The sequence below is a fragment of the Streptomyces sp. NPDC001781 genome (assembly GCF_053596035.1).
Window position 1 is genome coordinate 169591 of the sequence record NZ_JBSFFI010000008.1, and the last position, 56236, is coordinate 225826.

Annotated in this window: 51 protein-coding genes and 3 pseudogenes (2 of these 54 running past the window's edge); 28 read left to right on the top strand and 26 right to left on the bottom strand. The window is 71.5% G+C overall.

All coding sequences use genetic code 11. The features are described 5' to 3' along the window. The 9 genes from ACWCV3_RS10440 to ACWCV3_RS10480 all read left to right on the top strand — a co-directional run. A protein-coding gene (locus tag ACWCV3_RS10440) for an ATP-binding protein (protein WP_451221327.1) crosses the window boundary here: on the top strand, window positions 1–2492 show its 3' portion. The gene continues 4 nt to the left of window position 1, outside the view; only the last 2492 of its 2496 coding nucleotides appear in the window; its start codon lies off the left edge, out of view; the stop codon is at window positions 2490–2492. Further along, window positions 2492–3295, top strand: coding sequence for a DUF4118 domain-containing protein (locus ACWCV3_RS10445; protein WP_451221330.1), 804 nt, complete (start codon window positions 2492–2494; stop codon window positions 3293–3295). Before ACWCV3_RS10440 ends, ACWCV3_RS10445 begins: the two co-directional genes overlap by 1 nt. A 156-nt stretch (window positions 3296–3451) precedes the next feature. After that, window positions 3452–5293 (top strand): APC family permease, encoded by a 1842-nt coding sequence (locus ACWCV3_RS10450; RefSeq protein ID WP_451221333.1) that lies wholly within the window; start codon window positions 3452–3454, stop codon window positions 5291–5293. A gap of 260 nt (window positions 5294–5553) precedes the next feature. After that, window positions 5554–5643, top strand: a complete 90-nt coding sequence (kdpF, locus tag ACWCV3_RS10455) for a K(+)-transporting ATPase subunit F (protein WP_016434100.1) — start codon at window positions 5554–5556, stop codon at window positions 5641–5643. Between the two features lie 8 nt (window positions 5644–5651). Continuing rightward, window positions 5652–7316, top strand: a complete 1665-nt coding sequence (kdpA, locus tag ACWCV3_RS10460; protein WP_451221336.1) for a potassium-transporting ATPase subunit KdpA — start codon at window positions 5652–5654, stop codon at window positions 7314–7316. A gap of 29 nt (window positions 7317–7345) precedes the next feature. Further along, the gene (gene kdpB / locus ACWCV3_RS10465; protein ID WP_451221339.1) at window positions 7346–9445 is read left to right on the top strand and encodes a potassium-transporting ATPase subunit KdpB; all 2100 of its coding nucleotides are present in this window, start codon (window positions 7346–7348) and stop codon (window positions 9443–9445) included. Window positions 9446–9450: 5 nt separating this feature from the next. Further along, window positions 9451–10119, top strand: coding sequence for a potassium-transporting ATPase subunit C (locus ACWCV3_RS10470; RefSeq protein ID WP_451221342.1), 669 nt, complete (start codon window positions 9451–9453; stop codon window positions 10117–10119). Between the two features lie 88 nt (window positions 10120–10207). After that, on the top strand, window positions 10208–10891 hold the full coding sequence (locus ACWCV3_RS10475; protein WP_451221345.1) for a response regulator: 684 nt from the start codon (window positions 10208–10210) through the stop codon (window positions 10889–10891). A gap of 1 nt (window position 10892) precedes the next feature. Further along, on the top strand, window positions 10893–13439 hold the full coding sequence (locus ACWCV3_RS10480; protein WP_451221348.1) for a DUF4118 domain-containing protein: 2547 nt from the start codon (window positions 10893–10895) through the stop codon (window positions 13437–13439). 5 nt (window positions 13440–13444) lie between these two features. Here ACWCV3_RS10480 and ACWCV3_RS10485 read toward each other — a convergent pair whose 3' ends face one another. Beyond that, the gene (locus ACWCV3_RS10485; protein WP_451221351.1) at window positions 13445–14011 is read right to left on the bottom strand and encodes a universal stress protein; all 567 of its coding nucleotides are present in this window, start codon (window positions 14009–14011) and stop codon (window positions 13445–13447) included. Window positions 14012–14287: 276 nt separating this feature from the next. Here ACWCV3_RS10485 and ACWCV3_RS10490 point away from each other — a divergent pair, with 276 nt between their 5' ends. Next, on the top strand, window positions 14288–14623 hold the full coding sequence (locus tag ACWCV3_RS10490) for an SAV_915 family protein (RefSeq protein WP_451221354.1): 336 nt from the start codon (window positions 14288–14290) through the stop codon (window positions 14621–14623). Window positions 14624–14636: 13 nt separating this feature from the next. After that, window positions 14637–15104: pseudogene (locus tag ACWCV3_RS10495) on the top strand (diaminopimelate decarboxylase family protein); the annotation flags it as partial. A gap of 479 nt (window positions 15105–15583) precedes the next feature. Here ACWCV3_RS10495 and ACWCV3_RS10500 read toward each other — a convergent pair. The 5 genes from ACWCV3_RS10500 to ACWCV3_RS10520 form a co-directional block, all read right to left on the bottom strand. Then, window positions 15584–17158, bottom strand: a complete 1575-nt coding sequence (locus tag ACWCV3_RS10500; protein ID WP_451221357.1) for a Na+/H+ antiporter — start codon at window positions 17156–17158, stop codon at window positions 15584–15586. A gap of 163 nt (window positions 17159–17321) precedes the next feature. Beyond that, complete coding sequence (locus tag ACWCV3_RS10505) at window positions 17322–18149, bottom strand: slipin family protein (RefSeq protein ID WP_451221360.1); 828 nt, start codon at window positions 18147–18149, stop codon at window positions 17322–17324. A gap of 89 nt (window positions 18150–18238) precedes the next feature. Next, window positions 18239–19021, bottom strand: a complete 783-nt coding sequence (locus ACWCV3_RS10510) for a GNAT family N-acetyltransferase (protein ID WP_451221363.1) — start codon at window positions 19019–19021, stop codon at window positions 18239–18241. Between the two features lie 160 nt (window positions 19022–19181). Further along, window positions 19182–19991, bottom strand: a complete 810-nt coding sequence (locus ACWCV3_RS10515; protein ID WP_451221366.1) for an SDR family NAD(P)-dependent oxidoreductase — start codon at window positions 19989–19991, stop codon at window positions 19182–19184. 288 nt (window positions 19992–20279) lie between these two features. Next, window positions 20280–20792 (bottom strand): hypothetical protein, encoded by a 513-nt coding sequence (locus ACWCV3_RS10520; RefSeq protein ID WP_451221369.1) that lies wholly within the window; start codon window positions 20790–20792, stop codon window positions 20280–20282. A gap of 83 nt (window positions 20793–20875) precedes the next feature. On the opposite strand from ACWCV3_RS10520, the gene ACWCV3_RS10525 reads away from it, so the two are divergent. After that, window positions 20876–21145 carry a transposase family protein gene (locus ACWCV3_RS10525; protein ID WP_451221372.1) on the top strand — a complete coding sequence of 90 codons (270 nt, stop codon included), beginning with the start codon at window positions 20876–20878 and terminating at the stop codon, window positions 21143–21145. Here ACWCV3_RS10525 and ACWCV3_RS10530 read toward each other — a convergent pair. From ACWCV3_RS10530 to ACWCV3_RS10540, 3 genes are all read right to left on the bottom strand, one after another. Continuing rightward, on the bottom strand, window positions 21116–21457 hold the full coding sequence (locus tag ACWCV3_RS10530; protein ID WP_451221375.1) for a hypothetical protein: 342 nt from the start codon (window positions 21455–21457) through the stop codon (window positions 21116–21118). The genes ACWCV3_RS10525 and ACWCV3_RS10530 overlap by 30 nt on opposite strands. Before the next feature lie 30 nt (window positions 21458–21487). After that, window positions 21488–21856, bottom strand: coding sequence for a transposase family protein (locus ACWCV3_RS10535; protein ID WP_451221378.1), 369 nt, complete (start codon window positions 21854–21856; stop codon window positions 21488–21490). 409 nt (window positions 21857–22265) lie between these two features. Beyond that, entirely contained in the window at window positions 22266–23231 is a 966-nt protein-coding gene (locus ACWCV3_RS10540; protein WP_451221382.1) for a pirin family protein, read from the bottom strand. 256 nt (window positions 23232–23487) lie between these two features. On the opposite strand from ACWCV3_RS10540, the gene ACWCV3_RS10545 reads away from it, so the two are divergent. Genes ACWCV3_RS10545 through ACWCV3_RS10555 form a run of 3 tightly spaced genes read left to right on the top strand, consistent with a single transcriptional unit; the run spans window position 23488 to window position 25771 of the window. Further along, window positions 23488–24168 (top strand): ABC transporter permease, encoded by a 681-nt coding sequence (locus ACWCV3_RS10545; RefSeq protein WP_451221385.1) that lies wholly within the window; start codon window positions 23488–23490, stop codon window positions 24166–24168. After that, entirely contained in the window at window positions 24165–24836 is a 672-nt protein-coding gene (locus tag ACWCV3_RS10550) for an ABC transporter permease (RefSeq protein ID WP_451221388.1), read from the top strand. The genes ACWCV3_RS10545 and ACWCV3_RS10550 overlap by 4 nt, the downstream gene beginning before the upstream one ends. Beyond that, window positions 24833–25771 (top strand): ABC transporter substrate-binding protein, encoded by a 939-nt coding sequence (locus ACWCV3_RS10555; protein WP_451221391.1) that lies wholly within the window; start codon window positions 24833–24835, stop codon window positions 25769–25771. The genes ACWCV3_RS10550 and ACWCV3_RS10555 overlap by 4 nt, the downstream gene beginning before the upstream one ends. A 79-nt stretch (window positions 25772–25850) precedes the next feature. Here ACWCV3_RS10555 and ACWCV3_RS10560 read toward each other — a convergent pair whose 3' ends face one another. The 4 genes from ACWCV3_RS10560 to ACWCV3_RS10575 form a co-directional block, all read right to left on the bottom strand. Beyond that, a complete protein-coding gene (locus ACWCV3_RS10560; protein WP_451221394.1) occupies window positions 25851–27005 on the bottom strand; it encodes a betaine/proline/choline family ABC transporter ATP-binding protein in 1155 nt (384 codons plus the stop codon). A 68-nt stretch (window positions 27006–27073) separates the two neighbouring features. Then, window positions 27074–27718, bottom strand: a complete 645-nt coding sequence (locus tag ACWCV3_RS10565) for a LutC/YkgG family protein (RefSeq protein ID WP_451221397.1) — start codon at window positions 27716–27718, stop codon at window positions 27074–27076. Continuing rightward, window positions 27715–29193 (bottom strand): LutB/LldF family L-lactate oxidation iron-sulfur protein, encoded by a 1479-nt coding sequence (locus ACWCV3_RS10570; RefSeq protein ID WP_451221400.1) that lies wholly within the window; start codon window positions 29191–29193, stop codon window positions 27715–27717. Before ACWCV3_RS10570 ends, ACWCV3_RS10565 begins: the two co-directional genes overlap by 4 nt. Continuing rightward, window positions 29190–29945, bottom strand: a complete 756-nt coding sequence (locus ACWCV3_RS10575) for a (Fe-S)-binding protein (protein WP_451221403.1) — start codon at window positions 29943–29945, stop codon at window positions 29190–29192. Before ACWCV3_RS10575 ends, ACWCV3_RS10570 begins: the two co-directional genes overlap by 4 nt. A 65-nt stretch (window positions 29946–30010) precedes the next feature. Between ACWCV3_RS10575 and ACWCV3_RS10580 the strand changes: the two genes are divergently transcribed. Further along, complete coding sequence (locus ACWCV3_RS10580; RefSeq protein WP_451221406.1) at window positions 30011–30829, top strand: pentapeptide repeat-containing protein; 819 nt, start codon at window positions 30011–30013, stop codon at window positions 30827–30829. On the opposite strand, the gene ACWCV3_RS10585 is transcribed toward ACWCV3_RS10580, so the two are convergent. Then, on the bottom strand, window positions 30791–32308 hold the full coding sequence (locus tag ACWCV3_RS10585) for a cytochrome P450 (RefSeq protein ID WP_451221409.1): 1518 nt from the start codon (window positions 32306–32308) through the stop codon (window positions 30791–30793). The two genes, ACWCV3_RS10580 and ACWCV3_RS10585, sit on opposite strands and share 39 nt — an antisense overlap. A gap of 132 nt (window positions 32309–32440) precedes the next feature. Here ACWCV3_RS10585 and ACWCV3_RS10590 point away from each other — a divergent pair, with 132 nt between their 5' ends. Then, the gene (locus ACWCV3_RS10590) at window positions 32441–33046 is read left to right on the top strand and encodes a TetR/AcrR family transcriptional regulator (protein ID WP_451221412.1); all 606 of its coding nucleotides are present in this window, start codon (window positions 32441–32443) and stop codon (window positions 33044–33046) included. Between the two features lie 65 nt (window positions 33047–33111). Continuing rightward, window positions 33112–33839 (top strand): annotated as a pseudogene (locus ACWCV3_RS10595) (hypothetical protein); the annotation flags it as partial. Here the strand turns inward: ACWCV3_RS10595 and ACWCV3_RS10600 are convergent. From ACWCV3_RS10600 to ACWCV3_RS10615, 4 genes are all read right to left on the bottom strand, one after another. Next, on the bottom strand, window positions 33816–35000 hold the full coding sequence (locus tag ACWCV3_RS10600) for a lactonase family protein (protein ID WP_451221415.1): 1185 nt from the start codon (window positions 34998–35000) through the stop codon (window positions 33816–33818). The pseudogene ACWCV3_RS10595 and the gene ACWCV3_RS10600 sit on opposite strands and share 24 nt — an antisense overlap. Window positions 35001–35132: 132 nt before the next feature. Further along, window positions 35133–36413 (bottom strand): FUSC family protein, encoded by a 1281-nt coding sequence (locus ACWCV3_RS10605; protein ID WP_451221418.1) that lies wholly within the window; start codon window positions 36411–36413, stop codon window positions 35133–35135. 75 nt (window positions 36414–36488) lie between these two features. Beyond that, window positions 36489–36983, bottom strand: coding sequence for an FBP domain-containing protein (locus ACWCV3_RS10610; protein WP_451221421.1), 495 nt, complete (start codon window positions 36981–36983; stop codon window positions 36489–36491). A 102-nt stretch (window positions 36984–37085) separates the two neighbouring features. Continuing rightward, window positions 37086–37682: a PAS domain S-box protein gene (locus tag ACWCV3_RS10615; protein WP_451221508.1), complete on the bottom strand. Its 597-nt coding sequence runs from the start codon at window positions 37680–37682 to the stop codon at window positions 37086–37088. Window positions 37683–37953: 271 nt separating this feature from the next. On the opposite strand from ACWCV3_RS10615, the gene ACWCV3_RS10620 reads away from it, so the two are divergent. Both ACWCV3_RS10620 and ACWCV3_RS10625 read left to right on the top strand, forming a co-directional pair. Further along, window positions 37954–41127, top strand: coding sequence for a bifunctional cytochrome P450/NADPH--P450 reductase (locus ACWCV3_RS10620; RefSeq protein ID WP_451221424.1), 3174 nt, complete (start codon window positions 37954–37956; stop codon window positions 41125–41127). Between the two features lie 125 nt (window positions 41128–41252). Then, window positions 41253–42542 carry an ROK family protein gene (locus ACWCV3_RS10625; protein WP_451221427.1) on the top strand — a complete coding sequence of 430 codons (1290 nt, stop codon included), beginning with the start codon at window positions 41253–41255 and terminating at the stop codon, window positions 42540–42542. Window positions 42543–42712: 170 nt separating this feature from the next. Here ACWCV3_RS10625 and ACWCV3_RS10630 read toward each other — a convergent pair whose 3' ends face one another. Further along, window positions 42713–43741, bottom strand: coding sequence for a PHP domain-containing protein (locus ACWCV3_RS10630; protein ID WP_451221511.1), 1029 nt, complete (start codon window positions 43739–43741; stop codon window positions 42713–42715). Between the two features lie 123 nt (window positions 43742–43864). Between ACWCV3_RS10630 and ACWCV3_RS10635 the strand changes: the two genes are divergently transcribed. Further along, a complete protein-coding gene (locus ACWCV3_RS10635) occupies window positions 43865–44134 on the top strand; it encodes a hypothetical protein (protein ID WP_451221430.1) in 270 nt (89 codons plus the stop codon). Window positions 44135–44197: 63 nt separating this feature from the next. Here the strand turns inward: ACWCV3_RS10635 and ACWCV3_RS10640 are convergent, their stop codons facing one another. From ACWCV3_RS10640 to ACWCV3_RS10650, 3 genes are all read right to left on the bottom strand, one after another. Next, on the bottom strand, window positions 44198–45433 hold the full coding sequence (locus ACWCV3_RS10640) for an RICIN domain-containing protein (RefSeq protein WP_451221433.1): 1236 nt from the start codon (window positions 45431–45433) through the stop codon (window positions 44198–44200). Between the two features lie 115 nt (window positions 45434–45548). Continuing rightward, window positions 45549–46163, bottom strand: a complete 615-nt coding sequence (locus tag ACWCV3_RS10645) for a VanZ family protein (protein ID WP_451221436.1) — start codon at window positions 46161–46163, stop codon at window positions 45549–45551. Window positions 46164–46247: 84 nt separating this feature from the next. Continuing rightward, window positions 46248–46934: a DUF4230 domain-containing protein gene (locus ACWCV3_RS10650; RefSeq protein WP_451221439.1), complete on the bottom strand. Its 687-nt coding sequence runs from the start codon at window positions 46932–46934 to the stop codon at window positions 46248–46250. Between the two features lie 191 nt (window positions 46935–47125). On the opposite strand from ACWCV3_RS10650, the gene ACWCV3_RS10655 reads away from it, so the two are divergent. After that, window positions 47126–48079, top strand: coding sequence for a ribose-phosphate diphosphokinase (locus ACWCV3_RS10655; protein ID WP_451221442.1), 954 nt, complete (start codon window positions 47126–47128; stop codon window positions 48077–48079). A gap of 154 nt (window positions 48080–48233) precedes the next feature. Beyond that, window positions 48234–49458: pseudogene (locus ACWCV3_RS10660) on the top strand (IS701 family transposase). A 365-nt stretch (window positions 49459–49823) separates the two neighbouring features. Here ACWCV3_RS10660 and ACWCV3_RS10665 read toward each other — a convergent pair. Further along, window positions 49824–50204: an anti-sigma factor antagonist gene (locus ACWCV3_RS10665; RefSeq protein WP_451221445.1), complete on the bottom strand. Its 381-nt coding sequence runs from the start codon at window positions 50202–50204 to the stop codon at window positions 49824–49826. 183 nt (window positions 50205–50387) lie between these two features. After that, window positions 50388–50705 carry a DUF4235 domain-containing protein gene (locus ACWCV3_RS10670; protein ID WP_451221448.1) on the bottom strand — a complete coding sequence of 106 codons (318 nt, stop codon included), beginning with the start codon at window positions 50703–50705 and terminating at the stop codon, window positions 50388–50390. Between the two features lie 102 nt (window positions 50706–50807). Here ACWCV3_RS10670 and ACWCV3_RS10675 point away from each other — a divergent pair, with 102 nt between their 5' ends. Beyond that, window positions 50808–51851 (top strand): cation diffusion facilitator family transporter, encoded by a 1044-nt coding sequence (locus ACWCV3_RS10675; RefSeq protein WP_451221451.1) that lies wholly within the window; start codon window positions 50808–50810, stop codon window positions 51849–51851. Between the two features lie 74 nt (window positions 51852–51925). Here the strand turns inward: ACWCV3_RS10675 and ACWCV3_RS10680 are convergent, their stop codons facing one another. After that, window positions 51926–52375 carry a nitroreductase family deazaflavin-dependent oxidoreductase gene (locus ACWCV3_RS10680; RefSeq protein WP_451221454.1) on the bottom strand — a complete coding sequence of 150 codons (450 nt, stop codon included), beginning with the start codon at window positions 52373–52375 and terminating at the stop codon, window positions 51926–51928. Between the two features lie 361 nt (window positions 52376–52736). Between ACWCV3_RS10680 and ACWCV3_RS10685 the strand changes: the two genes are divergently transcribed. Genes ACWCV3_RS10685 through ACWCV3_RS10695 form a run of 3 tightly spaced genes read left to right on the top strand, consistent with a single transcriptional unit; the run spans window position 52737 to window position 54722 of the window. After that, window positions 52737–53966, top strand: a complete 1230-nt coding sequence (locus tag ACWCV3_RS10685; protein ID WP_451221457.1) for a cytochrome P450 — start codon at window positions 52737–52739, stop codon at window positions 53964–53966. A 13-nt stretch (window positions 53967–53979) separates the two neighbouring features. Next, window positions 53980–54180 (top strand): ferredoxin, encoded by a 201-nt coding sequence (locus tag ACWCV3_RS10690; protein WP_451221459.1) that lies wholly within the window; start codon window positions 53980–53982, stop codon window positions 54178–54180. 32 nt (window positions 54181–54212) lie between these two features. Then, the gene (locus ACWCV3_RS10695) at window positions 54213–54722 is read left to right on the top strand and encodes a flavoprotein (RefSeq protein WP_451221462.1); all 510 of its coding nucleotides are present in this window, start codon (window positions 54213–54215) and stop codon (window positions 54720–54722) included. A 4-nt stretch (window positions 54723–54726) separates the two neighbouring features. On the opposite strand, the gene ACWCV3_RS10700 is transcribed toward ACWCV3_RS10695, so the two are convergent. Next, complete coding sequence (locus ACWCV3_RS10700; RefSeq protein ID WP_451221465.1) at window positions 54727–55536, bottom strand: endo alpha-1,4 polygalactosaminidase; 810 nt, start codon at window positions 55534–55536, stop codon at window positions 54727–54729. Window positions 55537–55838: 302 nt separating this feature from the next. Between ACWCV3_RS10700 and ACWCV3_RS10705 the strand changes: the two genes are divergently transcribed. Continuing rightward, window positions 55839–56236, top strand: partial view of a ricin-type beta-trefoil lectin domain protein gene (locus tag ACWCV3_RS10705; protein ID WP_451221468.1) — the start only. The gene runs 1408 nt beyond the window's last position; only the first 398 of its 1806 coding nucleotides appear in the window; its start codon is at window positions 55839–55841; its stop codon lies beyond the right edge, outside the window.

Here is a 56236-nt window from a genome sequence, read left to right on the forward strand (position 1 = left end):
ATGACGTACGGGCCGGACGACTGAAGGTGTTTCTCGGGGCGGCACCCGGGGTCGGTAAGACCTACCGGATGCTCGACGAGGGGCGCCGCCGCGCAGCGCGCGGGGCGGATGTGGCGGTGGGGTTCGCGGAGTGCCACGGGCGCCCGCACACGGAGGCGATGCTCGACGGACTGGAGGCCGTACCCCGGGTGTCCTGCTCCTACCGTGGTGGACGCTTCGAGGAGATGGACCTGGCCGCGGTCCTCGCGCGCCGGCCGCAGGTCGTGATCGTCGATGAGTTCGCCCACAGCAACGTTCCCGGTGACGGCCGCAACCCCAAGCGCTGGCAGGACATCGAGATCCTGCTCGACGCGGGTATCGACGTGATCACCGCGCTCAACATCCAGCACCTGGAGTCCCTCAACGACGTGGTCGACAAGATCACCGGGGTGCCCCAGCACGAGACTGTCCCGGACGAGGTCGTACGGCGTGCCGCGCAGATCGAGCTGATCGACATGGACCCGGAGGGACTGCGGCGGCGCATGGCCCACGGCAACATCTACGCCCCGGAGAAGATCGACGCGGCCCTCGCCCACTACTTCCGTCCCGGCAACCTGGCCGCCCTGCGTCAGCTGGCGCTGCTGTGGGTGGCCGACCGGGTCGACGAGGCACTCCAGGAGTACCGCTCACAGCACGGCATAGGCGGGGTGTGGGAGACCCGCGAGCGGGTGGCCGTCGCACTCACCGGCGGCCCCGAGGGAGACACCCTGATCAGGCGGGCCGCGCGTATCGCCGACCGGTCGGCCGGCGGCGACCTGCTGGCCGTGCACGTGGCCCGCAGCGACGGGCTGGCAGCCGGGGTCTCCCATGCTTCGCTCGCGCGGCAGCGACGGCTGGTCGAGGACCTGGGCGGCAGCTACCACTCGGTGGTCGGCGACGACGTCGCCATGACCCTGGTGGAGTTCGCCCGCGCTGAGAACGCCACCCAACTGGTGCTGGGCACAAGTCGGCGCGGGCGACTGGCGCGTTTCCTGACCGGACCCGGCACGGGGGAGACCGTGACCGCGTTGTCCGGCGACATCGACGTTCATCGGGTCACCCACGAGCGGGCTGGGCGGGGCACGCTCCTGCCGTCGAGGCGGCGCACACTGTCGACGGCTCGGCTGATCGCCGGTCCGGTGGCGGGACTGGTGCTGCCGGTGCTGCTCACCGTCGTCCTCACCCAGCTCCGGGGCACGCTCAACCTCACCAGCGAGGCGTTGTTGTTCCTGCTCGCGGTGGTGGGCGTCGCCTGCATAGGAGGGGTCGCGTCGGCCGTGATCGCGTCGGTCACGGCGTCCCTGCTGCTGAACTACTGGTTCATCCCGCCCCTGGGACAGTTCGCGCTGGACGACCCGAACGCCCTGCTGGCCCTGGCGGTCTTCGCCGTCGTGGCGGCCGTAGTGGCCGCCGTCGTGGACCGCTCCCTGCGGCTGTCCCGCCGTTCCGCCCGCGCGACGGCCGAGGCGGAGACCATGTCGTCCCTGGCCGGCAGCATCGTGCGGGGTGAGGCGACGATTCCGGCCCTGCTGGAGCGCACGCGGGAGACCTTCGGCATGGAGTCGGCGGATTTGGTGGATCAGCCTCCCGACGCGGCCGGTGTGACGGCTGTTCCGGCGGGCTCCGGGGCCTACTTGGCGCTGCGCGGCCGTACCCTGTCGTCCTCCGAGCGGCGGGTGCTGGCGGCGTTCGCCGCGCATGTGGGCTCCGCGGTGGAGCGAACCCGGCTCGCGGAGGCCGCCGCCGAGGTCGAGCCCGTCAAGGCCGCCGACCGGATGCGCACGGCGCTGCTACGGGCCGTCGGCCACGATCTGCGCACCCCGCTCGCCGCGGGCTGGGCCGCCGTGACCTCGCTTCGCAGCCGTGATGTCGAATTCCCGGCCGAGGACCGGGACGAACTCCTCGCCACCGCCGACGAGTCCATGGCCAAACTCAACCGGCTGCTGGAGAACCTCCTCGATCTCAGCCGCCTGGAGGCGGGTGCGTTGAAGCTCGACCTGCGCCCCACTTTTCTGGAGGAGGTCCTGCCCATGGCCTTGGCGGACATCGATGGCGTGGACGTGGCGGACGTGGAGGACATCCCTGAGGTGCTCGCCGACCCGCCCCTGCTGGAGCGCGTGATCGCCAACCTCGCGGGCAACGCCGACCGCCACACACCGCCTGGCAAGAGGGTGCTGGTCACTGCGAGTGTCCTGGCCGGCCGGGTCGAGCTGCGGGTCGTGGACCGCGGGCCCGGTCTGCCCGTCGACGGCCGCGACCGGCTCTTCGAGCCCTTCCAGCGACTCGGCGACCACGACAACACCACCGGACTCGGCCTCGGACTGGCGCTGGCCCGGGGGCTGACCGAGGCCATGAACGGTGTCCTCACCCCCGAGGACACACCCGGCGGCGGACTCACGATGGTCGTGTCGCTGCCGCTCGCCGCACAGATCGTGGACGGCGAACCGACGGAGCAGAGCGTAGGAGGTGCGTGATGAGCACGATGACCAGCACGTGGAAGACCCGCCTGGACCGGCCCCCGGCAAAGCCCGGCACGTGGCCGCTGAGGGACCGGCTCGCGTTGACGGCCGCCCTCGTCTGCCCCTTCCTGGTGGCCCTCGTCATCGTCCCGTTCCGCGCGGGACTGTCGTCGACCAACGCCACGCTCGTCCTCGTCGTGATGGTCGTCGCGGTGGCCGCGCTGGGCAGCCGTACGGCGGGAGTACTGTCCGCCCTGTCCGCGGCGGCCTGGTTCGACTTCTTCCTGACGCGGCCGTATGAGACGTTCGACATCACCTCGTCCGCCGACATCGGGACGGCACTGCTTCTGCTGGCGGTCGGTGTGATTGTTTCCCAACTGGCGGCCCGAGCACGTCACTTGGAGGTCATCACGGTCACGGACGCGGCCCATCTCGCCCGTATCCACCGGACGGCGGAACTGGCACAGAACCACGGCTCCGCGGTCACCCTGGTCGACCACGTCCGGCGGGAACTGACCGACCTGCTCGGGCTCGACGCCTGCCGCTTCGAGTACGGCACCCTCATGGGGCAGCCGCCCCGCCTGCGCAGCGACGGCGGCGTCACGGTGGGCCGACGCCCGTGGGACGTGGACGCGGCCGGCTGGCCCGAGGGCGAGATCGAACTACGTGCCTACGGCAACGGCCGCTACCTCGGCCGCTTCATGCTCACCCCGGGCTCGGGCCCGGTTCCACCACTGCGAGCACGGCTCGTGGCGGTGACACTGGCCGACCAGACGGGCTCCGCCCTGGACACGGCCGGAGAGGCCGGCGCGGGCTGACGCGCACTCCGCCCATCAAGGTCGCGTCAAAGTTGATCGGTTGGGCGCGAAGATGCCGCAAGGAACCGTCGGAGACGACCGGAATCGGACACAACCTTGGTGCTGCCGCGCAGCCCAGCCTTTGCGCCCGGCCCTGGTGAGAAGGAGCCCGCATCCATGTCCGTCCTGACCAACGAGCCCGACGCCCTCCCCACGGGAGAGGAGCCGCCCGATACCGGCGAGCGCCACCGGCTGACCTCCGTCACGGGTCTGGCCGCATTGTCACTGGACGCGATGGCGTCCGTGGCGTACGGGCCCGAGGCGATCGTCCTCGTGCTGGCGGCCGCGGGTGCCCCCGGCCTCGGTTTCACCCTGCCGGTCACGCTCGCCATCGCCGCCCTCCTTGCGGTGCTGGTCGCCTCCTACCGGCAGGTCATCGCCGCGTTCCCGGACGGTGGCGGTTCCTACGCGGTCGCGAAGACCCACCTCGGGGCGCGCACGAGCCTGGTGGCCGCGGCCTCCCTGGTGCTGGACTACGTCCTCAACGTCGCGGTCGCGGTCACGACCGGTGTGGCCGCCCTCACCTCGGCCTTCCCGGCCCTCTACGACGACCGGCTTTGGCTGTGCCTGGCGGTGCTCGCCCTGATCACCGGGGTCAACCTGCGCGGGATCGTGGAGTCCGCCAAGGCGTTCATCGTGCCGACGGTCGTGTTCGTCGGCTCGATCTTCGTCCTCATCGCCGTCGGCCTGTTCCGCTCCCACCCCGTGAGCGCGGCCACCGCGGCCGGGCACGCCTCGGTGGTCGCCGACAACGCCTCCACCGTCGGCGCCCTGCTCCTGCTGAAGGCTTTCGCTTCCGGTTGTGCCGCACTGACCGGCGTGGAGGCCATCGCCAACGCCGTCCCCTCCTTCCGGCGGCCGCGAGCCAGGCGGGCGCAGCGCGCGGAGGTGGCCCTCGGTGCCGTCCTCGGTCTGATGCTCATCGGCCTGTCGGTACTGATCGGCCGCTTCCACCTCCAGCCGGTCGAGGGCGTCACCGTCCTCGCCCAGCTTGCGGACGCCGCGCTCGGCCACAACGCGGCTTTCTACGTCGTCCAGTTCGCGACGATGGTTCTGCTCGCCCTGTCCGCGAACACCTCGTTCGGCGGCCTGCCGGTGCTGCTGAAGCTGCTGGCCCGCGACAACTACGCGCCCCACGTCTTCGCCCTGAAGGCCGACCGCCAGGTACACCGCCACGGGGTGCTCGCCCTGGCCGTCGTCTCGGCCGCCATGCTGGTCTTCTCCGGCGGCGACACCAACACCCTCGTGCCCATGTTCGCCATCGGCGTCTTCGTCGGCTTCACCATCGCGCAGGTCGGTATGGTCAGGCACTGGCGCCGGGAGCGGGGGACGGGCTGGAGGGGCAAGGCGCTGCTCAACGGCTTCGGCGCGCTGCTCACCGGCGTGGCGGCCGTCGTCGTCACCGTGGAGAAGTTCACGGCGGGCGCCTGGCTGGTGGTGATCGCCCTGCCGCTGCTGGTGGCTGCCTTCGAGACGGTGCACCGCGCCTACGGCCGGATCGGCGAGCGGCTCGGCCTCGGCCGCGTCCCCGAGCCCCCGCACCGTGAGCGCTCTCTGGTGATCGTCCCCGTCTCCACCCTGTCCCGGCTCACCTCGGAGGCCCTGACCGCCGCCTCCTCGCTCGGCGACGAGGTCCATGCGGTGACCGTATGCTACCCGGACCCCGAGGACCGGGCCGTCCTGCACGCCCTGGAGCGTTCCTGGGCAGCATGGGACCCGGGCGTACCCCTGGTACGGCTGTCCTGCGAGCGGCGCGGTCTGGGCCGTCCCATCGCCGCCTACGCGCGCGAGGTGGCCGCCACTGAGCCGGGTACGCGCGTCACCGTGCTGATCCCGGAGACCGAGCCCGAGCGGCTGTGGCAGCGGCTGCTGCAGAACCAGCGCGGTGCGGTCGTCGCGCACGCCGTACGCCGGGAGACCGACGCGGTGATCTGCCGGCTCCGCTTCCGGCTGCCGTAGCCCGCTCTGCCACCTGCCGTACGGAGGCTCCGACCTCCAATACGGATCAAGAGCCGTAAGAGTCCCGTCAAAGCGGAGGGCAGCGCCGTAAGAGAGGCGTCAATGATGACCCGATCCGGCCAAAGAGGCGCTTTCCTCTTACTCGTCCCTGTTCATCGAACCTCACCCCAGGAGTAAGCGATGGCCGATCTGGCCTTCGTCATCGCCACGATCGCGGGTTTCGCGCTGGTGGCCCTCGTCGCCAAGGGGGTGACGAAGCTGTGACCGCCGAGAACATCGTCGGCCTGGTTGTGGCCGTCGCCCTGCTGGGCTATCTCGTCCTCGCCTTGATCTTCCCGGAGAGGTTCTGAGCCACCACATGGGTCCCGTACTCGCAGGCGTCCTCCAACTGCTCGCTCTCATAGGAGCACTGGCCCTCGCCTACATTCCCCTCGGCAACTACATGGCCAGGGTCTACTCCTCCGACAAGCACTGGCGGCCGGAGAAGTGGATCTACAAGGGCATCGGTGCCAACCCCGACGCCGAGATGACCTGGCCCGCGTACCTGCGCGGCGTCCTCGCCTTCTCCGCGGTCAGCGTTCTCTTCCTCTACCTGCTCCAGCGGCTGCAGGGCATCCTGCCCGGCTCGCTCGGCTTCGACTCGGTCAGCCCGGCGCAGTCGTTCAACACGGCCGTGTCCTTCGTGACCAACACCAACTGGCAGTCCTACTACGGCGAGCAGACCATGGGTCACGTCGTGCAGACCGCCGGGCTGGCTGTGCAGAACTTCGTCTCGGCGGCCGTCGGCATCGCGGTCGCGGTCGCCCTGGTGCGCGGCTTCGCCCGGTCCCGCTCCGGTGAACTGGGCAACTTCTGGGCCGACCTGGTGCGCGGAACCATCCGCATCCTGGTGCCGGGTGCGGCCATCGCCGCCGTCGTCCTCGTGGCCTGCGGTGCGATCCAGAACTTCTCCGGCATCCACGAGGTCGGCCAGTTCATGGGCGGTTCCCAGCAGTGGAACGGCGGCGCGGTCGCCTCCCAGGAGGTCATCAAGGAGCTGGGCACCAACGGCGGCGGGTACTTCAACGCCAACAGCGCCCACCCCTTCGAGAACCCGACCCCCTTCACCAACCTGTTCGAGATCTTCCTGATCCTCGTCATCCCGTTCTCGCTGACCCGCACCTTCGGCGTCATGGTCGGCTCGGTCAAGCAGGGGTACGCGATCCTCGCGACCATGGGCACCATCTGGCTCGGTTTCGTCGCCCTGATGATGTGGACCGAGTTCACCCACCACGGCGCGGCGCTCCAGGCGGCCGGGGGCGCGATGGAGGGCAAGGAGGTCCGCTTCGGGGTCGGCGGTTCGTCGATCTTCGCGGTGTCCACGACACTGACGTCGACGGGCGCCGTGGACTCCTTCCACTCGTCCTTCACCGGGCTCGGCGGCGGAATCACGATGCTCGGGATGATGCTGGGCGAGATCGCGCCCGGCGGCACCGGTTCCGGTCTGTACGGCATGCTGATCATGGCGGTGATCGCGGTGTTCCTCGCCGGTCTGATGGTCGGCCGCACCCCCGAGTACCTGGGCAAGAAGATCGGCGGGCGGGAGATGAAACTGGCCGCCGCCTACATCCTGATCACCCCTGCGCTGGTCCTCGTCTTCACCGCGGCCTCCATGGCGCTGCCGACCCCGCCGAACTCCATGCTGAACTCCGGTGCGCACGGGTTCTCCGAGGTGCTGTACGCCTTCACCTCGGCCGCGAACAACAACGGCTCGGCCTTCGCCGGGCTGAACGCCAACACCGACTGGTTCAACACCATGACCGGGCTCGCCATGCTGCTGGGCCGCTTCCTGCCGATGGTGTTCGTGCTGGCTCTGGCCGGCTCGCTCGCCGGCCAGAGCCCGGTGCCGGTCTCAGCGGGCACCCTACGCACCGAGAAGCCGCTGTTCACCGGCCTGCTGGTCGGCGCGATCCTGATCATCACCGGTCTGACCTACTTCCCGGCTCTCGCGCTGGGCCCGCTGGCCGAGGGGCTGGCGTCATGAACACCCGGATAGAGAAGCCAGAGGACTCGATGTCCACAGTCACCCCGACCCGGGCGCCGCACAGCGACGTACCCTCAGGGCACAAGCCGGCCGAAGGACGTGTCGGTGCGGGTCTTTTCGACCCCAAGGCGCTGCTGAAGTCGCTCCCGGACGCCTTCCGCAAGCTCGATCCGCGGGTCATGGTCAAGTCGCCCGTGATGTTCGTGGTGTGGATCGGCTCCGTGCTGACCACGGCGTTCTCCTTCACCGACCCGACCGACTGGTTCGGCTGGACGATCAGCGTCTGGCTGTGGCTGACCGTGCTCTTCGCCAACCTCGCGGAGGCGGTCGCCGAGGGCCGGGGCAAGGCCCAGGCCGACACCCTGCGCAAGGCCAAGACCGATACCGTCGCCCGGCGCCTGAACGGCACCGCCGAGGAGCAGGTTCCCGGTACCGAGCTGCGCGTCGGCGACCTGGTCGTCTGCGAGGCCGGCGACGTGATTCCCGGCGACGGCGACGTGGTCGAGGGAGTCGCCTCCGTCGACGAGTCGGCCATCACCGGTGAGTCAGCGCCCGTCATCCGGGAGTCCGGGGGCGACCGGAGCGCCGTCACCGGCGGCACGAAGGTGCTCTCCGACCGGGTCGTCATCAAGATCACGACGAAGCCCGGCGAGACCTTCATCGACCGGATGATCAGCCTCGTCGAAGGCGCCGCACGGCAGAAGACGCCGAACGAGATCGCGCTGAACATCCTGCTGGCGTCGCTGACGATCGTGTTCCTGCTGGCCTGTGCCACGCTGCCGCCGTTCGCGGACTACGCCGGCACCCACCTGACCATGATCGTGCTGATCGCTCTGCTGGTGTGCCTGATCCCGACCACGATCGGCGCCCTGCTGTCCGCCATCGGCATCGCGGGTATGGACCGGCTGGTGCAGCGCAATGTGCTGGCGATGTCGGGCCGGGCCGTCGAGGCGGCCGGTGACGTGTCGACCCTGCTGCTGGACAAGACCGGCACCATCACCCTCGGCAACCGGCAGGCCGCCGAGTTCGTGCCGGTGGCCGGCAGCACCGACGAGGAGGTCGCGGACGCCGCGCAGATGTCCTCGCTGGCCGACGAGACTCCCGAGGGCCGTTCCGTCGTCGTCCTCGCCAAGGAGAAGTACGGCCTGCGTGAACGCCGTCAGGGCGAGCTGGCCGGCGCCGAGTGGATCGAGTTCACCGCCCAGACCCGTATGTCGGGCGTCGACTTCGACGGCAAGAAGGTGCGCAAGGGAGCGGCCGGCTCGGTCATCACCTGGGTGAAGGAGCGGGGTGGCACCGTCACCGACGACGCGGACCGGATCGCCAACGGCATCTCCGAGTCGGGTGGAACCCCGCTGCTCGTCGCCGTCGAAGACGCCCGCGGCGCTCGGGTGCTGGGTGTCATCCACCTCAAGGACGTCGTCAAGGACGGCATGCGGGAGCGGTTCGAGGAACTGCGCCGGATGGGCATCAAGACGGTCATGATCACCGGGGACAACCCGTTGACCGCCAAGGCCATCGCCGAGGAGGCGGGCGTCGACGACTTCCTCGCGGAGGCCACTCCCGAGGACAAGATGGCCCTGATCAAGCGGGAGCAGGCGGGCGGCAAGCTCGTCGCCATGACCGGCGACGGCACCAACGACGCCCCCGCGCTGGCCCAGGCGGACGTCGGCGTCGCCATGAACACCGGCACGTCGGCCGCCAAGGAGGCCGGCAACATGGTCGACCTCGACTCGAACCCGACCAAGCTCATCGAGATCGTGGAGATCGGCAAGCAGCTCCTCATCACCCGGGGCGCGCTGACCACGTTCTCCATCGCCAACGACGTGGCAAAGTACTTCGCGATCATCCCGGCACTGTTCGCCGCCGTGTACCCGGGCCTCGACAAGCTGAACATCATGCATCTGTCGTCGCCCGACTCGGCCATCCTCTCGGCCGTGATCTTCAACGCGCTGGTCATCATCGCGCTGGTGCCGCTCTCACTCAAGGGTGTGCGGTACCGGCCGATGAGCGCGGACCGGCTGCTACGGCGCAACCTGACCGTCTACGGCCTGGGCGGCCTGGTCGCCCCGTTCATCGGCATCAAGATCATCGACCTGCTCATCTCCCTCATCCCCGGAATCGGCTGATCACCATGAACAACTCCGTTGCGGGCACGGCCCGGCTGCTCGGGGCGGGACTGCGTGCCCTCCTGGTGCTGACCCTGGTGACCGGTGTCATCTACCCCCTGGTCGTCACCGGCATCGCTCAGGCACTCTTCAGCGGCAACGCGAACGGCTCCGAGATCAAGTCGGGTGGACGCGTCGTCGGCTCCTCCCTGATCGGCCAGTCGTACTCGCTGCCCCTGAAGAAGGGCCAGGAGACCCCCGATCCCGACCTGAAGTGGTTCCAGGGGCGGCCGGCCAATGGCCTCGGCGCCAACAGCGTCAACACCCAGTACAAGCTGATCCTCTCCGGCGCGACCAACCTGTCCGCCGACAACAAGGACCTGATCAAGCAGGTCGAGGACGCCAAGGCCGCGGTCGTCAAGGACAACTCCGTGCCCGGCCACGTGGTCAAGCTGTCGGATGTCCCCGCCGACGCGGTCACCTCCTCCGGCTCCGGCCTCGACCCGGCCATCTCCCCGGCGTACGCGGACCTCCAGGTACACCGGGTCGCCGAGAAGAACGGCCTGCCGGTGGACCAGGTCGAGAAGTTGGTGAGGGACCATACCGAGGGCCGCACACTCGGCTTCATGGGCGAGCCCCGGGTGAACGTCCTCGAACTGAACGTCGCGCTCAAGGACCTCGTAGCCACGAAGTGACGGACTTACGCGAACCAGCGGGAGGCGGCGGCAGGGGAAGCCCGGCCGCCGCCTCCCGACGCCATGAACACAGGAGAGGCACACACCCATGACCAGGGTGCTGGTGGTGGAGGACGACCCGCAGCTCGTACGGGCCCTCGTCATCAACCTGCAGGCGCGCAAGTACGGAGTGGACGCCGCCCCCGACGGCACCACGGCCCTCCGGCTGGCCGCCGCGCGTCAGCCCGATGTCGTCATACTCGACCTGGGCCTGCCCGACATGGATGGCGTCGACGTCATCAAGGCTCTGCGAGGCCGGACCCGAGTGCCGATCCTCGTCCTGTCCGCCCGGCGGGGGTCCGACGAGAAGGTCGCCGCGCTCGACGCGGGTGCCGACGACTACATCACCAAACCATTCAGCATGGACGAACTACTGGCCCGGCTGAGGGCCGCCGTCCGCCGCACCGAGGACACACCGCTGGTCCCCGAGACCGTTCTGGTCGACACGGTGGACTTCAGCATCGACCTGCTCGCCAAGAAGGTCGTCCGGGGCGGGCGGGACGTGCGGCTGACCCCGACCGAGTGGCACCTCCTGGAGATCCTGGTGACCAATCCGGGCCGACTGATCACACAGAAGCGGCTCCTCCAGGAGGTCTGGGGCGGCACACGGAGCAACAAGACCAACTATCTGCGCGTCTACATGGCCCAGCTGCGCCGCAAACTGGAGACGGACCCTTCCCGCCCCCGCTATCTGATCACCGAGCCCGGCATGGGCTACCGCTTCGAGGGATGACATGGCACGCGGCAAGCTTCGGATCTACCTCGGTTCGGCGCCCGGCGTCGGCAAGACCTACGCCATGCTGTCCGAGGCGCACCGCAGGATCGAGCGCGGCGCGGACTGCGTGGTGGGCTTCGTCGAGCACCACCACCGGCCGCGCACCGAGGTGATGCTGCATGGCTTGGAGCAGGTTCCGCGCAAGGAACTGGACTACCGGGGCGGCACGTTCACCGAGATGGACGTGGACGCGATCCTCGCCCGCGCCCCCCGGGTCGTCCTGGTGGACGAGCTGGCGCACAGCAACGTCCCCGGCTCCCGGAACGCCAAGCGCTGGCAGGACGTCGAGGCACTCCTGGCCGCCGGCATCGACGTGATCACGACGGTCAACATCCAGCACCTGGAGTCGCTGGGTGACGTGGTGGAGTCGATCACCGGCGTGCGGCAGCGGGAGACCGTACCGGACGAAGTGGTGCGCCGCGCCGACCAGATCGAGCTGGTGGACATGTCGCCGCAGGCGCTGCGCCGTCGGATGGCTCACGGAAACATCTACAAGCCCGACAAGGTCGACGCGGCCCTGTCGAACTATTTCCGTCCCGGAAACCTGACCGCACTGCGGGAGTTGGCGTTGCTGTGGGTCGCCGACCGGGTCGACGCCTATCTCACCGAGTACCGCAGTGAGCACCGGGTTTCCACGATCTGGGGTTCGCGCGAGCGGATCGTGGTCGGCCTGACCGGCGGCCCGGAGGGCCGCACGCTGATCCGGCGGGCCGCGCGGCTCGCGGAGAAGGGCGCCGGCGGCGAGGTGCTGGCCGTCTACATCTCCCGCAGCGACGGGCTGACCTCCGCCTCCCCGAAGGAGCTCGCCGATCAGCGCATCCTCGTGGAGGACCTCGGAGGCACCTTCCACCAAGTCGTCGGCGACGACATCCCCGTGGCACTGCTCGACTTCGCGCGCGGGGTCAACGCCACGCAGATCGTGCTCGGCGTCTCGCGGCGCCGGAGCTGGCAGTACATTCTCGGGCCCGGGGTCGGCGCCACGGTCGCCCGGGAGTCCGGGCCCGACCTCGATGTACACCTGATCACCCATGGCGAAGCGGGCAAGGGCCGTGGTGGACTGCCGGTCGCTCGCGGCGCACGGCTGAGCCGCACTCGGCTCATCGGGGGCTGGCTGACCGGCGTTCTCGGCCCGGCGCTGCTCACCCTGCTGCTCACCGTCGCCACCCCCGATGTCGGGCTCGCCAACGACATGCTGCTCTTTCTGGCCCTGACGGTGGCCGCGGCCCTGCTGGGCGGACTTCTCCCGGCGCTGGGTTCGGCCGCGGTGGGCTCACTGCTGCTGAACTGGTACTTCACTCCGCCCGTCCACACCCTGACGATCGCCGATTCGCAGAACATCGTCGCCATCGTGATCTTTGTCGGGGTGGCCGTGTCGGTGGCCTCCGTGGTGGACCTGGCAGCCCGCCGCACCCATCAGGCGGCCCGGCTGCGGGCCGAGTCGGAGATCCTCTCCTACCTGGCGGGCAACGTCCTGCGCGGCGAGACCTCGCTGGAGGCGCTGCTGGAACGCGTCCGCGAGACCTTCGGCATGGAGTCGGTGGCCTTGCTGGAGCGGACCGGCGAGACGAATCCCTGGACCTGCGCGGGCAGTGTGGGTCCCCGGCCTGCGAGTAATCCGGACGACGCGGATGTCGACGTACCCGTGCACGACGACATGGCCCTGTCGCTGCGCGGCCGCGTGCTGCCGGCCGCCGACCGCCGGGTGCTGGCCGCCTTCGCCGCACAGGCCGCCGTCGTGCTCGACCGCCAGCGTCTGCGGCGCGAGGCCGACCGCGCCAAGGAACTGGCCGAGGGCAACCGCATCCGGACCGCGCTGCTCGCCGCCGTCAGTCATGACCTGCGCACCCCGTTGGCCGGCATCAAAGCGGCGGTCTCGTCGTTGCGTTCGGACGACGTCGAGTGGTCCGAGGACGACCAGGCGGAACTGCTCCAGGCCATCGAGGAGGGGGCCGACAGACTCGATCTCCTGGTCGGCAACCTGCTCGACATGTCCCGCCTCCAGACCGGTACCGTCATGCCCCTCCTCCGTGAGACCGACCTCGACGAGGTCGTGCCCATGGCGCTGGTCGGCGTGCCTGAGGACAGCGTGGAGCTGGACATCCCCGAGACCCTGCCCATGGTCCAGGTCGACCGGGGGCTGCTGGAGCGGGCCGTCGCCAATGTGGTCGAGAACGCCGTCAAGTACAGCCCACCGGAGGAGAAGGTGCTGGTGTCGGCGAGCGCCATCGCCGACCGGGTGGAAGTCCGGGTCGTCGACCGTGGCCCCGGTGTCCCCGACGAGGCGAAGGCCCGGATCTTCGAGCCCTTCCAGCGTTACGGCGACTCGCCCCGGGGCGCCGGAGTGGGGCTCGGTCTCGCGGTGGCCCGAGGGTTCACCAAAGCCATCGGGGGTGTCCTCCACGCGGAAGACACCCCCGGAGGGGGCCTGACCATGGTGCTCGCCGTACGGATCGCCGACGAGCGTCTGCCGGACGGGCCGGATCTTCCGGCCGTAACCACCTCCTGAGAAGCTCAGGCGCCGGGCGGTACGGTGTCGAACTCCCGCTGAATCCGCCCGGTGTCCAGCCGCAGCCTCAGGAGGTTGCGTCGGTGCGCGGTCTCCAGCGCGGCCGCCAGCGGGGACGGCGGCACCGCGAGGACGGGACAGCCGGCGTGGGCCAGGCAGCAGCGGCTGACCGACGGCCGGAACGCGCGGCGCAGCCGGCCCCGTCGTCCAGTGCCGACCACGACCACATCGCGCTCCCGGTCGGCGATCCGCAGCAGCGCCCGGCCCGGGGTGCCACGGACCACGAGTGCCTGTCCGGGCAGCCCGGCGGCCGTACCGCCGAACACGTCACGCAGCGCGTCGAGCAGCCGCTCCCGCGCCAGCCGCTCCCACTCCGGGATCAGGACGGCCGCGGCCGGGGACCTACGGGCCGCCAGTTCCCCGGCGGGCGGCTCCCAGGCAAGGACCGGCCACAGCTCGGCGCCGCGCCGCCAGGCCTCGCCGGCGGCCGCGACCAGGGCGGTGCGACTCCCCGGCGACCCGCTGACGCCCACTACGAGGCGGGTGGTCGGGTGCGGGTGGGACTCGGGCATGCAGACCTCCTCGGAATCCCTCCATCTCACCTCGCCGCCAGGCTTCCGGACTCATCTCCCGCCAAGTCCTGACGCCGTTCTGATGGCTTCATCGGCGCCTCCGACCAGGCGCGTCAGTGTTCCGTCAAGGTCGGCCGGACCGGCGTCAGCGTCCCGTCAGGACACCACCGGGAGCCCCGGGCACCGGGCATACCGTCGTGGGTGAGCCCCGGTCCGCCTCCCCGCGTCCGGGGCGTCCAAGACCACTCCTCCTCCCCGCCCATGCGGAGGTACTCCATGACAGAACGGCTTTACGGCGAGCACTCCGATCCCTTTGATCGATCCCCGGCCGGGTGCCTGTACGTACCGGTCCGGCCGGGTCACGCCGGCTGTGCGGCCCGGCTGTTCCGCACCCCTCTGGGCCACCGCACCGCTGTCGGATTCACGTCCGTACAGCGACTGACCGACACGCTCGGACCCGACCAGGCGTGGATCCGCCTCGCCGTGCCCGCTCTGCGTGCGGTGACCGTCCCACTCGGCATCACCGCCCTCACGGTGGATCCGCGGTTCTCGGCACCCGCTCCCGCACCGGTCGAACCCGGTACGTCCGTCACCGCACTGCGGATCGCCTGAGAGGGGCGGACGCATGACCACGGTTCACGCATCCCCCACCACCGCGTCCACCGACCTGTCGGTGTGGCCCGCGCCCACCACCGAGCGCCCCTTGCACGGCGACCTCGCCGTGGGCGGCGTCTCGCTGGCGGAGATAGCCGACCGCTTCGGTACCCCGGTCCACGTCCTCGACGAGGCCGAGATCCGCGACCGCTGCCGCACCTACCGGGACGCTTTCCCCTACGCCGAAGTCCTGTACGCGGCCAAGGCGTTCCTGTGCCGGGCCATGGCCCCTCGGATCGACGAGGAGGGGCTCGGCCTCGACGTCTGCTCCGCCGGTGAACTCGAACTCGCCGTTTCCACCGGCTTCCTACCCGAGCGGATCACGATGCACGGCAACGCCAAGTCACCTCGCGACCTGGCCACCGCCCTGCGCCTCGGCGTCGGCCGCATCGTCATCGACAGCCCGTCGGAGATCGCGCGGCTGGCCGCGGCGGTCGGCTACAACGTCATCGAGGCGATCGTCGCGCTCACCGCCGGCACCCTCGCCTCCTCCACCGCTCTGATCGGCTTCGGCCTCGACTCCGTCATCGAGGAGGGCCGCGACGCCTGGCAGGGCAAGGGGCGCTGTGCGCCGCCGATCGCAGCCGGCCCGGCGCTGGGCGGGGAACCTGATGCCTGCGGCTGCCGAACCGGGTGCGACTGCCGTGACCACGGGATGTCCACGAAGTAGCGCTCCGTCACACCGGCAAGAGGCACAGAACGGCTCGGCGACAGCCGACGTTCGTCAAAGAGCCGTCAAGCGGAGCCTAGGCGCCATCAGGGTGGCGTCAACGCGGATGATGCGCGGCCCTTCCCGATGCAGACTGTCGTGCGGTGGGGAAAGGGCGGCAGCTCCGGGCCCGGAGACGTGGGGATCGCGGACGGGCGATCGGGTCCGAGGCTGCCCCGCCCGCTTGCCGCCCGGACACTGACGTCCTGTCAGGAGCCGGTCAGCCGCGCCTCCTCCAGATCCAGGGACCGCTGCAGCTTCCGTCGTGTCATGTCGCTGATGTGATGCTCGTCGTACATGCGCTGCAGTTCCACACTCTCCACGGCGATGAGGTCCCGGCGTAGCTGGCGGTAGACCATGTCGAAGGACTCGATGGCAGAGGTCGAGCCGTTCTGCTCGGCCAGGCGGCCGCGGGCGTCGTCGAGGCGGGCGGTCAGGCCACGCCGCAGGCGGTCGACGACGATGTCGGGTACGGCTTCCAGCTCCGCCAGTTCCTCCAGCCGGCCGAGCCCGACGTGGGCGAGCCGGCCGCGGGCCTCGACCTCCTCGCGTTCGGTGTGGTCCGGTTCCAGGGCGATGCCGGAGGCCCGCACCACCGGGGCGAGGGTGAAGCCCTGCACGACCAGCGTGACCACCACGACCGAAGTCGTGAGGACGAGCACCAGTGGCCGTCCGGCCAGCGCGCTGCCTCCCCGCGTGATCTCCGGGATCGAGAGGGCGGCCGCGAGCGGCATGACTCCACGCGTCCCGGCCCAGGTCAGTACCACGGGAACCCGCCAGTTCGTCCGCTCCATACCGCCCCTGCGCTGCACCAGCGAGGACAGCGGCGCGAGCCAGAGAAGACGTACGGCGACGAGTGTCGCGGCGACGGCGAGCGCGTACAACGGCCACGCCCGGTCGCCGTCGGCCAGTGCCGCCACCTGTGCGGGCAGGGCCAGGCCGATCAGCGAGAAGACCACGCTCTCCAGGAGGAACACCACCGTGCCGTACACCGCGTGGAGCTGGAGGCGGATGCGGGCGTTGGTGAGCCGGTCACCGCGGCCGCCGAGTACGACGCCGGCCACCACGCAGGAGGTCACCCCGGAGGTGTGCGCGGCCTCCGCCAGGAGATAGGCGGCGTACGGGGTGACCAGCGAGATGACCGTCTCCAGTACAGGTTCCTCGGTGTACCGCCGGATCAGGACGACCACCCCCGCGACGGCCGCGCCCAGCAGGGTTCCGCCACCGGCCAGCAGCAGGAACTCGCCGCCCGCCGCGCCCCAGCTCGCCGCCGCCGACGCCACGGCGATGCCGGCGGCCACCCGGACGAGTACGAGAGAGGTCGCGTCGTTGAACAGGCTCTCCGCCTGCACGAGGACCTGCACCTTCGGCGGCAGGGCGAGCCGGCGTCCCAGCGCGGTGACCGCGACCGGGTCGGTGCTGGCCAGGACGGCCCCAAGTACGAACGCCATCTGCCACGACAGCGGCGTCAGGAGAGCGGCCACGGCCGCCACGGCCGCCGCAGAGGCGAGCACCAGGCCGATGGCCAGGACGCCGACCGGTTTCCACACCGCGCGCAGTTCCCGCCAGGGCATGTCCTCCGCGCTCGAGTACAGCAGCGGCGGCAGCACGACGAGGCCGATGATCTCCGGATCGATCTCGATCCGGGGCGTTCCCGGCAGCAGCGCGACGGCGAGCCCGGCGACCACGAGCAGGGACGGCGCGGGTATCCGCCACCGGCGTGCGAAGGTCGCCACGAGGGTGGCCAGAACGACCAACGCGAGTACGGTACCGACGCTCCGCATGCCGTCTCCCTGGAGCTGAGCAGGAGAGCCGCCTTGGCCCCCCTCGCCGACCAGACTTCCCGGCACACCACCGTCAGCCTATCGGTAGGGGGTTGCGTCGGGACCGGCGCGCCCCCGGGCGCTGCCGATCCGGAGGACGAGCCGGCGTGAGGGCTCTCGTGTCTCAGGCGCGCGGATCGGACGTGGTGGTCGCGGTGGGGGAGGAGGTATCGGGCGTGCTGTCGACGGAGAGACGCTGGGCGGCCCGGTCGAAGTACCGCAGCAGTTCTACCGGGAAGGGCATCACGAGCGTGGAATTCTTCTCCGCCGCCACCTCGACCACCGTCTGCAGCAGCCGGAGCTGCATCGCCTCCGGCGTGTCGGCCATGATCCGTGAAGCGTTGGCGAGTTGCTGGGCCGCCTGGAACTCACCGTCCGCCGTGATCACCCGGGCCCGGCGCTCCCGCTCGGCCTCGGCCTGGCGGGACATCGAGCGCTTCAGCGACTCGGGGAGCTGTACGTCCTTGATCTCGACCCGGTCGATGTGCACACCCCATCCTGCGGCCGGGCTGTCGATCATCAACGCCAGTCCCTCGTGGAGCCGTTCGCGGTCGGAGAGCAGGTCGTCGAGATCGCTCTTGCCGATGATGGAGCGCAGGGAGGACTGGGCGACCTGACCGACGGCGAACTGGTAGTCCTGCACATCGATGGCGGCCCGGACCGGGTCCACCACCTTGAAGTACACGACGGCGTCGACCTTCACAGAGACGTTGTCCCGCGTGATGCCCTCCTGGGTCGGAATGGGCAGAGTGGCGACCTGGACGTTCACCTTCCGCATCCGGTCAACGAAGGGAACGAGAAAGGTGATTCCAGGCCGACGGCACTCCGGCAGTGCCCGGCCGAGCCGGAACACCACTCCGCGGTCGACCTGATTGACGACCCTCATCCCGCTGCGCAGCACCAGCAGCGCCGCGACGATGACGATCAGTGAGACGACAACAGTGGGGTCCATGGCAGGCCACTCCCTCATGAAATGTACGTGACATACATGAGGACACGGGCTGGTGTGGAATGGATACCAACCGGCCTGTCAGGAGAACGTCAATGTTCCGTACGGGGACCATCTCGGGTGTGAAGCACCGTCGGCAGCGTGTGGTGCACGTACTCGCTGAGCAGTCGGAATCCGGCGGTCCAGGCGAGGAGTCGGCTCGCCCGGTTCTCCCGGGGGCAGCTCCACGTGGCTGTCCGGCCCCGTGCGGCGATGTCGGCGGTGAGGCCCGCGACGCAGGCGAGAGCGAGATGCTGCCGCCGCTCTCCGGGGTCGGTGGCACAGGCGACGTCCTCATAGCGGCTTCCCGCGAACCGTGTGCAGGCCACGGCAAGGACGTGCCCCTTGCGGAAGGCGGCCCAGCCGTACCGGGACCGAGCGAGACTCTCGGGGCCGCCCCAAGTCGCAGCGGTCCAGCCGAGGGTGGCTTCGGCGGCCGCGATCGCGGGCCCATCGGCGGCCTGGAGACGGCGGACCGTCGTTCCCCTGGGGACCCGCGCGAGTACCGCGTCCGCGCGTTGGACGTAGAGCATGCGGTCCCACGGCTGTAGAAGGCCGAAGGCGGCGGCGAAGACGGGCAGGAAGCGGACGGACGCTTCGACGCAATGCTCTGCCAGCGGGGCGAGGTCGGCCGGTGCTAGGACGGTCGGGTCACCGGCCAGGAGGGCATGGCCCCCGCTGGTGACGGCGATGGCGCGGGGTTGGACGGCACGATCGGTCCACCAGGTGCCGTGACCGGTCTCGAGGACGTGCTCGGCCAGGCTCGCCGTTCCCGGCATACCGACCGGGAAGACCCGGGCGGAGGCCGGCGGCTGGTGTGCGGGATGAGGGATCACAGGAACCTCCCGGGAACGGAAGCCGATGGACAGGAGGGGCAGTTGTGCGCGGACGGGTGGGTCCGCGAGCCGGGCAGCGCGGGAAGGGAAGCCCTTGTGGGAACGGGGCGGCCCACCACGCTCGGGTGGGCCACCTTCGTCCGGCTGGTCGGCTGGGCCTTCAAGCGGCCCGGCTGACCAGGCTGTTCGCCAGCTTGGCCAGGCGCTTGACAGTGCGGGGCTCCGTGGCCGTGGGAGCCGCGTCGACGCGGTGTGCGCGGTCGTAGTAGGCGCCGTTGGTGATGTCGGTGAGCGGATCGCAGAGCCGCACGATGTGCGCGGCGCCCTCGGCCGGGGCGCCGCCCTCGTGCGCGTACAGGTGCAGGAGGCTGGTGGCGCAGATACCAGGGTCGACGGAGACGGCCGTGACGCGGGGGTCCGCGGCGAAGATGGTCAGCGCGAGCTGGGACTGGGCGTAGGCCGCGAGGCGCGAGTAGCGGCGCGTGCGGTTGGGGTCGCTCCACTGGATGGACCCGGTGCGGTGGAGAGAGGAGGAGACGTTGACGACCCGGCCCCCTGAAGCGCTGGTCAGCGCAGGTTCGAGGAGGTGGGTGAGGAGGTAGTGGGCGAGAAAGTTGACCTGGAAGGCGATCTCGTTGCCGTCGGGGGTGACGGTGTGGCGTTCGGGCGCGGCCATGCCAGCGTTGTTGACCAGCACGTCGAGACGCGGATGCTCCGCCAGGATGCGGGAGGCGAGCTGTTCGACCTCCTCCAGTCGGGCGAAGTCCGCGCCGAACGGGCACACACGGGCCGCATCGACATCGGCCAGGGCGATCAGCCGGTCGGTGGCGGCGTGCGCGTCTTCGGTGGTGCGGCCGTGGACGAGGACAGTGGCGCCACGTGCGGCGAGGAGCCGGGCCGTCTCGTGGCCGATGCCGGAGGCGGCGCCGGTCACCAGGATGGTACGGGAGGAGAGATCGGAAACGGACATGACGGGTCAGTCCCTTGTGGATGTCGACTGTGCGCACGAGCACAGGGAATTGGCGTCGGACAGGAAGAGATCACGACGCCTCGTGAAGCAGAGGCCGGTCAGCGGTGGGCTGCGGTCTCCGGGTAGCGGAGCTCACGACGGGGAGCCCGATGGGGCGGCCGGTCGAGCAGGAGCCACGCGCTGTTCATGGCCTCATCGAAGCCGATGCGAGGGGTGTCCACAAGTCCGGCGGACCGTTCCTGACGACACCCTGACGGCCTTTCACCCCAGCCCGGGAAGGTGGGGGGCCTACTTCATCCCGGATGCTTTGAAGACGCCCTGTACCGCTTCGCGCTCCACGCGGGCCGAAAGGCGTTCGAGCGCGGTCTGCCCGCAGAGCAGCAACCCATCGGACGCGGACCTGGACGCTGCCGCCTCCAGCCGGTACCACAGGCCGGGATTGCGCACCAGCACGTCAGGATCGATCTCCACCCGACCGCCGAACGCGTCCCGCAGCAGGATGCGCTGGGAGACGCCGTCCAGGCAGCGCACCGAGACCAGACGATCGGTCCGTACCCGGCGTTCGCACAGCAGACGGCGCGAGGCCAGCCAGTGGTCGCCCGCCGATACCCGCGCCGGGTGCAGCACGAGGAGCAGCAACAGGGCCAGCACGAACGAGAGAGCCCCGCGAGAGAGTGTCAGCTCACCTGTTCCCCAGTCGAGCAACAGGAGGTAGGCGAGCAAGATGGTCGAGTACCGGAAGGCGTTTCTCCGGTCTCCGGCCCACTGCTGGTCGTAGGTCGGCTCGTCGAGGCTTTCCATGTGACGACCGTAGAAAGAAAGGTGCGCATGCTCGTTGGTCTTGACGTGGCACTGATGGTCAGTGAGCGCATTCTTGGCGGTGCGTGCGTGGTCCTAGGGCCCGAGTCATTGCCCACCCATCCGGGCTGCATTTGTCCCCTCCGCGCTGCGGCCGCTGCGGCGGGGGTTGGCCGATCGGCGACGACAGATCGGCACCCGCCTGGCGGCTGAACTGCAGCCGCCAGGCGCTGACGACCCTGGCCCACCTTCGCTGCGGTCACACCTTCGCCGACCTCGCAGCCAGATTCCGCGTGGGTCTGCCCCATCCGTACCGCCGCGCGAAGTCAAAAACCAAGGTGCGCAGTAACGTCTGATCGCACGATGCGGACTCGCGCGGCTGGTATGCGGCCGGGCAGGTAGACGAATCCGTTGCCGTTGTCGAGGAGCAACCCCTCGTCGATGCCGTCCACGGACCAGATGTCAACCGGCCCACCGGTGTTGTTGATCCGAAGGAAGAACCCTGCTTCCTCCTCGCCTCGACAGACGAAGATCCCCTCCACCTCGGGGCGGCGGCTGCCGGCGATTCCCCGTGCGGCGCCCATCCGGGTCCAATCCAGGCCATGCCGTGCGATCGACTGCCGATTGAGCACGGACGAAACGTGGAAGAGGTTCGACGTATCAAGCACGCCGGGAGTATAGGAGGCGAGGCTTCCTCCTCAGGTTGAGGCGGTCAGCTCCGGGGTGAGAACGGCCTCGACGAGGTCGGTGATGCGGGTGGTGCTGCAGCGGAGGTTGGGCAGCAGGCGCCAGGACTTGAAAGTGGCCATGGCCTGTTCGCCAAGTGCGCGGACCTTCTCGTGGGCGCGGTCGACGGCCTTCTTTCCGGCGGAGGGCTTGTTCCAGCGGCCGCGGAAGGGGACGCGGACGGCGGGGCCGGAGCCCAGGTACGCCTTGTCGGCCCAGCACCGGATGCCTCCAGTGCTGAGGGCGTCGAGCAGGCCGTGGGAGCGGGCTGCCCTGATGTCGTGGACCGCGCCCGCCAGGGCCGGCGAAGCCCGGATGAGCTTCCCGATGCGACGCAACACGTACTGTGCTGCGTCGGGGCGCCAGGGTGACGCGCCTCGCACTGAGTTTGCGGGAACCCCATAACAGGGGCCTCAGGTCAGCATCGTTCCGATGAAGGCGGCGTTTCGAGCTCGCCAAGCGAGCGGTGCGCCGCTGGCGACTCGCGGCGCGACTTCGGAAACGCGGTGGTGAGAGGGGTGCGGGAAGCGCGAGTGGACCCTTCCGAAGATACCTGACTGCCTGTCAGTAAAGTCAGCATTGGGTCAGCATCAGCCCGAGCGAGGGTGGTTGGGCCTGGCGAAAACATGCACTTCGGCGGTGGGTGGAACGAGTAACCGGAGAGGCGTTTGCTTATGCAGTGCGAACGGGCCGGGCGAGGGGCGTGCCCCCTCGCCCAGCTGAGCGTACTCCCGCCCGGAAAAAGACAGTTCAGCGCACTCGACCCCGTGGTTTCAGCGGCACAGACGGCAGTTCGGGTGCAGGCAGTCGGCCCCCGTCATACCCCTTCACCTCCCCGAATCGCGAACCCTCCATCCACTCCTCCCGAGCCCTCTCGATCTCGTCCTGCGTCCGCCCCACGAAGTTCCACCACATGATCAGCTCCTCCGCGAACGGCTCGCCGCCCAGCAGCATGACCGAGGCGTCGGAGTCCGCGTGGAGGGGGAGGGACGTGCGGCCGCAGCCGAGGTAGAGCATGGAGCCCGGGGTGACGGGAACGCCGTCCACGTGGACAGAACCCGACATGGAGAGGATGCCGTACTCGAAGTCGGGGTCGAGGGGGAGACGGGTCCGGGTGCCCTCGGCGAGGGTCAGGTCGGCACCGACCAGGGGGGTGTACGTCGTGCCGGGCGACACCGTGCCGTCCAGGGCGCCCAGGATCACCGTGGCCGTCAGGCCGGGGGCCGTCACCGTCGGCAGGTCCGCGTGGTACTCGAAGTGCGGTTCCACGTGGCGGTGTTCGTCGGGGAGGGCCACCCACAACTGTGCCCCGTGCAGGTAGCGCGCGTGGGGCCTCGGGCTCTCCTCGGAGTGGCTGATCGCCCGGCCAGCCGTCATCAGGCCCAGTTCGCGCGGGCGGATGGTCTGGAGGCTGCCCGTCGAGTCCCGGTGCAGCACCTCGCCGTCGTGCAGCCAGCTCACCGTCTGCAGGCCGATGTGCGGGTGCGGGGGTACCTGCATGCCGGGCTCGTCCGCGATGTCGTCCGGGCCGTAGTGGTCCACGAACGCCCACGCGCCGATCATCCGCCGCCCCAGGTTGGGCAGCAGCCGGCGTACCTCGGTGGCCTCCCCGAGCTTCACCGTCCGGGGGCTCAGCAGCTCACGTACCGGCTCGGCGACGACGAAGCCACGGCCACCGCATGCGCTCGGCTCCGGCGCGAGGTCAAGGTTGCTCATACGGCCAACCTAGCGCTCCGCCCACCCTGCGGCGGTACCGAGTCCCGCACTCCGTCCGTTCCTCCCGTCCCCTCTCGAGCGTGACTCCCAGAAGCCGGGCGGGCGGAGCCCCGCGTCCGGCCGGAGTCGCCGCCCCTGGCCGCAGGCCCGGGGCAGAGCCCCGCACCCCGCAGGCAGCTGCCGAAAGGGGTGCTCGGCCCCCCGTACGGGCGACCACAACGCGCCGACCCGCCGCCCCGGCCGGTGCAATGGACGGGTGACCGCCGCTCCGGACGACTGCCTCGCGCGCAACGAGTGGATCTGCGGCGACTATCTGAGCACCCGCCGCCAGATCCTCCTCGACGCGGTCGGCCAGCACCTGGAGCTCACCGCGCTGTCCGTGCTGATCGGGCTCCTCGTCGCCGTGCCGCTCGCCGTGCTCGCCCGCCGCTGGGGCTGGGCCGCCGGGCCGGTGCTCGCCGTCACCACCGTGCTCTACACCATCCCGTCCCTGGCGATGTTCTCCCTGCTGCTGCCGGTGTACGGACTCTCCGCCACCCTCGTCGTCGCCGGGCTGGTGCTGTACTCGCTGACCCTGCTCGTCCGGAACATCCTCGCCGGGCTGCGAGCCGTGCCGGAGGAGACCCGGCAGGCCGCACGCGGGCTCGGCTTCGGGCCGGTCCGGCTGCTGCTCACCGTCGAGATGCCGCTCGCGCTGCCGGCCGCGATGGCCGGGCTTCGCATCGCGACCGTATCGGCGGTCTCCCTGGTCACGATCGGCGCGATCGTCGGCTTCGGCGGCCTCGGCAACCTGATCTACGCGGGCATGAACACCTACTTCAAGGCGCAGGTCCTCACCGCGTCCGTGCTGTGCGTGCTCATCGCCGTCGCCGCCGACCTGCTCCTGCTGGGCGTGCAGTGGCTGCTCACCCCGTGGGTGAGGAAGGGCCGTACGTGAACGTGCTCGCCTCCACCTGGCACTGGCTGGCCGACCCCGCCCACTGGTCCGGCGACGACGGGGTCTGGCACCGGCTGCTGCAACACCTGATGCTCACCGTGGTCTGCCTGATCGTCAGTTGCCTGATCGCGCTGCCCGTGGCGCTGGTCCTCGGTCACCTCGGCAGAGGGGGCGCGCTCGCCGTCAACATCTCCAACGCCGGCCGGGCGGTGCCCACCTTCGCCGTGCTGGTGCTGCTCCTGCTGACGCCGGTCGGCAAGTGGGGGGAGGGGCCCACCGTCGTCGCCCTGGTGCTCTTCGCCGTGCCGCCGCTGCTCACCAACGCCTACGTCGGCATGCGCGAGGTCGACCGGGGCGTGGTTCAGGCCGCGCGCGGCATGGGGATGACCGGGCGGCAGACGCTGGTCCGGGTGGAGGTGCCGCTCGCGCTGCCGATGATCCTGGGCGGGGTGCGGATCGCCGCCGTCCAGCTCGTCGCCACCGCCACCATCGCCGCGCTGGCGGGCGGCGGCGGCCTCGGCCGGATCATCACAGCCGGTTTCAACCTGGCCAGCACCCCGCAGGTCGTCGCGGGCGCGGTCCTCGTCGCCGCGTTCGCCCTGCTCGTGGAGGGTGTCTTCGAGGTCGTGGAGCGGCTCGGCCCCGCCTGGGCGAGAGGCGGCCGGTGAGAGCCCGCGCGGTGCTCGCCGCCGGCCTCCTCACCCTGACCGCCTGCTCCTTCGGGCCTTCGCTGGAGAACCGGGAAGCCGTCACCGCCCCGCCCGGCGACAGCCACCACCTGACCGTCGGCTCGGCCGGCTTCACCGAGAGCGACCTGCTCGCCCAGCTCTACGCCCAGCTCCTCGGCCGGGCCGGGTACCGGACCTCGCTGATCACCGTCGCCAACCGGGAGCTGTACGAACCCGCCCTGGAGTCCGGCCAGATCGACGTCGCCCCCGAGTACGCCGCCACCTTCGCCGACTGGCTCGACGCCAAGGAACACGGCGCCGACGCGCCCCCGGCCGGCTCGCCCGACCTCGCCGAGACCATGAGGAACCTGCGCGCCCTGGCCACCCCGCGCGGACTCACCGTCCTCCCGCCGGGCAGAGCCGTGGACCAGAACGCCTTCGCGGTGAGCGCCTCCTACGCCCGCCGCCACCACCTCAAGACCCTCAGCGACCTCGGCGCCTCAGGGCTCAGGGTGCGCCTCGCGGCGGGCGACGAGTGCGTCGAACGGCCGTACTGCGCGCCCGGCCTGAGAAAGGTGTACGGGATCGACATCACCGCCGTCGATCCCAAGGGCGTCGGCACCACCCCGGCCAAGCAGGCCGTGCGGTCGGGCCGCGACCAGATGGTGCTGACCACCACCACGGACGCCACGCTCGGCTCCTTCGGCCTGGTCCTGCTCGCCGACGACAGGCATCTCCAGAACGCCGACTACATCGTCCCCGTCGTCAACCGCGCCCGTGCCGGCAGCGAGCGGGTCGCCAAGGCGCTCGGCAGGCTCAACGACGTCCTCACCACCGACGACCTCGCCGACATGAACCAGCAGGTCGACAGCTGGCGCCGCCTGCCCGCCGACGTGGCCCGCGCGTACCTCGAGGACAAGGGCCTGATCAAGTGAGCCATGGTCCTTCGCGTGGATCAGGCCTGACTCCCGCGAGCCCGGCACGATCCAGACGAGAGGCCCTGCGGGACAGCCCTCAGGCGTCCGAGACCGAGTCGAACCGCACCTGACCCCGCGCCACCCCCAGTACGTCCGCGTCCACCGACCGCCGCAGCGCCTCGTGCAGTTTGGCCGGGGTGAGAACGCCCAGGAGGCGGGAGCCGTCCAGTACCGCGACCCACCCGGCGTCGTACTGGAGCATGACACCGAACGCCTGCTTCAGCGGGGCGCCCACCGGGACCCACGCCGTCATGCGGTGGGCCAGCTCGCCGACGGTGCCGCCCGCCGACAGCTCCTCCAGGCCCACCCAGCCGTGCAGGTCACCGTCCGGGTCCAGGACGACCGCCCAGCGGGCGCCCTCCTCGCGCAGCCGTCGTGCCGCGTCCCCGGCGGGCTCGTCCGGGCGGGCCACCGGCGGCTGTTCCAGATCGTCCGGCTCGATCGCGGTCACCGACAGCCGTTTCAGGCCCCGGTCGGCTCCGACGAACCCGGCGACGTACGGGGTCGCGGGCGCCCCCAGGACCGCGCCGGGGGTGTCGAACTGCTCGATACGGCCCGCGCCGTACACCGCCATCCGGTCGCCGAGGCGGACCGCCTCCTCGATGTCGTGCGTCACGAGCAGGACCGTCTTGCGCACCGCCTGCTGCATGCGCAGGAACTCGTCCTGCAACTGCTCGCGCACCACAGGGTCGACCGCGCCGAACGGCTCGTCCATCAGCAGCACCGGCGGGTCCGCCGCGAGCGCCCGCGCCACCCCGACCCGCTGCCGCTGGCCGCCGGAGAGCTGCTCCGGGTAGCGCGCGCCGAACGTCCCCGGGTCCAGGCCCACCAGGTCCAGCAGCTCGGCGGCGCGCGCCCGCGCCTTGGCCCGCTTCCAGCCGAGCAGGGACGGCACGGTCGCGGTGTTGTCCAGCACCGTGCGGTGCGGGAAGAGGCCTACCTGCTGGATGACGTACCCGATCCGGCGGCGCAGCAGGACCGGGTCGACCCGCGCGATGTCCTCGCCGTCCACGACGATCCGGCCCGCGGTGGGCTCGATCAGCCGGTTCACCATCATCATGGTGGTCGTCTTGCCGCAGCCCGAGGGGCCGACCAGCGTGACGAGTTCGCCCTCGGACACCTCGAAGGACAGGTCGTCCACGGCCGTCGTACCGTCCGGGTAGCGCTTGCTGACCTGCTCGAACCGGATCATTCCCTCAAGCTAGCCGGGGTTCCGGCGCCCCGCCCGGCCCCGCCGGCCGAAGGGATGACACCGTTCGCTCAGCCCAGCAGCACGACCTCCAGCGTGCGCGGCCCGTGCACCCCCTCCACCCGGTCCAGCTCGATGTCGCTGGTGGCCGAGGGGCCCGAGATCCAGGTCAACGGGCGGGTGGGGGAGAGGCGTTCGAGGGCGTGCGGTACGGACGCCACGACCTGCTCGGGGACGCGGACCACGCAGATGTGGTGGTCGGGCACGAGCGTGATCCTGCGCCGTCCCTGGCCGGGTCCGCCGTCCAGGACGAGGGTGCCGGTCTCGGCGACGGCCACCGCGCAGCCGGTCACCACACTGTCCACGGCGTCCAGCTCGAACGGGGTGCTCGCGGCTCGGTCGTGGACCCGTACGGGATCGGCGGCCGACAGCCACACCGGCGGCAGCCCGGCCGGGACGAGCACGGACGCCGTACCGCGCGCCGCCAGCAGCCGCATGAGCAGCAGCGGCAGTCCCTCCTCGTCCGCGCACCGGTGCACCACGGCCCGGTAGTCGGCCAGGTTCGCCGCCAGCAGCTCCACCGTCTCCTCGACGGTGCGCTCGCCGTGCTCACGCGCGTAGTCGCGCGGGATCGCCCGGTCGTAGGGCGTGTCGTCCTCGGGTACGTCGGCCAGCGCGCGCCGGACCCGGCCGAGGACGCGTTCCCGGTCGCTCACTTCGTCTCCTCCTCGCCGCCTCGGGTGCGTACCCACCAGTCCCGGAACGGTTCGGCCGGGACCTCCGGCAGGTCGCGCGTCCGGGTCCACGCCGCGCCGGGCCCCGGCAGGGTGCGCGGGCGCAGGCGGCGGGCGCGGGAGGCGAGGCGCTGGCCGGTGCGCAGGGCGTCCGGGTGGGTGAAGGTCCAGCGAGCCGCCCGCATGGCCGCCCGTTCCGCCGTGTGCCCCTTGGCCGGTCTCAGCACCACCCGGTTGCCCTCGCGCACCGCCGGACCGCCCTCCACGACCCGCTCACGCAACCGGACGAGCACCTCGGGAATGTCGATGGCGACCGGGCACACCTCGTAGCAGGCCCCGCACAGCGAGGACGCGTACGGCAGCGAGGCGTCGATCTCGCTCGCCGTGCCGCGCAGTTGGGGGCTGAGGATGGCGCCGACAGGGCCGGGGTAGACCGAGCCGTAGGCGTGGCCGCCCGCGCGCTCGTAGACCGGGCACACGTTGAGGCAGGCCGAGCAGCGGATGCAGCGCAGCGCCTGGCGGCCGACCTCGTCGGCGAGGGTGTCGGTGCGGCCGTTGTCCAGCAGCACCAGGTGGAAGGCGCGCGGCCCGTCGCCGTCCGTCGTGCCGGTCCACATGCTGGTGTACGGGTTCATGCGCTCGGCGGTGGAGGAGCGGGGGAGGGTCTGCAGGAAGACCTCCAGGTCACGCCAGGTGGGGACGACTTTCTCGATGCCGACCACCGAGATGAGGGTCTCAGGCAGGGTCAGACACATCCGCCCGTTTCCCTCGGACTCCACCACCACCATCGTGCCGGTCTCCGCGACCATGAAGTTGGCCCCGGACACCCCCACCTTCGCCCGCAGGAACTTCTCCCGCAGATGCAGCCGCGCCGCCTCCGCCAGCTCCGCCGGGCTGTCGGACAGCCCCTCGGGCGCCGGACGCCCCCATCCGGCCATCGCGGTACGGAAGATCTCGCGGATCTCGGTCCGGTTGCGATGAATGGCGGGGACCAGGATGTGCGAGGGTCTGTCCTCGCCCAACTGCACGATCAGCTCGGCGAGATCGGTCTCGTAGGCCCGGATTCCGGCCGTCTCCAGCGCTTCGTTGAGCCCGATCTCCTGCGTGGCCATCGACTTGACCTTCACGACCTCCGACTCACCGGTTGCGCGCACCAGTCGGGTGACGATCCGGTTGGCCTCCGCCGCGTCTGCCGCCCAGTGGACGGTGCCGCCCGCGGCGGTGACCGACTCCTCCAACTGCTTCAGGTAGCGGTCCAGGCGGCGGAGCGTGTGCTCCTTGATCCGGCTGCCCGCCTCGCGCAGCTCCGCCCAGTCGGACACCTCCGCCACCGCCGCCGCGCGCCTGGCGCGGATGGTACGGGTGGCGTGCCGCAGATTGCCGCGCAGGGTGCCGTCGTCCAGCGCTTTCTTCGCCGCCTCGGGGAAGGCGGGCATTCCGACGAAGGTCTCGTTCACCGGGCCGGTTCCTCCTGAGTGCTCGCCAGGATCTCCGCGATGTGCACCGGCCGCACCGGAGAGCCCGCCCGGCTCATCGTGCCACCCAGGTGCATCAGGCACGAGTTGTCGGCCGCGCACAGCACCTCCGCGCCGGCCGACTCGGCGTCGCGCACCTTGTCCGCGCCCATCGCGGCCGACACCCCGGCGTTCTTGACCGCGAACGTGCCGCCGAACCCGCAGCACTCGTCGGCGCCGGGCAGCTCGACCAGTTCCAGCCCCCGCACCGCCTCCAGCAGCCGGCGCGGCCGGTCGCCGAGCCCCAGGGAGCGCAGGCCGTGGCAGGTGGGGTGGTAGGTCACGCTGTGCGGATAGACGGCGCCGACGTCGGTGACGCCCAGCACGTCCACCAGGAACTCCGTCAGCTCGTACGTCTTCGGCACCACCGGCGCCAGCGCGTCCGCCAGATCCTCACCGCGCCCCTCGGCACGGGCCCGCTCACCGATCCTCGGGTACAGCTCCCTGACCATCGCCGCGCACGACGCCGACGGGGTGACGATCGCGTCGTACTCCCCGAACACCTCGGCGAAGTGCAGGGCGAGCGGTTCCGTCTGGTGCCGGTAGCCGGTGTTGTAGTGGGCCTGGCCGCAGCAGGTCTGCGCCAGGGGGAAGTCGACGTCGACGCCGAGGCGGTTCAGGAGTCTCACCACGGCCCGGCCGGTGTCCGGGTAGAGCGTGTCGTTGACGCAGGTCAGGAACAGGGCGACACGCATCGCGGCTCCTCGGGCCTCGGAGATCGGGCAGGGGCGGCGCAGCCGGAGCCCGTACCCTGGCTGCGATGTCTGATCACATACCCCTTCTCGCCGCCGACTGCGCCAACTGCTTCGGCCTCTGCTGCGTCGCCCTGCCCTTCGCCCGCTCCGCCGACTTCGCGCACGACAAGCCCGCCGGGAAGCCCTGCGCCAACCTGCGCGAGGACCACGCCTGCGGCATCCACACCGAACTGCGCGCCAAGGGCTACGCCGGATGCACGGTCTACGACTGCTTCGGCGCGGGCCAGCGCGTCTCCCAGGTCACCTTCGGCGGCCGGGACTGGCGCACCGGCGGCAAGAAGCACGCCCGGCTGATGTTCGAGGTGTTCCCGGTGGTCCGGCGCCTGCACGAGCTGCTCCGGTACCTCACCGAGGCGATCGGTCTCGAGGCCGCCTCGCCCCTCCACCCGGAGCTGCGCCGCGCGCGGGAGGAGACCGAGCGCCTCGCCGCGCAGGAGCCGGAGGAGCTGGCCGTGCTGGACCCGGCCGCCCACTGGCACGACGTGGCGGAACTCCTGCTACGAGCTTCGGAGCTGGTCCGCAGTGGCCGGAAGAAGGGCCGGGACCGGCGGGGCGCGGATCTGGCGGGCGCGAAGCTCGCGGGAGCCGACCTGCGCGGGGTCAGTCTGCGCGGCGCCTGCCTCATCGCGGCCGACCTGACCGGAGCCGATCTGCGGCACACCGACCTGATCGGCGCGGACCTCCGGGGCGCCGACCTGACCGACGCCGACCTCACCGGCGCGCTGTTCCTCACCCAGCCCCAGGTCAACGCCGCCCGAGGGGGACCCGGCACCCGGCTGCCGGGCTCACTCGTCCGTCCCGCGCACTGGGCGTCCTTCCGCTGAACCGGCGTCCGGCTGGGGCGCGCCGGCCGTCGGTGCGGCGGCGGGGGTCTTCCGGCGCTCCAGGCCCAGGCGCAGGCCGTCCGGCATCAGCGTCAGGCGCTCGGTGACCCTCAGGCGGTAGCCGGGGTCGGGGATCAGCTCGTAGCGGCGCAGCAGCAGGCCGAGCACCAGCGTGGCTTCGTGCAGCGCGAACTGGCGTCCCACGCAGGCCCGGGCACCTGTGCCGAACGGCTTGAAGGTGTGCGGCGGGCGGGCCCGTACCGCGCTGGCGTCGAAGCGGTCCGGGTCGAATCGCTCGGCGTCCTCACCCCAGACCCCGGGATCGCGGTGCAGCATCGGCGTGAGTACCAGGGCCCAGCCGCCCCGTCGCATCGGGTGCTCCCCGGCCAGCACGGTGTCCCGGGTGGCCTCGCGGGCGAAGGCCGGCGCGGTCGGCCACAGGCGCAGCGACTCGTCCAGTACCCGGCGCAGGTAGCGCAGCCTGGCCACCTGGTCGTAGCCCGGCTCCGGGGTGTCGCCCCAGACACGGTCCACCTCGGCGCGGGCGCGAGCGGCGACCTCGGGGTGCTTCGCCAGGTAGTACAGGGCGAAGGACAGGGCACCGGAGGTGGTCTCGTGGCCCGCGACCAGGAACGTGATCACCTGCTTGCGGACGTTCTCCGCCGACAGCCGCTCGCCGGTCTCGGGGTGGGCCGTCTCCAGCATGCGGTCCAGCAGGTCGCCGTCCCCGCGTCCGGAGCGGCGGCGCTCGGCCACCAGCGCGTCGACCGTGTCGTCCAGACAGGCGATGTCGGCGGCGTTGCGCCGGGCGGCCCTCCGCTGGAGCAGCGGCGGCACCGGAAGGCTGTTGAGCCGCTGGGCGTAGGCCAGGGTGCCGACCATGGCGGTGACGAAGGGGTGCGGCCGGTCGCGCTCGAAGGACCCGAAGTCGTGCCCGAAGCCGGTGCGGGCGATGGTCTCCAGTGTCAGCCGGGTCATGTCGCCGGGCACGTCCACCGTGCGCCCGGCGGCCAGTTCACGGTCCCAGTGGCCGGTCAGCCGGCCGGCGACCGCCAGCATCATCGAGTGGTACCCGGCCATCGCCTCCCGGCTGAAGCCGGGCGCGAGCACGTCGTGCGCCAACTGCCAGTTGGGCTCGTGGTTGTACGCCGTGAACAGGCCGTCCCCGGCGACCGGGCGCAGGTTGGCCACCCCGAGACCGACGTGCTTGGCGAACCGGGTCTCGTCCGCCATGTCGGCGGCCAGCTTCGCGCCCCACAGGAACACGAACTCCCGGTCCAGGACCCGGCGCCGGAAGATCGGGCCCAGCTCGCGGGCCAGGCGCATCGAGTCCTGGAGTGGAGTGCGCCGGTCGACGCCCAGCACGTCGCCGAGCAGCGGCAGCCTGCGGGGCGGATGCGGGATGCGGTCCAGTTCCGGCCAGCCCTGCTCGGCACCGCGGAAGCCCTTGGGCAGCCCCGCCCCCGTCGTCTCGGCCATGACGCGATCTCCCTTGATCCGGCGGCCCGTTGCCCGTCCACCACCCGCGTGTTGAACGCGAGTTCAATAGTGTCGGCAGTCTGGTCCGCCCGCTGAACCCGCGTCAAGCAACGTGTCCAGTAGGGTGACGGCATGGCCGCCAACCAGGGGGAACGCGCCCGGCGCCGGCTGAGCACCGAGGAGCGGCGCGAGCAACTCCTGTCGGTCGGGGCGCGCCTGTTCTCCGAGAGCGCGTACGACGACGTGTGGATCGAGCGGGTCGCCGAGATCGCCGGGGTCTCACGGGGTCTGCTGTACCACTACTTTCCGGCGAAACGGGACTTCTTCGCCGCCGTGGTGGAGCGGGAGAGCGAGCGCATGCTCCGGATGACCGCTGCGGTGCCCGGCCTCCCGGTCCGTGAGCAGCTGGGCGCCGGCCTGGACGCCTACCTGGGGTACGTCGAGGCGCACGCCCACGGCTTCCGCGCCTTCCACCGCGCCGACGCGGCCGGGGACCAGGCCGTGCGCCGGGTCTACCGGCGGGCGCTGGCCGCGCAGGAGCGGCAGATCCTCGCCGCGCTGGCCGCCGACCCGGAGTTCGGGCCCGCCTTCGAAGGCTCCCCGCAGGCCAGGCTCGCGGTACGCGGCTGGCTCGCCTTCACCACCGCCGTCTGCCTGGAGTGGCTGCGCGAGGGCGAGCCCGGCCGGGACCAGGTGCGCGAACTGTGCGCGCGGGCGCTGCTCGGCGCCATCGCCTGACGGACCGTCCCGGGCGACTGCGGTCCTGCGGCCCGACCTGGGCGGTGTGGTCGGCGCGCACCCGGATCTTTGTCAAGCCGGGCAGGGCTTGCCCGGGGAGGCCCGGAAGGGGTGACACGCAGGACTGGGCGGCAGGACCTGGAGCGGCGGAGCGGGCGTGGTCGGTCCTCGCCACCGCGTGGTCGTGCGCCGTGACCGCGGACGGCGCCCGGGAGGAGTGCGTCGGCGCACACAGTGAGCGGCGACGGCGGTGTGCTGCTCGACGGTGCCCGAAGACGGTGCCCCGGCCCCCGCCGCGCTGCGCGCACGGCGCCGTGCTGGAGTTCGCCGACGGCACCCGTACCGGTGCGCCGACGCATCCGGGCCCGGCTGTGGCTCGACGGCCGGTTCTCCCGGCGCGGGCCGCCCGGCTCCCGTTCACGCTCACCCGCGAGGTGCTGCGCCGCCCCTTTGGGGCGGTGCTGATCGACCCGGAGGAGCACGCGGCCGCCCGGTCCGACCCACCGGCCTCCGCCGAGGCGCGGTCGCTCACCCGCCTCGCCGACTCCCACCCGGACCCCGTCGAGCGGCTCACCCGGCTCGTCCGGCCGGACAACCTGCACGCCGCGACACGCGTGGCACCGCTGGCGGTGGATCGGCACGGACTCACCCTGCGCACCCGCGCGCACGGCGACCCACGGCCGGCGTTCCACACCCCCGCCGACGACGGCTCACCGGGTGGATGCGCGCACTGCTCGCCCGTGCAGGCACCGCCGGCTGCCCGGGCTCCCTACAGCGGCACCACGCAGACGGCGCCCGGCGACGCGAACGGCTCATTCGCCCGGGTGAGCGCCCCGGTACCGGTGTCGACGTGGAACACGCTCACCGTGCCGGAACGCTGGTTCGCCGTGAACAGAAGCCGGCCGTCCGGGGTGAGCGCCAGATGGCGGGGGAAGGCCCCGCCCACCGGCACCGTGTCGAGCAGCCGCAGCCGGGCGCCGTCCTCCTCGACGGCGTACCGGGCCACACTGTCGTGCCCCCGGTTGGCGAGGAACGCGAAACCGCCGTCCGGCGCCACCACGAACTGCGCCGGGTAGTTGGTGGCCTCCCCGCTCGCCCCGGAGGACTGCGGCTCACCCACGGTCAGCCGCCCGGTCTCCGGGTCGTACGCGCAGACGGCCACCGTGTCGTCCACCTCGTTGGCCAGGTAGGCGTACCGCCCGTTCGGATGGAACGTCAGATGACGCGGGCCCGCGCCGGGCCGGGTGCGCGCACGGGACACCTCGCTCAGCGTGCCGTGCCCGGTGTCCAGCCGGTAGGTGTAGACGGTGTCGGTGCCCAGATCGACGCAGAGCACATGGCCGCCGTCCGGGCTGGTGATGAACTGGTGTGCGTGCGGGCCCCGCTGGCCCGGTCCCGGCGCCGGGTCGGCGTGCGTGACCAGCGCCGTGCGCTCACCGGGCCCGCCCGAGGCGCCGAGGGGATGCACGGCGACACTCCCCGAGCCGTAGTTCGCGCTCAGCAGCCACCGGCCGCTCGGGTGCACCGACAGATGGCAGGGCCCCGAGCCGCCCGTGCTCCGGCTGCCCAGGACGTGCCCGTCCGCCAGCCGTACCGCGGTCACCGCGCCGTCCTCGCGCTCGTCGACCGCGTACAGCGTGTGCCCGTCCGGATGGACGGTGACGTACGAGGGGTCCGGGATCTCGGCCGGCGGCCCCGCCTCTGTGACCGCGCCGGAGACCGGGTCGTAAGCGGCCACGGTCACACCCTTGCCGCCGCCCTCGGCGGAGGTGTAGGTGCCCAGGTACAGCGGGCGGGGCCCCGGTGCGGTCCTGCGGCGGCGCGCCACCGGAGCGGGATCCGGAGGCGGCGCGGCGGGCGCGGGAACCGCCACGACGGCGGCCGTGCCCGCGACGGCGCCGACGAAGCGCCGTCTGCTCCAGCCGTCCCGGCCCGTCCGTGCGTCCAGGTCCATGCCGCCCCTCCAGTGCTCATCCGTCACCGCGGTCCCGGGCCACCCTGTCGCGGACCGGCCGCCGAAGGCAAGACGGGGTGCGCGTCGACCGGCCCGCCCCCTCGAACGTCCCGCCACCGGTCGCGCCTCCCCTCACCCAGAACGCCCACCGACCCCCGTACGGTTGCGCCACAGGTCCTCCTGTACGCCCAGTCGCTGGCGCAGCCGGTTCACGCGGGGCATCTTCGCGCGCTGCTGGCGGGAGACACGGTCCAGTTCCTCCAGCAGGCGGCGGCTGCGGTGCTCGGTGTCCAGCTCGTCGATGATGCGGCTGACCTCGGTGAGGACGGCGCCCAGCAACTGCCAGTCGTCGGGGTCCTCCCCGACGTGCGTGAGGAGCTGCTCCGCGAGCCGGTCGCGGGTGGCGGCGGCGGTGTGCAGCTCGGCGGTGAGCCGGGACTCGGCCGACTCGGCGTTGGCGCTCAGGTCGGTGGTCACCAGGACCGCGAAGCTCACCACGGCGTCCGCGATCTCGGAGAGCACCTGCTCCACGGTCTGCCCGATCGGCGGGGGGAACAGCTCCTTGGCGCCGCGCGCCTTCGCCAGGTCGGTGAAGGAACGGGCCAGTACCCGCAGGACGACCGTGCAGATCTCCAGGGTGTCCAGGCCGGTGCGCAGCACCACCCGGTGCAGCAGGCCCTCCTTGACGCGCGGGTTGAGCCTGAGGCTCTCCTCGGCCTGCCGCAGGGCCGCGTCCACCTGAATGATGTCGTGGTCCAGCCGGCGGGCCTCGTGCAGCCGTTCCGCCGCCCGCTGCCAGGGGATGGCGCCCGCCGCCTCCTCACCCATCCGGAGCATGAGCTGGCGCAGCCGGCGGGCCAGCCACTCGATGGACCGCCCGGCCGCGTCCACCCACACCGGGGGCGGCAGCAGCAGATTGCAGGCCATGCCGATGACGGCACCGATCAGGGTCTCCACGATCCGCGCCCACGCCGTGTATCCGACCGTCGTGACGCCGAGCACGAGCATCGCGCTGATCGCCACCTCGTTCACGTACTCGTCCACGCGCACCAGGTGACCCACACTCAGCGCGGCCACCAGCAACAGGGCCAGGCTCCACCAGGTCAGACCGACCAGGAGGCTGAAGACGATGGCGACCAGCACGCCCGTCACCACGGCGTTCACGCGGCGGATGCCGTTGGTGAGGGTGGCGAAGAAGGTGACCTGGACGACCAGCAGGGCCGTCAGGGGCGCGGTCAGCGGTGCCGGTTCCGGGCTGAGCCGGAGCGCGATCACGTAGGCGACCGTGGCCGCGGCGGCCGACCGCAGTGTCTGGACGACCACCGGCTCCCGGCGACGCGCGACCATGCGCCGCAGCGCGCCGGCCCACTCGCGTCGCCGCTGCGCGTCCGTCCACTTCCGTAGGTCTGGCATCCTTTGGCGTCTTCCCTTTCCGCAACCGTGCCGAACGGGGCCGTTCGAGCACCGTGTACGCGAGAGGGACGGCCCTCAGACGTACAGGCGATCGACGAAGGCGTCGAGGTTGCCGCCCGCGCGGGCGATCTGCTCCTCCGTCGTGAGGCTCTCCTCGAACCTGCTCCCCGACTCCGGCACCTTCTTCCCCCGGACATACAGGGAACACGCCAGGTCGGCGCACATGTACACGCCGACGGAGTTGCCCTCGCGGCCCGCCGCCCCGGCCTTGCGGGCGGTCATCAGGGAGACACCGCCGCCGCGATGGGTCGTCAGGCACACCGAGCACATGCTGCGGTGCTGGAAGCCGCGCCGGACCGTCGGGTGGCGCAGCGCGATGCCGACGAGGGCCGTCCCGCGTTCGAGGACCAGATAGCTGCGGTCGGGCGCGCCCGGATCGCGCCAGCCCAGGAAGTCCAGGTCGTCCCAGGGGCGTTCGGTCAGGTCGCGGGGCACGGTCAGCCGCTTGGCGTCGCCCTTGGAGCAGTTGACGAAGGAGGCGCGGATGTCCTGCTCGGTGAGGGGTCGCATCGGAGGATTCCTTCTGTTGTAGCCATGAGCCTAGGGGGTCTAGGTTTACAAGGGTATAGAGCGCCGGCGTGCCGGGCCAAACGGATTTCCGGGTGCCGTCCCCTACTCGGCTTGGGCGCCCCGCAACCGGGGCGGCCAGACGCCGGGCGACAGCACGCCCTGCGCGTAGGCGCGGGCGACCAGTTCGGTGCGGTTTGCCGCGTGCCAGCGGGCCGAGAGGCGGCGCAGGTGATACGCCACACCGTCCCGGCTCAGGCCCAGCTCACGGGCGGCCCGGCCGGTCGTGGCGCCCCGGGCCAGCAGCGCCAGCACCGCGCCCTCGACCGGGGTGACGGGCGCGGGCCCGCCGGAGGGTTCCTCCTCGCTCTCCCCGAGCACCCGGAGCATCACCAGCAGCGCCGGCGTCTCGTCCGTGGAGTCGCTCACCGGGTCGGCGGTCAGCTCCCCGTACCGCTCCGTCCCGCCGGGCGCGTTCCAGCGCACGGACACCTGGTAGCGGGAGCGGTGCCGCAGTCGCAGCGCCTCCGCGATCCGCTCCACCTGGCCCGCCTCCTCGGGACGGAACAGCTCCAGCACGTCGCGGCCGCTGAGCTGTCCCGGTGACGTACCGCACTCGGCGGCCATCGCCGGGTTCGCCATCAGCACCCTGCCGTACACGTCACAGACCGCGACCGGCACCGCGACCCGGTCGAAGAGCATCAGGGCCCGGTTGCGCCACACCACGGCATCCGCCTGCCCCCACTCCACGCCAGCCTCCCAAGGTGCCGAGCCGTCCCCGCCATCCAAGACGAAAACCCAGGTCAGCGGCAACCTGGGGCGCGATCCGGAACCGGTCCGCAAGAGCCCGCGCCCACTTTCCACTGCACGTTCGTGTAGTGGCCGCGCACGGGCGTGCCCCATTGCTGGAGCACGCTGGGAGACGCCAGCCCCCCCACGCGAAACGCCGTCCCGCGAAAGGCAGTTGCCGCGCATGCCCCCCACCGCACCGCACCCCGGGCCCCTCGCACTCACCTCAGTGCCGGTCGTCGACATCACCGCCACCGGGCCGACCCGCACCCCGATCCAGCAGGTCATGGAGCTGATGCGGACCCACGGGCCGGTGCTGGTGCGCCGGCTGCACGGGCGCGAGGCCCTCTTCGTCGCCGACGCCGACCTGATCGCCGACCTCGCCGACGAGGACCGGTTCGCCAAGCACATCGGGCCCGCGCTGGAGAACGTGCGCGCCTTCACCTCCGACGGCCTGTTCACCGCGTACAACGACGAGCCGAACTGGTCCAGGGCCCACGACATCCTGATGCCCGCCTTCGCGCTCGGCTCGATGCGCGCCTACCACCCGGTGATGCTGAAGGTGGCCCGGCGGCTCGTCGAGGCATGGGACCGCTCCGCCCGCGCCGGGCAGCCGGTCGACGTCCCCGGCGACATGACCCGGATGACGCTCGACACCATCGGCCTGGCCGGGTTCGACTACGACTTCGGCTCCTTCGAGCGCGCCGAGCCGCACCCCTTCGTCGAGTCGATGGTGCGGTGCCTGGAGTGGAGCATGACCCGCCTGGCCCGGGTGCCCGGCGGCGACCACACCGCGGCCGACGCCGCCTTCCGGAAGGACGCCGACTACCTCGCCGGGGTCGTGGACGAGGTCATCGCCGCCCGCACCGGCACCGACCAGAGCGACGCCACCGACCTGCTCGGGCTCATGCTCACCGCCCGGCACCCCGCCGACGGCGCGACTCTCGACCTGGCGAACATCCGCAACCAGGTCATCACCTTCCTCATCGCCGGCCACGAGACCACCTCCGGCGCGATGTCCTTCGCGCTCTACTACCTGGCCAAGCACCCCGCCGTGCTCCGCATGGTCCAGCGGGAGGCCGACGCCCTGTGGGGCGACGCCGCCGACCCCGAGCCGTCGTACGACGACATCGGCAGGCTCACCTACACCCGGCAGGTGCTCAACGAGGCGCTCCGGCTGTGGCCGACCGCCGCCGCCTTCGGCAGGGAGGCCCGCGAGGACACGCTGCTCGGCGGGCGCATCCCGCTGCGCGCGGGGCAGGCCGTCCACGTGCTGGCGCCGATGCTGCACCGCCAGCCCGTCTGGGGTGACAACCCCGAGCTGTTCGACCCCGACCGCTTCACCGCCGAGGCGGAGGCGGCCCGTCCGGTGCACGCCTTCAAGCCCTTCGGCACCGGCGAACGCGCCTGTATCGGGCGGCAGTTCGCGCTGCACGAGGCGACCATGCTGCTCGCCATGCTGGTTCACCGCTACCGGCTGCACGACCACGCCGGCTACGCGCTTGACATCAAGGAGACCCTCACCCTCAAGCCCGAGGGCTTCACCCTCATCCTGACCCCGCGCACCGACGCCGACCGCGTCCACGCCCCGCTGCCGGGCGCCGCCGCCGTGACCCCCGCCGCGGACACCGACACCCGGGTGCTGCCCGCCCGCGTCCGCCCCGGCACCGCCGCGCTGTTCCTGCACGGCAGCAACTACGGCACCTGCCGTGACTTCGCCGGACAGCTCGCGGACGAGGCCGCCGGGCTCGGCTGCACCACCGAGGTCGCCCCGCTGGACGCCTACGCCGACGGCCTGCCCGCCGACCGGCCCGTCGTCATCGCCGCCGCCTCCTACAACGGCCGCCCCACCGACGACGCCGTCGCCTTCAGCGCCTGGCTGGAGGGCGGGCACGACCTCACCGGCGTCACCTACAGCGTCCTCGGCGTCGGCGACCGCAACTGGGCCGCCACCTACCAGCACATGCCGACCCGCATCGACGCCCGCCTCGCCGAGATGGGCGCCACCCGGCTCACCCCGCGCGCCGCCGCCGACGCCTCCGGCGACCTCACCGGCGCCGTCCGCGACTACACGGCCGCGCTGCGCACCGCCCTGCTGACCGAGTACGGCGACCCCGACGCCACCGCCCCGGCCGACGAGCCCGAGAACGCCTACGAGGTCCGCGCCCTGACCGGTGGCCCGCTGGACGCCCTCGCCGATCGGCACGAGCTGGTCCCGATGACCGTCACCGAGGCGTACGACCTCACCGCGCCCGGACACCCGCGCGCCAAGCGGTTCCTGCGCGTCGCCCTGCCCGACGGCGTCACCTACCGCACCGCCGACCACCTCACCGTGCTGCCGGTCAACGCCACCGAGACCGTGGAGCGGACCCTCGCCGCGCTCGGCGCCGACCCGTACACGGTGCTCGACATCCGCGCCACCCGTCCGCGCCGCGACGGCCTGGCCGTGGACCGCCCGCTCACCGTGCGCGAACTCCTGACGCGCCACGTCGAGTTGCAGGAGCGGCCCACCGCGCGCCAGCGCGAACTGCTCGCCGCCGCCAACCCCTGCCCGCCCGAGCGCGCCGCCCTCGCCGCCCTCACCGGCGACGACCCGCGCACCCTCCTCGAACTGCTGGAGGACCACCCCGCCCTGCGCGAGGCCCTGGACTGGCCCCGGCTGCTCGACCTGTTCACCCCGCTGCGCCCGCGCCACTACTCCATCTCCTCCTCCCCGGCCGCCGACCCGCGCCACGCCGACCTGATGGTCTCCGTGCTCGACGCCCCGGCCCGCTCGGGCAACGGCCGCTACCGGGGCACCGGTTCGGGACACCTGGCCGGTGTGGAGCCCGGCGACACGGTGTACGCCCGGGTCCAGCCCTGCCGGGAGGCGTTCCGCACCGACACCTCCACTCCGGTCGTGCTGATCGCGGCCGGCACCGGCCTCGCCCCGTTCCGCGGCGTGGTCACGGACCGTGCGGCCGCCCGCGCGCAGGGCGCCGAACTCCCGCCCGCCCTGCTCTACTTCGGCTGCGACGCCCCCGACGCCGACTATCTGCACGCCGCCGAACTGAGCGCCGCGGAGAAGGCCGGAGCGGTCTCGTTGCGCCCCGCCTTCAGCGCGGCCCCCGTGGACGGCGCGCGCTTCGTCCAGCACCGGATCGCCGCCGAGGCCGACGAGGTCTGGGACCTGCTCGGCGCCGGGGCGAGGGTCTATGTCTGCGGCGACGGTGCCCGCATGGCACCGGGAGTCCGTGAGGCGTTCCGTGTCCTGTATCGCGAGCGCACCCCCGGCGCGGACGAGGCGGCGGCGACGCGATGGCTGGACGAGCTGGTCGGCACCGGCCGCTATGTGGAGGACGTGTACGCGGCCGGCTGAGCGGCACCCCGCCCCACCCGCACCCCCTGGAAATCTCACAGCATGAAATAAGGGGGACCGCGAAGTCGTGCCCGGCCTGCGACGAAGGGTATGTTGCAGGTCGGGCACGGGTCGGAAGGGGCCACATGGCGGGGCGGAACGGGCGCACGGTACGCGATCTGAGGCGGGGCAACCGCACGGCCGTGCTGCACAAGCTGTACTTCGACGGCCCCCTCAGCCGCTTCGAACTGGGCCCGGCCACCGGACTCAGCTCCGGCTCGGTGAGCAACGTCGTGGCCGATCTGATCGCGGACGGACTCGTGGAGGAGGCCGGCAGCGTCGACTCCGACGGAGGCCGCCCGCGCACCCTGCTCCGGGTGGCCCCGCACAGCGGCCAGATGATCGGCGTGGACGTCGGCGAGACCCGCGTCCGCGTCGAGCTGTTCGACCTCGCCCTCACCGAACTGGCCCGCGCCGAGCGTCCGCTGACCCGCCCCGGATACGACGTGGACGACATCACCGGCCACATCCGGGACGGTGTCGCCGAGGTGCTGGCCGCCGGTGCCGCGAGGCCCGAACGGCTGCTCGGGGCCGGGGTGGGCGTACCCGGCATCGTGGAGCACACCGCCGACCGGGGCGCGGTGGTGCACGGCCAGACCATCGGCTGGGACGCCGTCCCGCTGGAGCGGCTGCTCCGCGCGACCTCGGGGCTGCCCGAGACCGTGCCCTGCTTCATCGACAACGGCGCCAAGACGCTCGGTCAGGCCGAGATGTGGTTCGGCGCCGGCCGCGGCGCCCGCAACGCCCTGGTGGTGCTGTTCGGCTCCGGTGTCGGCGCCTGCCTGGTCACCCCCGAGGTGGAGCACGGCCGCGCGGTCGAATGGGGGCATCTGACGGTAAGGGTGCGCGGACGCCGCTGCCGCTGCGGTGCGCCCGGCTGCCTGGAGGCGTACGCGGGCGCCGAGTCGCTGCTGGCCCGCTGGCGGGAGCAGGGCGGGCGCCCGCCGGAGGGCACCGACGAGGAGACCGCGCTCACCGCGATGCTGGCCGCCGCCTACCCGGCCGGCGACGCGGCACCCGACCCGGTCGCGCTCGCCGTGCTGGAGGAGACCGCCGAGTACCTGGGCGCGGGCCTCTCCGACCTGATCAACCTCTTCCAGCCCGAGCGCATCCTCATCGGCGGCTGGGCCGGGCTCCAGCTCGGCACCCGCTTCCTGCCCTCGGTACGCCGGCACGCGGCCACCTACGCGCTCAGGCACCCGGCGGACCGGGTCACCATCGACCTGGGACGGCTCGGCCCCGACGCGGTCACCGTGGGCGCGGCCATCCTGCCGCTGGCCGACTTCTTCGGCCGGGGCGGCCGCCGCGCCGAAACGGCGTCCGAGAACCGGCCGCCCGCCTGGCGGGCCGCGCTGGACGAGCGCATCCCGCGCTGAGCCCGGGCACGAAGATGCCCCGGCCGTGACGGGGGAATCACGACCGGGGCGGTCCGTCGCGGACGGGGTCCAGGTCAGGGCGGTCCCGCGTCCACATGTCGTTCAACGGGCAACCGGAGGGTGACGTTCCCGTCAGCGAGGTGATCCGGGTCACGCGGGAGAACACCTGGTCAGGACGCCGGTAGCCGCCCCTCGCGGGTCCAGTCCAGCAGCGCGTCGGCCGTCCAGGTGTTCACCACCCGTTCGGCGGGCACCCCGCACTCCTCGGCGCGGGCGCAGCCGAGGATCTGCCAGTCCAGCTGTCCCGGCGCGTGCGCGTCGGTGTCGACGGAGAACAGCGTCCCGGCCTCCACCGCCCTGCGCAGCAGCCGTCTCGGCGGGTCCAGCCGCTCCGGCCGGCAGTTGATCTCCACGGCGGTACCCGCCTCGGCGCACGCGGCGAACACCTCGTCCGCGTCGAAGGCCGACTCGGGCCGCCCGCGCCCGGTGGTCAGCCGGCCGGTGCAGTGGCCCAGCACGTCGGCGTGCGGATCGAGGACGGCGGTCACCATCCGGCGGGTCATCGCGGCCGCGTCCATCCTGAGTTTGGAGTGCACGGACACCACCACGACGTCCAGCCGGTCCAGCAGCTCCGGCTCCTGGTCCAGCGAGCCGTCGTCCAGGATGTCGCACTCGATGCCGGTGAGCAGCCGGAACGGCGCCCAGCGCTCGTTCAGCGCCTCGACGAGGTCGAGCTGCTCCCGCAGCCGCTCGGGGGAGAGGCCGCGCGCCACGGTCAAGCGGGGGGAGTGGTCGGTGAGCGCGGTCCACTCGTGGCCCAGCCCGGCCGCCGCCCAGCCCATCTCCTCGACGGTGCTGCCGCCGTCGGACCAGTCCGAGTGGGTGTGGCAGTCCCCGCGCAGCAGCGCCCGCAGCTCCTCGCCGCCGTCCGCCGTCAGCGGCCCACCGGCGTCCTCCTCCAGCGAGCGCAGATAGGCGGGTGTCTTCCCGGCCACCGCCTCCTCGGCCACCTTCGCGGTCTTCGGGCCGATCCCCTTCAGCGTCTGGAGCGTCCCCGCGGAGATCCGCCGGGTGATCTCCTCCTCGGGGAGGTCCCTCAGTACGCGCGCGGCCGTGCGGAAGGCCCGCACCCGGTAGGTGGGGGCGAGCGAGCGTTCCAGCAGGAAGGCGATCCGCTCCAGCGCCGCGACGGGTTCCATGGTCATCTCCCGGCTCCGTACGGATCTCCAGGGTTGCCCACCGGGGCGTTCCGCGCACGGCGGCGGCCCGGACGGCCCGTGCGGACAAGCCGTCCTTGCCCCCCGCGTTCTACGCTCGGATACATGACCGAACAATCCACTCCGTACATGTCCAATCCGCGCATCCGGGTGCTCGGAGTCTGTGAGGGCAGGCCGGGTTCGCCGCCCTTCCGGGTCATGGAGGTCGACGGCGAGGTGATCGGCGAGGTCACGTCCATCACGGGGGTGCTGGAGGCCGCCGCCGCCCGCGGCATCGTCATCCACGATCTGGACGACCCCGACGTGGTCCGCTGGGTCGGCGGCGACAAGTTCACCTGGCGGTTGCACGGCGGCGCCCGCCGGGGCAAGGGGTAGCCGCCTCGCGAGGCACGGCACCGGCCCCCGCTCCCTGATCCGGCCTGATCCGAACGAAAGACGCTAGCCGACCGTCCACTTCTGGGCGGCGGTGCCGTTGCAGGTCCAGAGCTGGAGCCGGGTGCCGTTGGCCGAGTCGGCGCCCGTCACGTCCAGACACTTGTCCGCCTGCGGGTTGACGATGTCGTTGGCCGAGGACACCACCCACCTCTGGTTGGCGCTGCCCGCGCAGTCCCACAGCTGCAGGGGCGTACCGTCCGCCGTGCCGTTGTCCTTGAGGTCCAGGCACTTGCCGAGCGCACGGATCGTGCCGTCCGAGCCGACCGTCCACTGCTGGGCCGCCGAGCCGTTGCAGTCGTAGAGCTGTACGGGGGTGCCGTTGGCGGAGTTCGCCGCCGCCACGTCCACGCACTTGCCGGCCAGGCCCCGGATGGCCTTGCCGCCCGTCGGGCCGCCGCTCGTGGTCACCGACACCGAGTCCACGACGAGCTGCGCCGGTAGCCGGGTCGACCCGTCCGGGTCCCCGGGCCAGTAGCCGCCGACCGCGAGGTTGAGGATCAGGAAGAACGGCTTGTTGAACACCCAGGTCCTGCCGCCCAGGTCGGCGGGGGTGCGCCGCTGGTAGACGTTGCCGTCCACCGTCCAGGTGATGGAGTCCGGTGCCCAGTCGACGGCAAAGGTGTGGAAGCCGTCGGCGAAAGCCTGCCCGCTCGGCAGCGAGTAGCCCGCGCCTATGCCGCCCGAACCCGAGTAACCGGGTCCGTGGATGGTGCCGTGCACGGTGGAGGGCTCGAAGCCGACGTTCTCCATGACGTCGATCTCGCCCGAGTCCGGCCAGTTCACCGGCGTCCCCAGCATCCAGAACGCGGGCCACATGCCCTGACCGCGCGGGATCCTCATCCGGGCCTCGACGTGCCCGTACTGCGCGTCGAACTTGCCCGAGGTGTTCAGCCGGGCCGAGGTGTACTGGCAACTGCCGTACCAGCACTGATAGTTAGCTGGATTCTCCCGCTTGGCGGTGATGACCAGGTGACCCTGGCCGTCCAGGGCCGCGTTACCGGTGCCCGAGGTGTAGTACTGCCGCTCGTGGTTGTTGACGTTGTCTCCGGTCTCCAGCGTCCACTTGGAGCCGTCGACGGCGGAGCCCGCCGGGCCGTCGAACGAGTCCGAGAACGTCGCCGCCGCGCCGGCCGGGGCGGCGGCCGTATCGGCCCCCGCGGGACCGACGGCCGCCGCGCCGACCAGCGCGGCGGAGAGAGCGGCAAGGAGGCATCTGCGGAGCAGGCGTGGGGATGCCATGACTCTCCGTTTCACGTGGGGGAGTGATGCCTCTTGTTCTAGAGCCCGGGACCGGGGCCGTCAACGGCTTGGTACAGACCAGCGATCGGGGCCCCGGCGGCCCGGCGGAGGGTGGTCAGTCCTGAACGGTCTTGGGCCGCCGTGCGTGCACCGCCCGCCCCAGCCGGCGCCCCAGCAGCAGCCAGCCCAGCAGCGCACCGGTGGTGTTGAGGATGACGTCGTCGATGTCGAAGGCCCGTCCGGTGATCAGCGCGCCCTGGGTCAGTTCCACCATCAGCATCACCAGCGCGGTGAGGAACAGGACCTGGAGGACGCCCCGCGCCCGGGGGGCCAGCACCGGCACCAGCACGCCGAACGGCACGCCCAGCAGGACGTTGCCGCCGATCTGCTTCAGGGTGTCGCGCACCGTCCCGTAGTCGAAGTAGGCCTTCAGGGAGTGTCCCGGCCGCATGTTGCTGTGCGTCAGGGCCTCCGAGGCGGGTGACGGCTCCAGGGTGATCCGGGCCAGCGCGATGGCGAACGCCACCATGAACACGAACGCCAGCAGCATGATCGGCAGCCGGATCGGCAGCGGCAGCGGCCTGCGCTCGGCCACCACCGGCTCCGTCACCGCGGGCTCCGTCACCGTGGGCTCGGTCCCGGAGACCGGCTCCGGCCCGGTCTTCTCCGGGCGTCCCCGCCGCAAAGGGGCGCGCAGTACGGTCGGCAGGCGTAGGGCGGTACGGTCCATGCGGTCGTCCTCCAGTCGTGAACATCCCCGTGAGAAGCAGCGAATGCCCGGGAAGCGGCCGGTGATGCCGGACCGGGCAGGATGTCAGGAGCCGTACGACACGCGTACGTCCTTGAAGCCGAGGGAGCGCAGCAGACCCTGGAGCATGCCGGTGGTGTTGGACTCGGCGCGCGCGGTCAGCTCGCTGTCCTCGGCGGCCTCGCCGATGTGCTTGACGGCCAGCTTCTGCACCGCCTGCTCGCCGTTGGGGTTGTCCGAGAACAGGTCGCCCAGCCGGTCGAGCAGACCGCGCTGCTTGGAGACGGCGTAGGAGCGGTCCGGGTCGAGCGCGGGCTTGCCGAGCCTGGCGTGCGGCAGCTTCAGCACGGCGGAGGTGCGGTCCGCATTGACCCTCACGTCCTTCTCCCCGACCTTCCCGAGGTCGACGTAGGCGTCCACGGTGCCCGCGCCGACGTACAGGGTGCGGGTCCCGCGCAGCGCGTCGGGAAGGTACTTGGCGTTCTTCTCCAGGTCCACGACGACCTGGAAGTTGCCCGAGGCGGCCTCGTAGCGGCTCATGTCCTGGATGGACTGCAGCAGCGCCGGGCCCGAGCGGTCGCGGGACTCCGTGCCGAACAGGTCCTTGATGCCGGGCAGCACGGCCAGCCGTATCCCGGCGAACAGCAGTACGAGCACCAGGGCGATGGCCGCCAGCACCTTGACCCAGACCGGCGTCCGCCGGGGCCGCTGCTGGACCGGAGTCGTTCCGGCGGCCGTAGTCGTCTTTTCCACGGTTCTCCCTTCCCCTTCCTCGGATGCCCAGCAAGTAAGCGAACAGGCGAGCGAGTTGACCATCCCCCACCGCTGACGTACGTACCCCTGCCGCTCCGGTACGAGACCCGCCACGTCTGCCGTCCGGGCCGGGGCGGGAGCGGCCGGTAGCATGGCCGCTCACCCCGTACCGATCGTGCGAGGAGCGGATCGTGCGAGACATCGCCGTCTTCAGCGGCAGCGCCCACCCCCGGCTGGCCGAGGAGGTGTGCGCGCACCTGGGCGTCGCGCTGAGCCCGGCGCGGGTCAGCAGGTTCGCCAACGACTGTCTGGAGGTGCAGCTCCGGGCCAACTGCCGCGAACGGGACGTGTTCCTGATCCAGCCCCTGGTCAAGCCGGTGCAGGAGAACCTCGTGGAGCTGCTGATGATGTGCGACGCGGCCCGCGGCGCCTCGGCGGCCCGGATCACCGTCGTCATGCCGCACTACTCCTACGCCCGCTCCGACAAGAAGGACACGCCCCGCATCTCGCTCGGTGGACGCCTGGTGGCGGACCTGCTGGTGGCCGCGGGTGCCGGCCGGGTGCTCACCATGACCCTGCACGCTCCGCAGGTGCACGGCTTCTTCTCGGTGCCGGTCGACCACCTGCACGCGTTGCGCGAACTCGCCGCGCACTTTCGCCGGTACGACCTCTCCCGCACCACCGTCGTCTCCCCGGATCTCGGAAACGCCAAGGAGGCCGCCGCCTTCGCCCGGCTGCTCGGCGCCCGGGTGGCGGCCGGCGCCAAACAGCGGTTCCCGGACGACCGGGTCAGCATCAGCGCGGTGATCGGCGACATCGCCGGGCGGGACGTGATCGTGCTGGACGACGAGATCGCCAAGGGCAGCACGGTGCTCGAGCTCCTCGACCGCCTGCGGGAGCTGGGCCCGCACTCGATCAGGGTCGCCTGCACCCACGGCCTGTTCGCGGCGGGTGCGCTGAAGCGGCTGGGGGAGCAGCCGGACGTACTGGAGATCGTCTGCACCAACACCGTGCCGGTCCCGGAGGACGAGCGCACCGACAAGCTCCGGGTCCTGTCCGTCGCACCGGCGCTGGCGGAGGCGGTACGGCGCATCCACGACGGGGAATCCGTGAGCGCACTGTTCGAGCAGCCGGCCACGACCTAGTACTCCAGCAGGACTTTGCTGTCTGACCTGCGGGTTTCGCTGGGCGGCTGGAGTGTAGCGGGACTTCGATCGTGCGGGGGCGGTCTCACGGAGACCGCCCCTCGATCGTGCGACAACGCCGCAGGTAGTGACAGCGGCTGGGCAGCCTCTGAGGGTGATCACCGAGTATGCCGCCGCGCAATGGGACCTCGAACTGGACGATCTCTTCCTGACCATCGGGCACCGCTTCGGCCGAGTCGAGCTTCGCCGCCGCATGCGTGACTACGTACGCGGGCTGCTCGCCCCGGTGGCCCGCAAGAACAGCTGGCAGCTGGCCGAACAGGCCGGCCACCCCACGCCCGACGGCCTGCAGCACCTCCTCGCCGGATCGAAGTGGGAGCCCGATGACATCCGCGACGACCTGCAGGAATACGCCGCCGACAAGCTCGGCGAGGACGACGGCATCCTGATCATCGACGACACCGGGTTCATCAAGAAGGGCACTACCTCCGCCGGGGTCCAGCGCCAGTACTCCGGAACCGCCGGCCGGACCGAGAACTGCCAGATCGGCGTCTTCGCCGCCTACGCCACCACCCGCGGCCGGGCCCTGGTCGACCGCGAGCTCTACCTCCCGAAGTCCTGGACCGAGGACCGGGAACGCTGCCGCACCGCAAGGGTCCCCGACGAGCGGGAGTTCGCCACCAAAGGCGAACTGGCCCGCCACATGGTGCTGCGGGCCGTCGCCTCGCCACTGCCCATCGCCTGGGTCACCGCGGATTCCGCCTACGGTCAGGACAACCGATTCCGCCGGCTGCTGGAACAGTCGGGGGTCGGCTACGTGCTGGCCGTCCCCAAGTCTCAGTTCAGCGTGGGATGTTCACGGATCGAGGTTCTGTTCGCGCAGGCCCCGGACGAAGCGTGGGAGAACATCTCCTGCGGCGATGGCGCGAAGGGGCCCCGCGTCTATCACTGGGCAGCGGTGCGGCTGCCGGGCCGTCGCCGAGTTCGACTATCAGGGCGAGGTGCCTCACCGGATGCGGTGGGCACTGGCCCGGCGCAGCATCAGCAAGCCCGACGAGATCGCCTACTACCTCGCCTACGCGCCCCTTCAGGTCACCGTCCAGGAACTGGTGCGGGTCGCCGGGGCGCGCTGGGCGATCGAGGAGTGCTTCCAGGCCGCGAAGAACGAGTGCGGCCTGGATCAGTACGAGGTCCGCCGCTATGTGGGCTGGTATCGGCACATCACTCTGGCCATGCTCGCGCACGCCTTCCTGGCCGCCACGGCACGCCGGCCTTGTGAAAAAGGGGCGGAACAGGTGGGACACCCGGGGCCATCGAGCTCACAGTGGCGGAGGTTCGGCGACTCCTGGCAGCTTGTCGTGCCCGGCCCCCGCACCTGAGCGGACACCGAGGACTACACCACGCGCTGAGCTGGTCGAACTGGCGCCGCCGACGCCAAGCAGTCGCCCGCCGCTGTCACTACCTGCGGCGTTGTCGCACGATCGAGGGGCGGTCTCCGTGAGACCGCCCCCGCACGATCGAAGTCCCGCTACACTCCAGCCGCCCAGCGAAACCCGCAGGTCAGACAGCAAAGTCCTGCTGGAGTACTAGGGTCTTTCGTCCGGATCGGGCCGGATCAGGGAGCGGGGGCCGGCACCGGCCCCCGCGAGCCCGGCATGATCCGAACGAAAGGCCCCAGGTGTGCTGTCCCGACAGGTTGGTGACGCGGCTGACGGGTGGATGGCCTCCGAGGGCGGTGTGGCAGCTACGGCGGCCCTCCGGAGCCGCCGGAGGCCCGCAGCGCCGACTCCAGGGTCGGGTGCGGGGGCAGGGCGCGCGTCAGGCCCGTGACTTCGAGGACGTGCAGGGTCAGCGGGTGCGCGCAGACCAGGTGGAGACGGCCGCCGCGTTCCAGGACGCGGTGCCGGGCCCGGGCGACCAGGCGCAGCCCCGAGCAGTCGAAGAACTCGACGGGGCGCAGATCCAGCACCACCCGGGCACGCTCGCGGCCGGTGAGCCGGTCCAGCAGGGGTGAGATCTCCGCCGCCGAGGCGATGTCGATCTCACCCCGGAACTCCAGCACGGTGTGCCCGCGCTCCTCGCGTACCCGCAGATGCCGGCTGAGCGGGGTGGGTTCCTCCCGCACGACGGCACCACCTCCCACCCGTCCCACCCGCGCCCGCGACGGACCGCGCCGCGCGGCGGCCAGCTCGACAGGACGAATTTGAGCATGTTCGCTTGGCATATGTCTTCGAGTTTGACGGAGCTGGTTCGAATCTGTGTGTTCGTGATCGGCCCGTGGTCTGCGGCTCGAGGGCGACCGGGTGATTCAGTGCTTGGCCGGAGCCGCGTTCGGGTGCGGCCAGGCGCCCGTGGAGCGGGCGACCGCCTTGGCGCGCGTACGGTCCACCACACTGCGGGCCACCGCGAAGATGGCCCCCTGCACCGCGGCCGCCAGCAGGACCTCGCCCCAGCCGCGGTCCGGGTCCAGCGGGTCCGGCGCCTCCTCCTCGTGGCGAATCACCATCCACGCCCTGCGGAAGGCCAGCCCGGCCAGTGCGCCACCCGCCCAGCTCAGCGCGAAGCCCACCGGTTTGTGCAGGAGGGGGGCCTTGATCTTGCTCATGTTCCTGTTCTTCTTCGCCATGTGTCACTCCTTCCTCGGCGGGGCCGTGTCCTCCCCGCGGAGCCCCCGACCTCCCCCGTCCGGGCCCGTGTGATCCTCCGCGCCGGGGGCATTCGGCGACAGGTGAGCGCTACTACGGAAAAGCAGCCGGACACTACGACCGGCGACAGCGACGGCCAGGACGCCGCCAAGTCGGACGGACACACCCGCGTCACCGTCCTCGTGGCACTCGCCGCGAACCTGGTGATCGCGTTGGCCAAGGCCGTCGGGGGTATCTTCGCGGGCTCGCCCGCTCTGCTGTCGGAGGCCGCGCACTCCGTGGCCGACAGCATGAACGAGGTGTTCCTGCTGGCCGCGCTGAGCCGCAGCCGCCGACCGCCGGACGCCCGGCACCCGTTCGGCTACGGCAAGGAGCGGTTCTTCTGGTCCCTGCTCGCGGCCGTCGGCATCTTCGTCATGGGAGGCTGCTTCTCCTTCTTCCAGGGCTTCGAGGCGATCAGGAGCGGCAGCGAGGAGAAGCTCAGCGGCTACATAGCCGGCCTCGTCGTGCTCGGCGTCGCCTTCGTCGCCGAGGGGATCTCCCTGATCCGGGCGGTACGCCAGGCGCACCGGCAGGGCGAGGGCGTCGGCGACGTCCAGGACCCCGCGCTGCGCACCGTGCTCGCCGAGGACGGCACGGCGGTGCTCGGCGTGGCCTTCGCCGCCATCGGCATGGTGCTGCACATGCTCACCGGGCAGGCGGTCTGGGAGGGATGCGCCTCGATCCTGATCGGTGCGCTGCTGGTCTACGTCGCCTACCGGCTCGGCCGCGACGCCCGCGACCAGCTCATCGGCGAGGCCGCCGACCCCGAGCTGACCGGCCGGATACGCGAACTGCTCCGCGCCCAGCCGGAGATCGACAGTGTGGAGGCGCTGTTCACGATGAAGACCGGCGTCGACTCCGCCATGGTGGCCGCGCGCATCGATCTGGTGCCGGGCATGGACAGCGAGGAGGTCGAGGAGGTCGCCGTCCGCATCAAGCGGTCCGTGGCCGAGACGTTCCCCGACGCCGGGCAGATCTTCCTCGACGTCACCGACCGCGACCACACCGGCCACGACCACACCGAGCGTGCCCCGCACGAAGCACAGGAGAGCCCCGCCGCGACGGGGGAGCGCGGCGGGACCTGACACCCGCGTGCCCTGCGGGGGACGGTTCACACCCCGCGGTCAGCGGCAGGTGCGGACCGTCCCCCGCAGCCGGTTCAGCTCTCGCCGGCCGGCTCCAGGACGAAGACCGGGATCTCGCGGTCGGTCTTCTCCTGGTACTCGGCATAGGGCGGGAAGGCCGCGACGGCCCGCTCCCACCACCGGGCCTTCTCGTCGCCCTTCACCTCACGGGCCCGCATCTCCCGCTTCGCGGGGCCGTCCTGGAGTTCGACCGTCGGGTCGGCCTTGACGTTGAAGTACCACACCGGGTGCTTCGGCGCCCCGCCCACGGACGCGACCACCGCGTACTTCCCCTCGTGCTCCACGCGCATCAGCGGCGTCTTGCGGATCTTGCCGCTGCGGTTGCCGCGCGTGGTCAGGATGACCACAGGCAGTCCGGTGTCGCGCAGCGTCGTCCCCTCCGTCCCGCCGGAACTCTCGTACTGCTCCACCTGATCGCGCACCCATTGCTCCGGGCTGGGCTCGTACTCGCCCTCAAGAGGCATGGCTTCGTCCCCTTCTCCGTGTCCCGTCCTGCCGACGGCTTCGCACCTGCGGTCCACCGCAACACCGGGGGCCGCCGACATCATCCGTACCGCGCATCCTCTGGACCATGCGGGTGAACAGCCGGATCTCGCGGTCCTTTCCCCGGCGGGGGTGGCCGAAAAGGGGCGGAAACGACGACACTGGGAGGACCGATGTGCGTCGGACGACCGGATTCCGGTGTCCGGGCACCTCGGGCGGACGCGTGTCTTCGGCCAGATCCGTCGGTTCGCCGATCTGGCCGAACTTGCCGTCGCCCTATAGGTGCCCTGGGCATCTAATGAAGATCGGTTCGAGGTACTTCTTCGTCTGCGAGGTCCATCCATGACGGAACTGACGGACACCACCGGCCCGGCCAAGGCGGCCGATCCCGTCGCCTTCCCGCAGGACCGCACCTGCCCCTACCACCCCCCCACCGGGTACGGTCCGCTGCGCGAGGGCCCGCCCGTGTCCCGCGTCACCCTGTACGACGGCCGCGAGGTCTGGGCCGTCAGCGGGCACTCCGCGGCCCGCGCGCTGCTCGCCGACCCCCGTCTCTCCAGCGACCGGCGCCGCCCCGAGTTCCCCGTCCCCACCGCCCGGTTCGCGGGCGTACGGGACCGCCGGGTCGCCCTGCTGGGCCTGGACGATCCCGAGCACCAGATCCAGCGGCGGATGATGATCCCGTCGTTCACGGTCAAACGCGCCACCGAGCTCCGGCCCGCCATCCAGGGAATCGTCGACGACCTCCTGGACGCGATGATCGAGCGGGGGCCCGTGGCCGAGCTGGTGTCGGCCTTCGCGCTGCCCGTGCCGTCCATGGTCATCTGCGACCTGCTCGGGGTGCCGTACGCCGACCACGAGTTCTTCGAGGAGCAGTCCCGCAAGCTGCTGCGCGGGCCGACGGCCGACGACAGCCAGAACGCCCGCAAGGAGCTGGAGACCTACCTCGGCGGACTGATCGACGCCAAGGCCGGCCACCCCGTGCCGGGGAAGGGAGTGCTGGACGACCTGGTGCACAGGCAGCTCGGCGAGGGCACGCTGGACCGGGACGAGGTCGTCTCGCTCGCCGTCATCCTGCTGGTCGCCGGGCACGAGACCACCGCCAACATGATCTCGCTGGGCACCTACACCCTGCTCCAGCACCCCGACCGGCTGGCCGAACTGCGCGCCGACCCCGCGCTGCTGCCCGCGGCCGTCGAGGAGCTGATGCGGATGCTGTCCATCGCCGACGGCCTGCTCCGGGTGGCCGTCGAGGACATCGAGATCGACGGAGTCACCATCCGGGCCGGGGACGGCGTGATGTTCTCCACCTCGGTGATCAACCGGGACGACTCCGTGTACGCCGATCCCGACACCCTCGACTTCGGCCGCTCCGCCCGCCACCACGTCGCCTTCGGCTTCGGCATCCACCAGTGCCTGGGCCAGAACCTGGCGCGCGCGGAACTGGAGATCGCCCTCGGCACGCTCTTCGCCCGGCTGCCCGGTCTGCGCCTCGCGGTCCCGGCCGAGGAGATCCCGTTCAAGCCCGGCGACACGATCCAGGGGATGCTGGAACTCCCCGTGACCTGGTAAGAGGCTTCTCGCCATGCACACCGACATCGAGATCGACAAGCACCTCTGCATCGGCGCGGGCCAGTGCGCACTGACCGCCCCGCGCGTCTTCACCCAGGACGACGACGGCTACAGCACCCTGCTGCCCGGCGCCGAGGACGGGGCGGGCAGCACCATGCTCCGGGAGGCCGCCCGCGCCTGCCCGGTCGGCGCGATCACCGTCACCGAGAACTGACCGCCTCAGGGACGGGCCTGTAGGGTTTCCCGGTGGCCGAGATCGCCGGGAAACCCTTCCTCTACGTCGTCGTCTGCGCGGCCGGGGTCGCCTCCGGCGTCGGCACGCTGATCAGCGAGGCCCAGCAGCGGGGCTGGGAGGTGGGCGTGATCGCCACCCCGGCCGCGACGAACGGATTCTTCGACCTGCCCGGCACCGAGGCCCGTACCGGGCGCCCGGTGCGCTCCGCCTGGCGCTCCCCGGCCGACCCGCGCCCCTTCCCGCCGCCGGAAGCGGTCGTGGTGGCACCGGCGACCTTCAACACCCTGAACAAGTGGGCCGCGGGCATCGCGGACACCCTGGCCGTCGGCACCCTGTGCGAGGCGCTCGGCCTGGGCGTGCCGATCGCGGTGCTGCCCAGCGTGGGGGAGGCGCTGGCCGCCCATCCCGCCTACCGGGAGAGCCTGATCTCGCTGCGCGGTCTCGGCGTCCGCTTCGGCGAGGGAAGGGTGCCGGGCGGCTTCGCCTGGAGCCGCGGGCTGGATCTGCTGGACCTGCCCTGAGACGTCATGGTGCCCGGCGCACGTACCCCGCGTCGTCCGGTGTGGAGACGTCCAGGTCGCGGCGGACGATGCTGAGCCGCGAGCCCCACCCTGCCAGCGCCCTGCGCAGGCCGGCGTCCGTGTACTCGATGTCCAGCACCCGGTCGTCAAAGGCGCCGGCGTAGGTCCCGCACTCGTCGTACTGGCCGCACTCCTCGGCCACCGCGAAGTCCAGGCCGGCACTCCCGCGCCGGCCGGCCAGCTCCGGGGTGTTCTTCTGGCCGACGGCCAGGCGGCGGGCATGGGCGTGCCGGGTGAGCAGGCGCATGAAGGCGATCGCGTCGGCCGGGGTGAGCAGGTGGCGGGAACGGGTGTAACTGTCGTAGTTGTCGGGCTCGACCGCGTCATAGCCCTTCTCCGCGCAGCCGTCGGTCCAGCGGTTCACCCTCTCCGCGATCCGTGCCCGCTTGGCCGGGGTGCCGATGTCGAGCAGGGGTTCGTCCCAGTCCTCGTCGATGACGACCTCGCCCGCGCGGTCGCGCAGCAGCAGGTCGGCCGGCCAGTCGGCGCGCTCCTGCGGCTGCGCCTGGAAGGCGTTGACGTAGCAGACGTTGTACAGCCCCTCGGCGGGGGAGTCGGCACGGTCACGGGTGACGACACGGACTCCCGCGGGCGGGGAGTAGGCGCCACCGATCTGGTAGTCGAAGCCGGCGTGCCTGGGCGGCAGCCGGGGGCTCTCGGGCGTGGGGCTCCCGGTGGCGCACCCGGTGAGGAGAAGCGCGAGAGCGAGGAGGGCGGCTCGGCTGCCACCGCGCGGGCTCTTCTCGATCGGCACCCGGACGATCCAACCCGGCGGACCGGAGCACGTCAACTCGGTACCCGGTCCGTGCCGGGAAATGCCCGTCCGTGCTTTCTTTGGTGTGCCGGCGATTTCATCTCTACTGAATATGAGTCAAGAATGTCCCGGGAACTCGTTTTCCGGCGGGATCTCTTGTTACCCGCTGTCACCCTGTGCGAAAGTGTGCGTCGCCGTGACGGGGGTGATCGCCCTTCGACGAAACAGAGTTGATGTCACCTCGTCCATCGTCCTGCCATTTGGTACGGACCTGATTCGGCTCAATTCTGGAGGAACAGCGCGTGAAGGGCGAAGGGCCGTCGAATTCCCAGGATTTCACCGGGCCGTTCGGTGTCTCCGACGGCGAACTCAGCGCGGAACTCCAGCGGTGGACGGTATCGGGCTCCGCCCTCCACCCCGTCGGTGAACTCCTCGACCGGCACTGGGCCGCCGCCTTCGCCTACGCCCGCCTGTGCGCGGACGGGCCGCGCGCGGCCGGGATGCTGACCACGGCCGCGTTCACCCGGCTCTTCGGCGAGTCACTGCGCCAGGCCGGGCCGTCCACCGCCTGGCGGCCCCAACTGCTCGTCACCGTACGGCGCATCGCCGCCGAGTGGGACACCGACGGCCGGCAGGAACTCCTGCACCCCGCGCTGCGGCCCGGCCCGGCGGGCGGGGAGCGCGCCGCCGCGCGGCTGCT

Bases quoted from the DNA above. Each gene is read 5' to 3' on its own strand.
- ACWCV3_RS10445 (WP_451221330.1), top strand. From the start codon at position 2,492: ATGAGCACGATGACCAGCACGTGGAAGACCCGCCTGGACCGGCCCCCG.
- ACWCV3_RS10450 (WP_451221333.1), top strand. From the start codon at position 3,452: ATGTCCGTCCTGACCAACGAGCCCGACGCCCTCCCCACGGGAGAGGAG.
- kdpA (WP_451221336.1), top strand. From the start codon at position 5,652: ATGGGTCCCGTACTCGCAGGCGTCCTCCAACTGCTCGCTCTCATAGGA.
- kdpB (WP_451221339.1), top strand. From the start codon at position 7,346: ATGTCCACAGTCACCCCGACCCGGGCGCCGCACAGCGACGTACCCTCA.
- ACWCV3_RS10470 (WP_451221342.1), top strand. From the start codon at position 9,451: ATGAACAACTCCGTTGCGGGCACGGCCCGGCTGCTCGGGGCGGGACTG.
- ACWCV3_RS10475 (WP_451221345.1), top strand. From the start codon at position 10,208: ATGACCAGGGTGCTGGTGGTGGAGGACGACCCGCAGCTCGTACGGGCC.
- ACWCV3_RS10480 (WP_451221348.1), top strand. From the start codon at position 10,893: ATGGCACGCGGCAAGCTTCGGATCTACCTCGGTTCGGCGCCCGGCGTC.
- ACWCV3_RS10485 (WP_451221351.1), bottom strand. From the start codon at position 14,011: ATGCCCGAGTCCCACCCGCACCCGACCACCCGCCTCGTAGTGGGCGTC.
- ACWCV3_RS10490 (WP_451221354.1), top strand. From the start codon at position 14,288: ATGACAGAACGGCTTTACGGCGAGCACTCCGATCCCTTTGATCGATCC.
- ACWCV3_RS10500 (WP_451221357.1), bottom strand. From the start codon at position 17,158: ATGCGGAGCGTCGGTACCGTACTCGCGTTGGTCGTTCTGGCCACCCTC.
- ACWCV3_RS10505 (WP_451221360.1), bottom strand. From the start codon at position 18,149: ATGGACCCCACTGTTGTCGTCTCACTGATCGTCATCGTCGCGGCGCTG.
- ACWCV3_RS10515 (WP_451221366.1), bottom strand. From the start codon at position 19,991: ATGTCCGTTTCCGATCTCTCCTCCCGTACCATCCTGGTGACCGGCGCC.
- ACWCV3_RS10520 (WP_451221369.1), bottom strand. From the start codon at position 20,792: ATGGAAAGCCTCGACGAGCCGACCTACGACCAGCAGTGGGCCGGAGAC.
- ACWCV3_RS10540 (WP_451221382.1), bottom strand. From the start codon at position 23,231: ATGAGCAACCTTGACCTCGCGCCGGAGCCGAGCGCATGCGGTGGCCGT.
- ACWCV3_RS10560 (WP_451221394.1), bottom strand. From the start codon at position 27,005: ATGATCCGGTTCGAGCAGGTCAGCAAGCGCTACCCGGACGGTACGACG.
- ACWCV3_RS10575 (WP_451221403.1), bottom strand. From the start codon at position 29,945: ATGCGTGTCGCCCTGTTCCTGACCTGCGTCAACGACACGCTCTACCCG.
- ACWCV3_RS10580 (WP_451221406.1), top strand. From the start codon at position 30,011: ATGTCTGATCACATACCCCTTCTCGCCGCCGACTGCGCCAACTGCTTC.
- ACWCV3_RS10585 (WP_451221409.1), bottom strand. From the start codon at position 32,308: ATGGCCGAGACGACGGGGGCGGGGCTGCCCAAGGGCTTCCGCGGTGCC.
- ACWCV3_RS10590 (WP_451221412.1), top strand. From the start codon at position 32,441: ATGGCCGCCAACCAGGGGGAACGCGCCCGGCGCCGGCTGAGCACCGAG.
- ACWCV3_RS10600 (WP_451221415.1), bottom strand. From the start codon at position 35,000: ATGGACCTGGACGCACGGACGGGCCGGGACGGCTGGAGCAGACGGCGC.
- ACWCV3_RS10605 (WP_451221418.1), bottom strand. From the start codon at position 36,413: ATGCCAGACCTACGGAAGTGGACGGACGCGCAGCGGCGACGCGAGTGG.
- ACWCV3_RS10610 (WP_451221421.1), bottom strand. From the start codon at position 36,983: ATGCGACCCCTCACCGAGCAGGACATCCGCGCCTCCTTCGTCAACTGC.
- ACWCV3_RS10615 (WP_451221508.1), bottom strand. From the start codon at position 37,682: ATGCTCTTCGACCGGGTCGCGGTGCCGGTCGCGGTCTGTGACGTGTAC.
- ACWCV3_RS10620 (WP_451221424.1), top strand. From the start codon at position 37,954: ATGCCCCCCACCGCACCGCACCCCGGGCCCCTCGCACTCACCTCAGTG.
- ACWCV3_RS10625 (WP_451221427.1), top strand. From the start codon at position 41,253: ATGGCGGGGCGGAACGGGCGCACGGTACGCGATCTGAGGCGGGGCAAC.
- ACWCV3_RS10630 (WP_451221511.1), bottom strand. From the start codon at position 43,741: ATGGAACCCGTCGCGGCGCTGGAGCGGATCGCCTTCCTGCTGGAACGC.
- ACWCV3_RS10635 (WP_451221430.1), top strand. From the start codon at position 43,865: ATGACCGAACAATCCACTCCGTACATGTCCAATCCGCGCATCCGGGTG.
- ACWCV3_RS10640 (WP_451221433.1), bottom strand. From the start codon at position 45,433: ATGGCATCCCCACGCCTGCTCCGCAGATGCCTCCTTGCCGCTCTCTCC.
- ACWCV3_RS10645 (WP_451221436.1), bottom strand. From the start codon at position 46,163: ATGGACCGTACCGCCCTACGCCTGCCGACCGTACTGCGCGCCCCTTTG.
- ACWCV3_RS10670 (WP_451221448.1), bottom strand. From the start codon at position 50,705: ATGGCGAAGAAGAACAGGAACATGAGCAAGATCAAGGCCCCCCTCCTG.
- ACWCV3_RS10680 (WP_451221454.1), bottom strand. From the start codon at position 52,375: ATGCCTCTTGAGGGCGAGTACGAGCCCAGCCCGGAGCAATGGGTGCGC.
- ACWCV3_RS10685 (WP_451221457.1), top strand. From the start codon at position 52,737: ATGACGGAACTGACGGACACCACCGGCCCGGCCAAGGCGGCCGATCCC.
- ACWCV3_RS10690 (WP_451221459.1), top strand. From the start codon at position 53,980: ATGCACACCGACATCGAGATCGACAAGCACCTCTGCATCGGCGCGGGC.